Origin of the sequence: Catenuloplanes sp. NPDC051500, assembly GCF_044454585.1 — a bacterium.
Classification (GTDB): domain Bacteria; phylum Actinomycetota; class Actinomycetes; order Mycobacteriales; family Micromonosporaceae; genus Catenuloplanes.
Window position 1 is genome coordinate 112,135 of the sequence record NZ_JBITDX010000003.1, and the last position, 55,743, is coordinate 167,877.

Sequence of the window (55,743 nt, forward strand, 5' to 3'; positions counted from 1 at the left end):
TTCCGCGACGCGCGCGGCCGCGGCGCGGTCGCCATGGTCCGCGCCTACCTGATCCACGTCAGCATCCTGCCCGGCACCGACACCACCACCTCGACGACTCCTCAGGAGGACGACGACATGTCCCAGCAGACCATCCCGGTCCCGGCCGGTTTCGCCTACAACGAGCGGGGCGATCTTCTCGCGCCGGAATCCGCCGTGGTCATCGGCACCGAACCGGCCGGGTACGCGCCCAACCCGCTCGTGGCCGGCCGGCGGATCTACCTGTCCGCGATGACCGACCACACCAAGACCGGCGCCCCGGTCAAGCTCCGCGTCGCCGTGCACGACGGCGCCGGGTACGTGGTCACCACGCACGAGATCAAGGCCGGCGGCCGGACCGCCCTGGTCATCGGCGGCGCCGCGAAGGGCCCGACCGGCTACTCGATCACCATCGGCCGGATCACCGGCGACCCCAGCACCGCCACGCTGCCGCTGTCCATCCTCGTCACGGTCGCCTGATGGGCGGTCGGCCGCTGACCCTGGCGACCGGCCGGCACCCGTACGAGGTCTGCACGCTCATCGCCGCGCTGACCATCGGCGTGGTGCTGCAGGTGGGCGGCGCGGTCGCGCCTCGCTCGGTGTCGACCGCGATGCCGCCCACGGTTCAGGCGGCCTGGGAGACCGGGCTGGTCATCGCCGGTGCCCTCGGGCTGGCCGGGGTCGCGTGGCCACGGCGCCGGTTGCTGCCCGGCCTCGGGCTGGAGCTGGTCGGCATCACCGTGCTCGGCACCGTCTCGGCCATGTACTCGATCGCGCTCTACGCGGTCACCGGCATGCAGGCCGTCGCCGCGGGTGCGTTCGTCACCGGCACCGCGGTCGCCTCGTGGTGGCGGTGGGGCCAGATCATCCGCGACCTGCGCCGCCTCGGCCGGGCCGCGGAGGCCGGCACGACCATCGACGTGCCGCTGCTGGTCGAGGGTGACCGATGAGCGGCGGCGTGATCGGGCAGATCCTGACCGCGATCGCCGCGCTCGGCGGCATGCTCGGCGCGGCCGGCGGCTTCGCGGTGCTGGCCCAGCGCCGCAAGCTACGTGCGGACGCGGCCGACGTCATCACCGACACCGCGCTCACCCTCGTCACGCCGCTGCGCGAACGCGTCGCCGAACTGGAGGACCAGACGCGGACGGCAACCGCCAACGTGCGCGAGCTGTCCGGCGCGGTTGCCCTAATGACCGACGAGCTACGGCGGTGGCGGGCGGCGATCCTCAGCCCGCACGTGAGCCGGGATGAGCTGCGAGCGATGGTGTCGCACCCGATCGAGGTCCCGAACGGCCGCATCGACGTCGGCTAGGCCAACCTCAGGGCGGCGTCTCGCGATGCTCGTGCTCCGGGTCGTGCACGATCCCGTCGCACGCGTGGTCGCCGCAGGCCCAGTGCCGCAGGCCCCACTTGCAGACCGGGCACGCGCCCCATCCCGGCCGGACCGGGCTGTGCCCGTGCTCGTCCGTGGCCGGCGCCCACTCCACCCATACGTCCCCGCCGTCGCGATCGCGGCGGCGCTCCAGCTGCACCATCCGCGCACCGTAGCGCGATAGCACACACGTACGACAATCTTGGGAGCGATCATGGGAAAGACCTCATTTTGGAAGCAGGTCGGCGAACGCGCGGCGAAGACCGCCGCGCAGGCTTTCGCCGTGGCTGCCGCGCTCGGGCAGCCCGGCGCCAGCCTCTTCATGCTGGACTGGAAGGCGGCGGCTGGGATCGCTGGCGCGGCTGCGCTCGCATCGATACTGACGTCCATCGCGACCGCCGGTGTCGGTCAGCCGGACTCGCCGAGCGCGGTGTCGATCAACACCGCCGAGTAGAGCGAGATTTGCTGGAAAGCACGAATGCGGCCGCCCTTCTGGGCGGCCGCATTCTGCATTGGGTCAGGCTGCAGGCCTCACTAGGGAGGCAACCGCCTGACTGGCCATCGAATAGACAACGCCGATACTGCCGGCACACACTGCCGCTGCTGATTCAACCTCAAGTGCGACCAGAACCAGGCCGATCGAGCTGATCGCCGCACCGACCGCCAGGATGATTGCGACGGGCTGCCGCAGGACTGGCTGGCAAGATTTGGGGCGCGGCAATGAGGGCCGCGCCATCCGAGCGGGTCGAAGTGCCGCACGTTCGGCGCTTCGGCCCTTCACTCCCGCTAAACTAGGTCGGGCCGCTTTCATAACGAATCGCATACACATCTCCAAGGGTGTCGGCGATGGTGAAGTGGTTTCACCGGGGCGTCGACGAGGTGCAACTCGTCGACGCCCTCTTTTTATCAGCCGGAACACTTCCTTGGCCTCGACACGCCAAAGGTACAAGGCGGCCAAAACTAGCAAACCTTGCAATTCCACATTATCGCGTTTCACGCCTTTCGGCCGGTTTCTGGCCAAGCGTGTCGCATATCGGCATTGTTGAACAATCTCGCCTCCGGTCAGATCGAGGCAAACATAGTCGATTAAGTTCATGATCGCAAATGCCGCGGCCCCGATCTCCCTGGCCGGAGGGAGATCGGGGCCGCTCTCAACTCATCCGGATGGCGGACCCGGGATGAGGAGTAGGAGGTCAGACGAGCGTCCACCGGTGCGCGGAGGTCGGTTCGTCGATCCACATCTCATGGCGTCCGCTGCTGTCGATGGTGAGGCCGATCTGGTCGTGCTGCGGGCGGTCGGCGGCGATCCAGCGGTCGCGGACGGTGCTGATCTCGTCCCAGAGGCGGCGCGAGCCGTCCTGCCGCGCGGTGGCCGGGCCGCTGGCCGGCTGTTCGGCGAGTGCCCAGGAGCGGGTAGCGCGGTCGGCCCAGCCGTACCGGGTCCATCCCTGCTCGTCGTGCGCGGCGATGAAGCGAGTCAGGCCGGGCAGAGTGATCTGCAGGAAGCTGAGGAACTCGTCGTCGGCCAGGTCCTCGTCGACAGTTGCGGGCATCGGGGAGCCGTCGGTGCTGCCGCACAGCTCGATGGCCTGGTCGGCGGTGAAGGGCGCGCCAGCGTCGGCAGTGCGGGCCTCCATAAACCCTGCGAAGCCCGGCAGGAGTTGACCGCGGAGCACCTGGTGCTCATCCGCCCGCAGGACGGCGACGCCCATTCCGATGTTGGCCATGACGATCCCGCCGGGCTCGATCTGCTGCGCCCAGGCGGCCGGCACGCGAGAGACCGAGCAGGTGGCCATGATCCGGTCGTACGGCGCGCGGGCCGGGTGGCCCTTCAACCCGTCGCCGACGATGAGGGTCGGGTGCATGTCGGCCGCGGCGAGCGCGGTGGCGGCCTCGCGGGCAACGTCTGGGTCGATCTCGATCGAGGTGACCCGGTCGTTGCCGAGCCGGTGGCACAGCAGGGCGGCGTTGTAGCCGGTGCCGGTGCCGATCTCCAGCACGCGGTCGGCGGCGACGCCGGAGCCGTCAGCGCCGTCCTCGACGGCGAGGGCCTCCAGCATCGTCGCCATCAGGGACGGCTGGCTGGAGGAACTGGTGGCGGTGCCGGCCTCGTCGAGCTGGGTAGCAAGGGAGTCGTCGGAGTAGACCGCGGCCAGCCAGCGCGTGGCCTGCTGCGGGTCGGTGCCGTCGATGAACTCCCGCTCGGGGCCGGGCTGCGGCCGCCACCAGAAACGGCGGGCGAACACGTGCCGTGGCACGGCCGCGAAGGCTGCGACCCACTGCGGGCTCTGGAGGGCACCGTCGACGGTGAGCTTGTCGACCAGGTCCCCGCGTAGCCGTACTGCCATCTGGGGCAGGCGTTCTTCATCGTGCATGGTCACAGGTCCTTTTCGGTGAGGTCGTCGGCGATGGCTTCGGCGATCGGCTGGCCGGTGGCGTGCTGGATCCAGCCCCACTGGCCGTTCGGGTTGATCTCCAGGAACAGCCACTCGCCGTCTGGGGTAACGATGAAATCCGCCGCGCCGAAGCGCAGCCGCAGCCTGTCCATGAGCCGGTGCACCCGGTCCTCGATCGAGCAGGGCACGTCGATGGGCGTGTACGTGACCGCGTCCGGCTCCGCGCGCCCGTCCAGCGGCATCTCGCACCCGGGTATCGCGTCGGCCCGGGCCGCGAACAGACGCCCGTTGGCGATGGTGAGGCGGACCTCGTAGTCCCGCTTAACCCTCGCCTGCAGCAGGTGCGCGGTCGCCGAGACGGAAGTGGCCGTGATGTCGGCCAGCGTGACGGCCCGGGTGAACAGCGCGTGCCCGGTGATGCCCGGCGATCCGGACAGCGCCTTGTTCACCACGCCGTCCGGGTGCTCCTCGAGGAACGCCGCCGCGGCGTCCGGGTCGTTGGTGACGAGCGTGTCGGGCACGGCCAGCCCGACCGCACCGGCCGCGGCGAGCTGCACCGGCTTCATCGCGGCCGCGGTGTTGTCGGCGGGGTGGTTGACCCACCGGCACGCCAGGGCGCTGATCACCCCGCCGAACCCGTGCCGGGCCTCGTCCGCCGCCCACGCCCGCTCGGCGTCGGACATCATGTGGTCCAGCTCGAAGTGAGTCGGGCGCCGGTAGTAGACGGCGGAAATCTCCTCCAGCGCCACCTCACGCCGAGAACTCGCCAGCGTGCCACGCCAGGACCGGCCGGCCGGGCGGGCAGCCAGTTGCAGACGGGTCGGGAATTCTGCGGTGTCGCAGCGGAAGACGGGCGCGCCGCGCCGGTTGAGGACGTCGACGACCATGTCCGCGGTGGTGTCGGTCCGGTGACTGAGCACCATGACGACCACGAGCCAGCTCCTTTCGGGGAGGGGCCGGCGGGAGCCCGGAAGACTCCCGCCAGCGGAGCATTACTTGTCGGTGTCGTCGTCGGTCCAGGTCTGGTGGTCCTCGGTCGTGTTCCGCTGGGTGCTGGTGGCCATCGTCGGCAGCAGCACCGCCGGCACGCCCTCGAAGAGGTTGATCTGCCGGTCCTCGTCGTAAACGACGCCGGTCAGGTCCACCGTCGCGCCGGGCGCCATCGGCACCAGGCCGGCGAACCCGAGCGAGATCACCGTGGCGGGGTGCTGCGGCCGCTGCTGGGTCTTCGGGTCGCGCGAGAGTGCGAGCACCGTCTTCGGACCGATCGGGTCGGTCAGTGCGGGCCGGTCGAGCGTGGCGAGCATCGTGTGCCTCCTGCGGGTTGGGGGAGAACCCCCGGTCGGCAAACCGGGGACGACAAGGTGCTGCGGTAAGGGCTCAGCGTTCGGTGAGGACGGGAACCGGAACCCAGCCGACGAACCGCTCGTGGAGCTCGGCCGGAGTCGTGTCCGGCATGTCGCGAGCTGCGCGCGTCAACTGCTCGCTGAGTGCGGTGCTGAGGTCGGCCGGGTGCAGCTCGGCCGCCAGCTGCACGCGGGCCACATCGCACGGCCACGATCGGCCGTCACGCGCACACAGCCAGCTCGGCCGGATGGGGTCGTGGGGCGGTGCGATCTGCGCGTACACCGGCCATCGGTCAGCCACGATTCGCCTCCTCCACGCTTGGGGGCACGGCAGCATCGCGGCACGCGCAGCTGCCACCGCACCCGGTTCATGGGAGGCGCGGCGGCTGGTGCGGGAACTTGATCTGGGCGACCTGGTGAGAAGTCCCTGCCGGGGGCGCCGCCGCGCCGTGATTAGAACGCTACGGCGGGTTGCGTTTGTGCAGCAGGGGTTAGGCGTTCACTCCACATTCACCACGCAGCGAACGGGTGGTGAACACTGCTAGGCGCCGTCGGGGTGACGCACTGGCAGGTGCTCCTGGTAGGCCTCGCGCAGGATCGCCGCCTCGGGCAGTTTCGGATCGACTGCCTGCAAGATCTCCGTGGCACGCCACCAGTTGCTGGCCACGATCCGACCAGAGAGGATCGCAGTTGTGGCGTGCGTCGCCGCCTCGTCTTCCTTCTCGGCAGCGAGGAGCGCGAGGCTGAGGTCGAGCTGCGCCGACGCCATGCGCCGCGGCCGGACGCCCTCCGCGCGCAGCGACTCGATCACCGTCTCAGCCACGCCCACCGCTGCGGCGTCACCGATCCAGGCCAGCGTGGTGGCGGAGTAGCTCTCGGCCTTCGCCGGGTCGTACTGGTAGTGATGCTCAGGCCGATCGGGGCGCGCCATGCCGGCCACCAGCTGCTCAACGCGGCCGAGCACATCGCGGGTCTCGGTCCCCTGCCCCATTCGCGCGTGGGCCCTGCCCTCCTGCGCGGTCGCCTGGATCAGCGCGGAACTGCCCGGCGGCGCCAAGGACTGAGCCTGCCGAGAGAGATCTGCGGCCGCCACGAAATTTCCGGCTGTCAGCACTTCCCACGCCTCGGTCTCCAGGCACCAAGCCCGGATCTCGTCGTGGCCGACGTGCTCGGCCATCGTCCGAGCTACACCGAGACGAGCCTGCGCCGCATGCCGCTGTTGCAGGTCGATGTGCAGGGTCGCGGCGAGCAGCGACAGCCAGGAGCCAGCCACCAACAGGCGCTTTTTCTGGCTGATGGTCGCGCGGGAGTCGATGAGCCGGCCGACATACGCGAGATGCCGACGTACGCGCGGCAACAGCTGCTCAGGCGGATCGGTGGCGTAGCGCATGCACATCTCGTCAACGGCGCGCTCCAGCTGGCCGAGCGTTTCCGGCCCGACGTCGCTCGCCTCGACCCGGCGCAGCAGGTCCAGTGCGTCCAACTCGTCGTCCAGGACCTCGCCCTCAACGCCGGTCGATGTCGGCGCCACGAACGCGACCAGCCGCCCACCACCACCGAACGCTTCGTCGAGCTTTTCGGCGGCATATAGATTGGGTGGCTTCTTTCCGCCGATCAGGTCGCTGATGTAGCCAGCGCTGAAGTGTGCGTGCGCGGCAGCCTCGCGGTAGCTGAGACCACGATCCTTGATCAGCTGGCGCAGCACCGCGCCGAATGAAGGGTGCGATGACCCCATGTCGATCCCCCCAGGTAGCGGTCTGGGGGTGGCCCGGCACGGCCGCTACTCCGGCGGGCCACCATCTCGCAGGGTATAACGCGCAGCCGTCGCCCGCCGTTCCTGAAGTGCCTCGACGCTGACCGATCGGCCGAATGAAGCAGCCGAAGGGCCGCACCCATCGGGCGCGGCCCTTCGGAGCGGAGTTCAGAGGCGTTACGCGGTGCGGCGATCTCGAACCCGCTTCAGCGCGCGGTCCACCGAACTCTGCGACGTTCTGAAACGCTCCATCGCATCGGCCCGGATGTCCTTGCGTGCCACGCCGTCGCGGTCGAGCCGGTCGACGTACTGGTCCAGGGATTCGGGCGGGCCTGCCGGATGCTGCCGGGCTCCCTGCTCGCCGTTGTCGTCGAGTGCGAGGTTGATCTCGTCGTCCTGGCGGTCTAGTGGATCTTCATCGTCGACCCGGCGATAGGCGCCGTCGCCGAGTTCGACGAAGCGACCGCGGCGTCGCCCGGTGGTGCCACCGGCTTTGACACCTGACACTGACACCGCTTTGACCTGTGGTTTCTTTCTGACACTGCCCGCGATGGCCCTCTTGGGGGAGGGGATCGGCAGCGTGCCGTTCTCCCGCCACCACTGGACGCCGCGGTGCATGGCCCACGCCAGGACGGCCGCGATCACGATCGCGATGGGGCCGCCCCACCCGCGCTGCGGCTCGCCTCCCGTTGTTGCCGTCGGCCCCGCGCTGGTCGACCCCGGTCCTGCGAGCGTGGCGCCGACGACGAGCAGCGCCGCGGCCCCGAGGGCGTACCACGTCAGCCGGCTCCTCACGGCTCACCCCGGGTGAGCGGCGTGTACGGGGTGCCGATGAACGCGACGAGGTCGGCGACCGGCCCGGGCGGCAAGAGCGGGCTGACCAGGCTGGCGACCGTGATCGTCAGTGTTACGGACAGCAGCACGAGCAGCGTGTTCTCGCGAACGAACTTGATCAGCATCAGATGACTCCGAACAGGAAACCGGGGAGCGGGGACACTAGGCCAGCGATGATGCTGTAGAGGCCGCGGGCGGTCTCGCCGACGAACCCGTAGGGCAGGTCGGTGAACATGCCCAGGGCGAGCGCGATGGCCCAGACCTTGGCGTTGAGCTTGAACTGCGGGGTAGTCGGCAGTGTCATCGCGACGAATCGACCCATCCTGGGCGTCTTCTCCGGGAGCATGCAGCCGATCGCGTAGATCCACAGCACGCCGACCAGGATGCTCACGACCATGTTGACGGAGGTGCCGACCAGCCGAGTGCCGTCAGCCGCTTCGAGCAGCTGCTCGATCACCCCGGACAGCGCGGTGATGGTCCACTGGTCGAGCGGTGAGCCGTCGAACCCGTCGTGGAGTGCGACCAGCGCGCACAGGAACGCGAAGCGGTCGCGGAACGAGTTCGGGCCGACGCTCATGTAGTCGAAGACGAACGCGATGACGATCACGGCGACGATGCCGGTCGGGGTCAGCACCGTTTCCATCTCGACGATCGATCCGGTTGGGTCGTCGGGGCGGGCGGGCAGCAAGCTGATCAGGCTCATCACGGCGCGACATCCAGGACCTTGGTGCCGTTGGCGTCGTACACCTCGAGGCGCGGCTGTGCGACCGTCTCGCCGGCGGCGAGCGCCTCTCCGACGAGCTTGTGCAGGGTGTGGCGGAGCTGGTCTGGCGCGTACGGTGACTTCAGGTCGACGGCGACCTCGTACCGGCGGCTGCGCAGCAGCTCGTACCGGCCGTCGAACAGCCGCACCCTGTGCACAGTTTCGCCGGGCACGCCGTAGCTGGTCATGTTCTGCTCCCCAGGTCGCGGCGACCGTCCGCGCCGCACGATCGCCGCGGCGATGACGAACACCGCGGCGGTGATGACTGCGCTGGTGACGTCGAGCAGCGCGATGGTGAGGGCGCCGACCGCCCACGCGGCAAGGCCGGCGAGCACCCACAGCGCGAGCAGCGCCCAGTCGGCGAACGGGCGCCGGGTGCGTGCCGGCGCCGGCACGCCGCCCGCGGGTTGCGTGATGTCGATCAGGTCGGGGTAGACGATGCCGTCGTCTCGGATCTGCATCAGATGGCTCCTGGAGTCGTATGTGCGCCCGCACGGCCGGGGAAGTGCTGCGCGGGCAGGCGGTCAGTGGTTGTGGCGCGCGAGGTCCCAGCAGCGGCGGTCGGCGTCGTAGGCGACCAGCCGCTCGTCCTCCAGCTGGCGCAGCAGCTCGCGCATGGGCGTCTCAGTGCGGTGGTCCGGGTGGCCGTTGCCGATCCAGCCGCCGCACTCGGCGGCAACCGCGAGCAGGTCGTAGCGCTCGTAGGCCTCGAACGACAGCTCGACCGAGAAGTCCCGCCCGAGTCGCTCGGCCGCAGACGTCGCGCTGTACGCAGCCGCGCGCAGACGCCGGGCACGCATACGGTCCTCGGTGTCCGCCCACACGGCGCCCTGGTCGAGTTCCTCGGCGGCGCGGGTAAGCCGGCGGATCAGCCGCCCGGTGTGCTCGTGCATGTCGGTACTCCTCCTGGGTTGGTACGGCCGGCGATCCGGCGGCCACCGCGTGCACCCGGGGCCAGCCCAGGCACCACGGCGGCCGTCAGAGCAGCCAGGTCGTGAGGGCGACGAGGATCGCGGCGGCCGGCGAGGTGAGCAGCAGGTCGACCGCGAGCCGGACGCGCCGGTGCTTGCGGACGGAGGCCTGCGAGAGCCATGCCACGGTCCGGGACTCGGTATCGCCGATCGGGTCGGGAGCGCGCAGGTCAGCGCGTATCTCAACGTGGGTCATGCGCGCCCAGCGCACGAACCCGTGGTCGCCGTTGAGGTTCGGGCGCAGCGCCAGCAGGAGCACGCCGACGGCGGTCAGCCACACTGCGGCCGCGGTCCAGCCGCCCGCGCGGACTGGGCCGGGCAGGGTGCCGATGGAGAGCCCGACCGAGGCGAGGGTGAGCATCGTGCCGGCGATCCCGGCCAGGGCGGTGGCCTTCCCGTCGGCGGCCGCGATCTGGGCCTCGGCCTGCTGCTGCGGGCTCATCGGTGGGCTCCTGTCGTCGTGAGCTGCTGCGTCCAGTAGGTGCGCACCGTGCGCACGGACATCCCGATCGCGGCCGCGACCTCGGCCTGCGTGGCGGTCGGGTGCTCCTCGCGGTACGCCGCGACCTGAGCCGCGGTCTCCGCGCTACTCCCGGCCGGGCGCGGCTGACGAGCCCGCGCCTCCGCCAGCTCAGCGGCCAGCTGGTCCGCGTGGGCGCGCGCCGCCGCGGTGTCGCCACGGGCCGCCGCGATCTCGGCCCGCCACTGCTCGGCCTGCCGCTCGGCACGTTGCGCGGCGTCTGCCGCCGTGCGCTGCCGCTCGGCGCGCTCGTCCTCGGCGCGCTGCCGGAGGTCGGCGATCTGCCGCTGCAGGGCGCCGGCACCCGCCGCTGCCGTCTGCTGCTGCCGCTCGGACTCCGCGGTCTGTCGCTCCAGCCGCCGCCGCAGATCGGCAAGCTCCGCTGCCGCTTGCCGCTGGATGGCGGCGAGCGCGTCTGCCGCTGCGGCGTCTGCCTGCTGCCGGTCGCTGCCGACCGCGCGGACTGCTGCTGCCGCTTCCTCCGCGCGCTGCCGCTGCCGGTCCGCGTCGGCGATCGCTTCCTGCCGCTGCCGCTCCGCCTCCTCAGCGGCGGCAGCCGCGTCTGCCGCCGCACGCTCGGCGGCGGCAACGGCTTCTGCCGCCGCGCGCTCCGTCGCGGCGAGCTGGTCGACCTGCTCGGCGGTCAGCGGCCGGGTGCGGGCCTCGGCGACCAGAGCACGCTGCACGCGCTCACCGGCGGCGGCCAGCATTTCGTCATCGGCCGCGAGGGACAGCCGGTGCAGGCGCGCGGTGAGTCGCACGACCCGTCGCCCCCGGCCGTCCGCCTGCGCCTTCCACAGAGCGAAGCGCACCCGGGTGATCCGGGCGACCATCTGGTCGCGGTCGACGGCCTCGCGATCGACCTTGCCCGGCTTGGCCAGCCCGATGGCGATGACCTGCTGACGCAGCCAGGGGATGACCATCCAGGTCAGCGCGTTCTCGTCGCGCGCCGCGTCGCCGTCGCCGGCGTTCGGCAGCCCCAGCTTCCAGATCAGTACGGCGCCGAGCGGCAGCACGAACCGCAGCGGGATCTCCACCAGCGAGTCCGCGCTGAAGGAGACGATCGTGCCGAGCACCGCGGCGATCCGCCATACCCATACCACGTGTTTGCGCTGCTCAACCGAGCCCTGCGGTGCGCGCTCGGCCGCGATCATCTCGCAGATGATCCAGACGTCGCCGGCTGCGAAAACGATCAGCGCGAGTGCCCGGCCGAAGTTGAGGTCCTGAGTCGCGACCTCCCACATGCCCTCCGCGCTCCAGATCAGGATCGCGATCTTCAGCCACCTGCGCAGCACCCGGTCCGGCCGGCCAGTCCGCTTGTCCGCGCGCTTCATAGCGATCAACGCGACGAGCACCAGGCCCGCGCCGACCGCGATCGTCACGGCGTCCTCATGCGCTCCAGCGAACCGCCAAGCGGCCGCGAGCGCGTCGAGGGTGGTCTCGATGTCCATGCCAGAGAGAATCGCACAGACTTGCAAGAGTTGCAAAGGTTGCAAGGATTGCGAGACTGTGAGGCGTGACGACTCTGGGGTACGCGACGACGCTGCGATCTGGGACGATGAGGCCGCTCGTGAGAGTTGGCAGAGTCGACAGGCAGGGGACCGCGGTGGAGCAAGACCGGTGGCTGAAGATCAAAGAGGTGGCCGCCGCCTGGACCGCCGCAGGGCTACCGGGCGGTGAGCACACGATCCGCCGCATGATCGACGATGGCGTCTTCGGCGATGTCCACCGCACCCGCGGCCGCTACCGGATGGTCCGCGAGTCGGCAGTTGCCGCCCGCATCCGGCAGGAGTTGCCGCCTCCTGAGAGCGGCGGCAGCGACGCCGCCGGCAGTTGACCGGCTTGCAGGCGGCAATGGCGGCGACGTCTCGCAAACAAGTCCCGTTCAGCCGTTGAGCAACCCGTGCGGCCTCCACTCCGCCAACAAGATCCACACCTAGGTCCACAGGCTGTCCGCGCGCAGGCCGCTCCTACGGTCGGTCGGTGATCGAGCGCGGTTCTGAGGTGCCACTGCACCGGCAGTTGGCCGCGCTCCTCGCCGCCCAGATCGAGGGCGGACTCCCTCCGCCCGGGTACGCCTTGCCCTCCGAGTCGGAGCTATGCCGCCTGCATGGCCTCGGCCGGACCACCGTTCGCGCCGCCCTACGCCTTCTTCGCGAGCGGCGCCTGGTCGTCACCCGAGACGGATACGGCACCCTGGTGCGCGTGCCACCGGATCGCGAGCTGGTCGAGATCGGTCCAGGCGACGAGGTGATCTCGCGAGCCCCAACACTTATTGAAGAGGGCGAGTTAGGACTCGACGAACTGGAGCAGGTCGTTGAAATCACGACGGCCGATGGCGCCACCCGTCGATATGGAGCGGACCGCGTCCGGGTGTGCGTACGCCGCTGAGCTGCCGATAGATCCACACCTGTACGTACAGGGCTGACCGTACAGGTGATTTAGCACACACGTTCGACGCGCAACCGCTGCTGAGCGGGTGGTCAGTCAGCGCCATTCAGTCATATTCACAGGATGTTCCTTGCGCGTCGCGCTGCGTAGGGCCATTCTCTGAGACCTGCGGAAGCCGAAGATCCTTTCGGCGAACGCCGTTCCACCGGCACGGGGGCGCCGGGCGGGCAGTCGTAAGACGAGCGCAACGGAGGAATCGCATGTCCATCGACAGCAGGGCCAAGGGTGCCGCACTGAGCCTCAGCGCCGCCGGTATCGGGTCCGCCGTCCTGATCACGATCGGCTCGACCGAACCGGACGCCCTGCCCTATTCTGTCTACACCGCGCTGGTCGACTGGATCGGCGCCCTGATTGTCGTGTCGGCCGTCCTGTGGCTGTCAGTCGTTACTCAGCCGGTGGCTGGCCCCGACTCCAGCAAAGCGATCATCGCGGAGATCGGACGGCTCCGGGCCGCTGAGCGCGAGGCGGAGCAGCGGCACGTCGAGGACATGGCCGCGCTCCGCCGCGATCTGCTCGCTCGGCTCAACGACGCGCGATGGCAGGGCTACGCATCCGCGCTGGGCGACCTTGGTCCGGGCAACAACGCAGAGGTGATCAACATCCGTCACCCCCGAGCGTAATGTTGCACGGACTGTTGCACTGAACCTGTCTGAAGGGTCATGAACCAGCCTGACGCGTGGGGCCTGTGCAGGGCTATTCATATCCCTGCACAGGCAAGCAATCCACTTTTAATCCATAGGTTCGGGGTTCGAGTCCCCGGCGGCCTACCTATCTGGTTGCCCCCTGTCCGCTGAAGGCGCGGACCGGGGGCATTCCGCGTTCCCGCTCCGGGCCGATCCCCGGGAACCCCACGGTCTGGTGGGTGTGTCGCGTGGGATTCTCGCGGTGGCGTGTTGCTTCGCTCGCGTAAACCTACGAGCGTTCAAGATCATTGAAGGCCTTCAGGCGCCGGGGTACGGGTTTGAGCGCGGGCTCTGAGGGTCACGTTGCTTGTCGGGTGGCGGCTGTGATGGTCGGAGGTGGTGGGCGTGGTAGACGGGCAGCGGAGCTGGGCCGAGGCGTTGCATCACCTGTGGCGGGCTACGGGAGCCATCACCGATCGTGAAGAGCTTGCCGAGCTGGTGTTGCCGCCGTTGCAGGAGCTTCCGGGGGTCGTGGCGGTGTGGGGGCTGCGGCACCGGGTGAGTGACGGGGCGGTGGCGGAGTACCGGTGGACCGGGGTGCCGCTGGAGAGTGAGCCGGATCGCGCGGCGGCGCGGCGGCTCGCGGTGTGGCATGACGGGGATGCGGTGGTGGTCGACCTCGATGAGGACCACCAGCTTGCGAGGCGGGGTGGCCACCGGGTCATCGCCGCGGGGTTCGAGGTGCCGGGCGAGGCGGCGGGGACGTTTCTGCTCCTCGTCGAAGACAGCGCGAGTGTGGAGCGGCTGACCGTCTGCCTGTGGCAGGTGATCGATGTCACGCGGGAGGCGATTTCGCGGCTGAAGCGGCGGCGGGCCGACGCGGACCAGCAGATCCGGGACGCGCTGTTGGCGGAGGCGTCGCTGCAGATGGACGCGGTGCTGGATCCGGGCCAGACGATGCACCGGGTGGCGCGGATGACCGTACCCGCGATCGCTGAGGGGTGTCTGGTCTATTCGTGCGACGGCGGCGACCTGGAGTTGCGCAGCGCGGTGCACGTGGACATGCGGCGGATGGCGGCGCTGCTTGCGGACGGGGCGGCCGGGACAGGCCTGCGGGCGCTTGCCGAGCGGGCGGTGGCGGGCCAGGTGGAACGGGTCGACGCGGCCGGCGCGGAGACGTTCGGGGCGCGTCTGCTGCACGCCCAGGTGCTTCGCGCGCGGGACCGGGTGCTCGGCGTGCTGCTGTTCTTCTTCGACCGGCACGAGAGCCGGCTGCCGCACCCGTCGTTCCTGCGGGATCTGGCGCAGCGGGCGGCGCTTGCGGTGGACAACAGCGAGATGTACGAGCGCCGCCGCCGCGAGGTGGTGACGCTTCAGGAGCATCTGCTGCCGGGGCGGCTGCCAGCGGTGCCGGGGATGGGCGTGGCGGCGGCGTATGCGGTCGGGGACCGGGCGCTGGACGTCGGCGGCGACTTCTACGACCTGGTGCGGCGCGCGAACGGCGTGGTCGCGGCGCTGATCGGCGATGTCTGCGGGCGTGGGGCCGCGGCGGCGGCGCTGACCGGCATGTCCCGGCACACGCTCGGCACACTGCTGCAGGAGGGCGTGTCGCCGGCCCGTGCGCTCGGACGGCTCAACTCGGGCCTGCGCCGGGACGAGTCGTGGCGGTTCGTGACCGCGGGCGTGGCACTGCTGCGCGAGACGAAGGCGGGGCTGGGCGTGCAGTGGACGTCCGCGGGGCATCCGGCGCCGCTTGTGGTGCGCGCGGACGGCCGGACGGAGAGCGGGCGCGGCGGTGGCATGGCGCTGGGCATCATCGACGACGCGCGCCTGGGCCGGTCTCGGCTGGTGCTGGCGCCGGGCGACACGCTGCTCATGTTCACCGACGGCCTGACCGAGAGCCGGGACCGCCAGGGCCGGATGTTCGAGGACGTGGCGCTGCACGAGACCGCGCGCCGACTCCGGGACGTGCCGGTCGACGTGCTGGTCCGCGAGTTGAGCCAGGCCGCAAAGGATTTCGGTACGACAGGCGCCGACGACATCGCAGTCCTGGCCGTCCGAGCCGAACAGCGGTGACCACCAGTGAACAGCGGTGACCAGCAGTGAGCAGAGCGGAGCAGCGGTGCACGAGGAACTGATCATGGTGGTGGAGGACTCCGACGAGGACGTGGAGGCGATCGACCGGGCGATCGGCCGGTCGCACCCCGGCACCCGCCTGGAGTTCGTCAGGTCCGGTGCGGACGTGCTGCCCCGGCTGACCGCGGACGGCGCCACCCGGCCCGGCATGGTGCTGCTGGACCTCAACATGCCGGGCGAGAGCGGCCTGGACGTGCTGCGCCGCCTGCGCGCCCACCCGGACCTGGCCGATCTCACGGTCGTGGTGTTCACCTCGTCGGAGGACCCGGCCGAGGCGGACGCCTGCTACGCCGCGGGCGCGGACAGCTACATCTACAAGCCGATCAACTTCGCGTTGTTCCAGACCGTGCTCCGGCAGACGCTCGACTACTGGCGGTCACGGAAGGACGGCCCAGATCGTGGTGCCGCCGCCGGGTGAGTCCTCGGCCCAGACGCGGCCGCCGTGCCGTTCCGCGATCCGGCGCACGATGGCCAGACCGGCGCCCGAACCGTCGGCCCCGGCGACCCGGGGGTGCAGGCGGCGGAACAGCTCGAAGGCCTGCTCGCGCAGGTGTGCGGGCATGCCGATGCCGTTGTCCCGGACGAAAACCGCGGGCTCGCCGCCGACAGTCGTGGTGCCGACCTCGACCGTGCGGGCGCCCTCGGCGCGCGCGTACTTCGCGGCGTTCACGAGCAGGTTGACAAGCATCTCGTCGAAGAGCACCGGGTCGGCCCGGACGGTGGCGCCGGGTGTGACGGTGACCTGCACGGCCGCGTCCTCCAGGCGCGGCCCGGCCACCTCGAGCGTCTTCGCCACTGCCACGTCCAGGTCGATCTCCTCGCGGCTGAGGTCGGTACGGCCCAGCCGGGAGTAGTAGAGGATCGCGTTGAGCAGCTCGTCCATCCGGGTGGCGAGCCGCTGGATGGAGGCGAGCCGGCGGGTGGTCGCCTCGTCCATCCGGCCGCTGTTGTCCTCGACCAGGAAGGTGACCTGGTTCGCGATCCCGCGCAGCGGTTCCTTGAGGTCGTGCGCGGCCGCGTGGGCGAACGAGTCCAGGTCGACGTTGCTGCGGCTCAGCTCCGTGTTGAGGGTGGAGAGGCGGCGGCTGTGCGCGAGCGCGACCTGCACGATCGCCCGGCCCAGCTCGACCGCCATCGCCAGGTCCGTCGTGGTCCAAGGCGCGCTCCGGCCGCGTACCGTGGCTAGGAAGACCGCGGTGGAGCCACGCGGCGTCAGACGCTGCCCGTGCGGTCCGAGCACCACCGGCTGGTCCGGGTCGGCGGCCCAGCGGCGCGGCACGGTGCGCTCCCGGCGCAGCCAGACCACCCGGTCGCCGGTGTCGGTAAGTGACAGCACAAGCACCCCGTCGACGGTGCCGGAGAACGCGGCCATCGCCGGCAGTTCCTCGCCGAGCCGGTCGCTGTGCCACGACTCGCCGGCCGGGATCGGCGGCAGTGCGGCCCAGAGCGCGTCAAGCACCTCCGGGCCCGGGTCGTCGCCGTGCAGGACGGACTGGCCGTTCAGGTGCACCACGACCGTGTCCGCCTCGACGACCTTCTCCAGGCCGGCCGGGTCGGTCCAGGTGAGGATCAGGTTGTCCGGGATCGGCTCGATCAGCCGGGCGATCAGGCCCCGGGACTGTTCCCGGGCCGCGGCCTCGTCCCGTTCGCGCAGCGCGGCCAGGTGCAGCGACAGTGCCACGCCGAAGAACTCGCAGGCCGCGCGCAGTTGCGGGCCGAGCGTGTGCGGTGCGCGCCCGTGGCAGGCGATCAGTCCCCACAGCCGGCCGCCGGACAGCAGCGATACCGACATCGACGAGGTGACGCCGATGTTCCGCAGGTACTCCAGGTGGAACGGGGAGACGGTGCGCAGCACGGACAACGACAGGTCCAGCGGCTCCCCGGTCTCCGGAATCACCTCGGGGACGAGCCGCGCGGTCGCGTCGTCCACGTCCGCGATCATGCGGATCCAGTTCTTCTCGTAGAGCCGGCGGGCCTGTGGCGGGATGTCCGTCGCTGGGAACCACAGCCCCAGCCACGGCTCCTGCCCCTCGGCCAGCTCCTCCGCGATCACCTCGCCCGGCCCGTCCACCGACTCGAACCGGTAGGCGACCACCCGGTCGAAGCCGGTGATCGCCCGGATCTCCCGGACCGCGGCCCGAGCGGCGTCCGCCACGGTCGTCGCCTGCTGGAGCCGGACCAGCGCGGCCCGGATCAGCGGGTAGAACGCGGTGAACGCGGCCGGCGCGGGCGGTTCGAACTCAAGCACCAGCAGGCCGTCGGCGCGGTGCACGGTGACGTCGAGCCACACACCGTCCAGCTGCACCGGCATCATCGCGGTCTGGCCCGCGTCCGCGTCGGCCAGCGCGTGGAGCGCGGCCAGCTGCGCGTCGTTGAGCAGCCCGCCGGCCGGAGCGCCGAGAGTCGCGGCGGGCCCGAGCAGCGCGACCGCGTTCTCGCTGGTGACCGCGATGGTGCTGTCCCGGAACGCGACGAGCGCACCGTAGGACTGGACGCCGCCGAGCCGGTGGATCGGCTCACGCACGCAGTCGGAGAGGTCGAACGTGGTGCCCGTGTCCCGCTCGGCCGCGATCGTCCGGTCCGTCAGCCATGATCCGTCGTTTGTCACGCCCTCAGACTTCCAGCTGCCAGAGCCGCTCGGCCACCCGTTCGACGCCACGGGTCAGGTGTCGCCGGTACGTGCTGAACGGCACGCCCAGTTTCTCGGCCGCCGCCTCCTGGGTCGGGGCCCGGTGGAAGTACGTGGTGGCCAGCGCGCGGTGCAGCTTTCCTTCGCGGGCGTCGTCGCGCAGCGAGTCGACCGCCTCCACGATCAGGTCCCGCAGCGTCTGCACCGGGCTGCCGCCCCGGTCGCCGATCAGATGGGTGCCGAGCAGCGGGTTGTTCTCAAGTGCGTCCGGCAGGTGCCAGTTCTTCAGCGCGTCACGGACCGCCGCGTCGAAGTCGGCCCGGGACAGCACAGTGAACGCGGGCCGGCCGGGCAGCGCGTCCGGGCCGAAGAGCAGGCGCGCGTTCAACGCGGTGATCCACGCGTCGACCGGCAGCGCCCGCCAGTCGTGCCCGAACACGCCGTGCGGACGCCCTCCGATCATCGTCCGGCCGCCGCCCGCGACCGGGTGGTGGTCGGTGAACGCCATCAGCGGGAGCAGCCGGTCCGGCTCCGGGACCACCACGAACGACCAGGCCAGGCGCGCGGACCGGAGCCACGCCTCCAGGACCTGCATCTGCATGAGGATGCCGGTGTCCACCGGGCGGCGGTCGATCGGCGGGTGCAGGTAGCGGGTGATCAGCACGTGTTCGCCGGGGCGGGGCGGCGCGGCCTCGGCTGCGGCCCAGGCGAGCGCCACTGCCGGGTCGGCGGCCAGCTCCACCGGGTCCGGCTCGGTGAGGCGCAGGTGGACGGCGAATGCGAGCAGCGCGCCGTCGGAGGTGCGCCGGTACGCCGTGAACGCCTCCGGCCGCCGCTCCAGCCAGAAGCGGATGATCTCCGAGTCCGCGCCCAGATCCCGTACCCCCGCGTGATCCTGGGGTTGAAGCGGCGTGGCCTGGACCTCGCCCTCCTCGCGCACCTGCCCGATCTGGTACGGCGCGAGCACGTCGTCGGCGCGCAGCAGGTGCCACAGCGCGCGCATCGCGGGCCGGACGGCCTCGCCGGACGAGGTCCGCGCCCGTTCCAGCAGATAGGTGGCGACCGTGTGATGCATGCGCTCGTAGCCCTGCGGGTCGCGCCAGCGCAGGTCGGCCTCGAGCGCGCCGCGGACCACGGCGTGCGGGTAGAGCCCGTGCCGGTCCGACTCGATGAACGGCAGCCGGCGCAGCCAATCGAACACGGTGGCCGCCCGGTCCCCGACCATCGCCCGCAGCAGCTCCTCGGTGGTGCTCTCCGCGTGCGCGCTGACCTCAAGCGCGTGCCGGTGCGCTGCGGACGGCACCTCGCCGATCAGCTGGTCGATGAGCGTGGTCAGTACGTCCCGGGACGGGGTCCAGCGGGTGGCCGCGGCGTCCCGGGCCGCGGAGGAGGCGGCCAGGCTGAGCGCGAGCGGGTGGCCGCCGGCGAAGGTGAGCACCGAGTCGCGCAGCGCGTCAGGTACGCCGCGCAGCCGGAGCAGCTCGGCCGCCTCGTCCGGGTCCAGGTCGCCGAGCGTGGTGACGCGCAGCAGCTCCGACCAGGACACATCGGACGCCCAGAGCGGGTCGGGCGGCTCCTGACCGGCGAGCACCGCGACCGCGCCGGCCGGCAGCTTCGGCAGGAACGTCTCACGCATCCAGCCTTCGAGGCCCTGGCAGCGCTCGAACGAGTCGACCAGTAGCACGGCGCCGGCGGAGACCTCCACCTCGAAAGCGGCCGGGTCCGCACCGCCGCCGTCGATCTCCACCACGGTGCGGCCGGCGTCGCGTGCCTCGTCCGCGAAGCGGCGCAGCAGCGTGGACTTGCCGACACCTGCCGCACCGTGCAGGTAGAGCACCGCATAGGACCCCGGGACGCCGGCGAGCGCGTCCCGGAAGTGGATCAGCTCACGACGGCGGCCGACGAACGACTGCTGCCGGGCGGCCCGCAGGCGCTCCGCGAGTCGCGCGACCGAGCGCCCGCCTTCGTGAACCATGAAACGATTATCACGAATCGTGATCGACGACCGATCGACGCGGTCATGTCGGGAACCCGATCGGCGTGACCTGCGACGCCGACCGGGTTCCGAACGTCGATCATCGGCCGTGTCGGCCGTCGCTCCAGCCCTGGGTCCGCAGCTGCTGGGTCGGCGCCTCGTCCCACGAGGGAGCGGCCGGCTCCTCCGCCTGCCAGATGGGCCGCTCCGGCTCCGTCTGCCAGGTGGGCACCGGATCGGGCTTCCGCTGCTTCGGGACCGCTGCGGGCTTCGGCGCGGCGGCCTTCCTCGGGCCGGGCAGGTCAAAGAGCCACCCACCGCCGGTCAGCTGGAAGCCGCGGTAGAGCGTGAGGCACATCCACACGGTGAACGCGGTCAGCAGCACCGGCTCGACGAGCGCGAGCAGCAGCTGCCCGGCCGTGCCGAGGTTCGACGAGCCGTTCAGCGCGGCCAGGTGCCACAGGCCGAGCAGCGGCATGTGGATGACGTAGATCGGCAGGGTGTTCTGGCCCAGCCAGGCCAGTCCGCTGCCGATCCGGGGCACGTCCGCAAGCCGGACGGCCAGCAGGAAACCGGCGACGACCGCGATCAGGCTGGCGATCGGCCACACCGCGAACCACTTTTCCGCGTGGAGCGCCTGGATAGCCAGCACCACCACGAGGAACGCGGCGGTGGCGCCGATCAGCAGACGCCGGTCGCGGTTCTCGGCCAGCTTGGTCAGCTGCTGCTTGTAGCGCAGGCCGATCAGGAAGAAGAGCAGGTTCTGGAAGAGCTGCCCGCGGTTGCCGGGCCAGTTGTCGGTCATCGACGCGAACGTGTTGATCGCGAATGCGACAGCGATCAGCGCGGGCGCCGGGATCTTCAGCGAGAGCTTCGCGATGATGAAGTAGACCGCGAGTGCGAAGAGGTACCAGAGGTTGGTCGGCGTGATCGTCAGCTGCTCCAGCACCTGCAGCGCGTTTGTCGCGTGCGTCGTGCCGAACGACTCCGGCACCGCGGCCAGGATCGTGGTGTGGATCAGCAGCCAGACCGCGTAGAGGTAGAAGAACTTGGCGATGCGTGAGCGCCGCACCACGGACCAGGGGCGCAGCGCCGCGTTGGCGGCGAACATGCCGGAGATCGTGAAGAAGACCGGCATGCGCATCGGGAGGAATATCTCGCCGAGAGTGCCCCAGAGGCCCGGGATCGGCACGGGTATTCGCCAGTCGATCTGCAGGTAGTGCCGCACGAGCACGTGCCAGAGCACGACAAGCAGAATGCAGACGCCCTTGGCGGTGTCGGCCCACTGGGACCGGACCTTCGGCGCGGGCTTGTCACCCGGCGTCGTCTCGGCGGGCATCTCCGGCGGCGCGACGACCTCCTGCGGCACCGGCTGCACCGGCTCCGCCTGGCGGTAGATGTTCGGGTGCTGGTACCCGCCCTGCGGGTACAGCGGCTGGTCCTGCTGGTACGCCGGATCCTGCGGGAACGGATGCCGGTAGCCCGACCCGGCTACCGGGTTCGGGCGGGTCGGCTCGTCGTCGGGTATATGTGCCGGATACGTCGTCATCTATTCGGCCAGCAGTGCGGGCGGGGTCGGCAGCTGGCGGAGCAGCGCCGTCTCGACCAGGACGTCAAGCAGCGCGGAGTAGCTCACGTCCGCCTTCTGCCACATCTGCGGGTACTGCGACATCGAGGTGAAGCCGGGGAACGTGTTCACCTCGTTGATCACCGGGACGATGCCGTCCGGCGTCTCGCGGAGGAAGAAGTCGACACGCAGCAGCCCGGTGCAGTCAAGCGCGCGGAACGCCTTGATCGCGGTGGCCTCCAGCAACGCGGTGACGTCGGCAGGCAGGTCCGCCGGGATCTCGAAGACCGTGCCGACATTCGTGTACTTCGCCTCGTAGTCGAAGAAGCCGAAGCCGTCCGGCACCCGGATCTCAAGCGACGGCCCGACCTCGACCCGCCCGTCCGGGAACTCGAGCACGCCCAGGTCCACCTCGCGACCCGGCACCGCGGCCTCGACAAGCACCTTCGGGTCGCTGCGGCGGGCCAGCTCGACGGCGGCGTCCAGATTGGCCCAGTCGTCGACGCGTGACACGCCGACGCTTGAGCCGGCGCGGGACGGCTTCACGAAAACCGGCAGGCCGAGGCGCTCGCGGTCGGCCTCGCCGACGGTCTCGTCCGGGCGGCGCAGCACCACGCCGGGCGCGACCTCGATGCCCTCGGCGACCAGGATCTTCTTGGTGAACTCCTTGTCCATCGACACCGCGCTGGCCAGCACGCCGTTGCCGATGTAGGGCAGCCCGGACAGCTCCAGCAGCGCCTGGACGGTGCCGTCCTCGCCGTACGGCCCGTGCAGCGCCGGGAAGACGATGTCGACGTCGCTCAGCGCGGCGAGCGCCTCGGAGATGCTGCCGATCGGCAGCGGCCGGATCGAGCCGTCCCGCGGCTGCGTCATCCGGATCAGCGCGTCCACGTCGATGTCGGTCGCGTCCGGCTCGTCCTGCCCGACGATCCAGACGCCGTCGATGGTGATGCGGACCGGCAGGACCTGGTAACGCTCGCGGTCGAGGTGCGCGAGCACGCTCGCCGCCGACTTGCAGGACACGTCGTGCTCTCCACTGCGCCCGCCGAAGAGCACGGCGATGCGGGTCTTCCCACGCTCGGTCACAGTTCAGGCCTCCGTGTGTTGACGATGCCGGCGGGGTAGCCGCGCACCGATGCCGGTGAGAAGTTCATGGGGGTTCGTACCGGCGAGCCCGGCCTGCTCGACGACCGTGGGCTCGCCGCGGTCACCGGGGCCGAAGAGCACCGCCTCGTCCCCCTCCGTGACCGGCAGCTCGCCGGTGTCGACGATCAGGTGGTCCATCGCCACCGCGCCCACGATCGGCCGCCGCACGCCGTGGATGAGGACCTCGGCAACGCCGCCGAGCCGGCGCGGCACACCGTATCCGAAACCGAGCGGCAGCACCGCGCGACCGTCCCCCGCCTGCACCACCCCGGCCCGCACGGTCATCGCCGGCCGAAGACCGAAATCAGAACCGGGCGCCGGGGGTACGCCGTACAGCGCGATCCCGGCCCGCCCGAGGTCCAGGCGGGTGTCCGGCAGCTGGAGGATGCCGGCCGAGTTCGCCAGGTGCAGCATGACCGGGGTCAGACCGGCCGCGCGGGCCAGCTCGACCGCCTCCGTGAACGCGGACCGCTGGGCGGCCAGGCTCGGATGGTCCGGCTCCTCCGCGATGGCCAGGTGCGACCAGAGCCCGGTGACCCGGATCTGCCCGGCCGACTCGTACTTGCGGGCCCACCCGAACAGCTCCGGCCAGGTGTTCCGCACGGCGCCGCCGCGGCTGAGCCCGGTGTCCGCCTTGATGTGCACGTCAAGCGCGACGCCGCGGCGCTCCGCCTCGCCCGCGATCGCGTCGAGGTGGGAGAGCGTCGCCACGGACAGCGTGATCCGCGCCTCAGCGAGCGCGGTGAGGTCGTCCTGCGGGCCGCACATCCACGCCAGGATCGGCACGTCCAGGCCGGCGGCGCGCTGCTCCAGCGCCTCGAACGCGGACGTGACGCCGATCCAGCGCGCGCCGGCCCCGACGGCGGCGCGGGCCGTCGCGACCGCGCCGTGCCCGAACCCGTCCGCCTTGACCACTGCCATCAGCGCGGCGTTGCCCATGGCGCGGGTGAGCACGCGGGTGTTGTGCGCGATCGCGTCGAGATCGACGATCGCCTCAGCAGATGTCGCCATCGCCCCTGTCGCCATTCCCTCTGGAGTGACAGCCTTCTGAGCCACAGCCCTCCGAGTCACAGCTCTCTGAGTCACAGCCCTCTGAGTCATGCCCTCTCCAGTCACAACCCCTCGGATCCTCCGAGGCCAGCGTGCCTCAGCCGAGCACCATGCCCTCTGTCGCTGTTCAATCGGAAGCTCATGTCGTGCTCATGCCAAGTGGCCTTCGTCACTCGCTCACTGTGTGTGATTTCAGGTCCCACACAGCGTGCTGACCTGCGGATATGTGGTCGGCGCATTGACCGGTGGGGCCCTCTCGCTAGACTCGGGTGGCTTCTGGCGCGACACCGCTTGCGAAGGACGTATGACCATCTACAGCAGTGCCGCCCGGGTGGGCGAGATCAAGATCATCGTCACCGGCGGGGGGACGGGCGGTCACACGTACCCCGCGTTGACCACGATCAGGACCATTCGCGAGCGACTGTCCCGGGCCGGGGCCGAGCCGGAGATTCTCTGGGTCGGAGTCTCGCACGGTCTCGAGGCGAAGATCTCGGTACAGAACAACGTGCCGTTCAAGGCGATCACCACCGGCAAGTTGCGGCGCCACATCAACGTCAAGGACCAACTGCGCAACGTGGCCGACGCGTTCCGCATCCCGTGGGGTGTGGTCCAGGCCATCGCCACTGTCGCGAAGGCGAAGCCGGACGTGGTGATCTCCACCGGCGGCTACGTGTGCGTTCCGGTCGGGGTCGCCGCCTGGCTGCTGCGCCGCCCGCTTGTCATGCATGAGCAGACGCTCGCGGTCGGCCTCGCCAACCGGATCCTGTCCCGGTTCGCCACCCGCATCCTGCTCAGCCACGAGTCGTCGATCGACCACCTGCCGGAGAAGGCGCGGTCCAAGGCCGTAGTCACCGGCAACCCGATCCGGCCCGAGGTGTTCATGGGCCAGCGCGACCGGGCGATCGCCGGCTACGGCCTGGACCCCCGGCTTCCGCTCGTCTACGTGACAGGCGGCGCCCAGGGCGCGCTCCAGGTGAACAAGATGGTCGCCGAGGTGCTGCCGGACCTGCTCACCCGCGCTCAGGTGCTGCACCAGTGCGGTGACTACTCGTACGAGATGATGCGCGAGACGCACGCGGCCCTGCCTCCGCACCTGCAGCACCGCTACACCGTCTTTCCGTACATCCACGACGAGCTGCCGGACGTGCTCGCCGCTGCCGACGTCGTGGTGGCCCGCAGCGGTGCCGGCACGGTCGCGGAGCTGAACGCGCTCGGCAAGGCCTGTGTCTACATCCCCCTGATACCCACCCAGGGCGACGAGCAACGCCGCACCGCCCGGCATCTCGCCGACCAGGGGGCGGCCCGCATGCTTGCCGCGGAGGACGCCACTCCCGCCCGCCTCCGCGACGAGCTGATCGCGCTGCTCGACGACCCGGGCTACCGGCAGCAGATCTCCGAGGCGGCCCGCGTCCACGGCCGCCCCGACGCGGCCGTTGCGGTCGCGGACGAGGTGCTGGCCGCCGCGCACCGGGGTTAGGTTTTCCCCGCCCCGCGCGGATCCGGCAGGGAGGAGCCCCTGGGCGACGACCGGTGCCCGCGGGAGCGTGCGGGCCGGACCACCGCGGAAGCGGGAAGATCTGGATCGTGATCGTGCCGTAGGCGGCATCACTCCTTCGGGGCCAGCGTTTGCCGGATCCGGTGAGGCGCGGTCCACTGAATGACATGGGTGGCATTCGAGTCGGCACGTCGGGCTGGGCGGATCGCGAGTTGACCTCGTCCGGCTGGTATCCGCGGGAGGTGAACGATCCGGCCGGGCGGCTGCGGTACTACGCGGAACGCTTCGATCTGGTCGAGGTGGACACCACCTACTACGGGATTCCGGCGCCGGAGACCGCCAAGGCCTGGGCGGAGCGGACGCCTGACGGATTCACGTTCAACGTGAAGGCGTTCTCGCTGTTCACCGGTCATCCGACGCCGTCCAGCGCGATCCCGGCGGCGCTGCGGCCCGCCTCGGGTGCTTCCCGGCTGCGCCGCCGTGACCTCGACCCGGACGCCTACGAGCGGCTCTGGACCGGGTTCCACAACGTGCTCGCCCCGCTCGCGGACGCCGGGAAGCTCGGCGTGGTGCTGCTCCAGTTCCCGCCGTGGCTGGCGCGAAGCGACAAGGCCCGGGAGAGCATCATCGCGGCCGCGGACCGCTGCCGGCCGCACCGGGTCGCTGTCGAACTGCGCCACCCAAGCTGGTTCACCGAGGCCGACGTGCTCGACACGCTGCTCTTCCTGCAGGGACACGACCTCTCGCACGTGGTCGTGGACATGAGGCAGAGCCTCGCCTCGTCAGTCCCGCCGGTCACGGTAAGCACCGCGGACCCGGCGGTGGTGCGGCTGCACGGCCACAGCCCCGCCTGGGAGTCCGGTGACAAGAAGGAGAAGTTCCGTTACGTGTACGGCGACGACGAACTCGCCGCGTGGGCCGAGCGGCTCCGCGACCTGGCCGGTGAGGGCGACGAGCTGCACGTGCTGATCAACACGTGCTGCGGCGACACCGCGCCCCGCACCGCGCTGCGCCTGGCGGAGCTGCTCAGCTCGGCGACTCGACCGTCACCTGCTTGACGTTCACGTTCTCGATCTCCGCCGTTTCCTGTGGCATCCCGGAGGACGGCGGCCGGGCCGTCGGCGGGTTCGCCCGCGCCTCGGCCGTGGACGGCGGCTCGGAACTCGGCACCCGGTCCAGCACGCGGTCCGCCTGCTTGTCGATCAGACGGGTGACCAGCTGCTGCGCGTACCCGAGGACGACCGAGTAGGCGAGAATCTGCCGCGGGCTGTCCAGCCCGGACAGGCCCGGGATGAAGTCGCCGGCGAGCAGCATCAGCGCGAGTGGGGCGAGCAGCGCGCCGGCCGGAAGCTTCAGCAGGGCCAGCGCGACCGGCACCCCGTACGGCGTGGCCGTACCCCGCATGCCCCGGATCCCGACCGCCGCGCTGAGCGCGCCGCCGACCATCCCGAGCAGCGTCACAAGCGGCAGGTCGCCACCGGTCGGCCCGTTCTGCCCGGTCGGGCAGCTCTGCGTCAGCACGGCCGGGATGTCGCGCGGCTCGAGCGCGCTCACCTCGTTCGCCTGGACGGTGGCCTGGACGGCCGCGTCCGCCGGGACCGCGTTGGAGAAGCACAGGCTGATCAGCGCCGGCTGCTGCGATCCGAGATAGGCCAGGCCGCCGGCCAGCAGGAACAGCCCGATCGTGCAGATGATGATCAGGTTCCGGAAGCTGCGGACGCGCGTGTACTGCTCATCCGTGGCGACGAACCCCCACTGCAGCGCGGTCCGGTAGACCGCCCGCTCCCGCGTGCCGACCACGGTCCACGACTGGCTCAGCTGCGCATGCATGTCGACCCGCCGCGGATCCGTCGTGGTCAGCGTGTTCTCCACGAGCGCCACCACCGCGGACCGCCCGGCGAGCAGGTCCGCCTCCGGCATCAGCTCCACCATCAGCACCTCAGCGTTGTGCAGGTGCATCCAGGCGCTGTCCACGGCCGCGCCTGACCACCAGTCGCGCAACCCGGCCAGCGGGCTGAAGAACCCGTGCGGCACGATCGCCCGCTCCACCGACATCAGGTGCTGCTCGACCGCGGCCACCGTCACGGCCGGCGCATCAGGCGCCAGAACGCGCAGATAGCTGCGCAGCAGATTGACCCGGGCCGCGACCGTCTCCCGCCACACCGCGGGCCGCCCGTTGCGCGCCGACACCGGCGGAAGCGCCGCGTCCTCAATGGAGACAGCCATGGACATCACTGAATTCGGATCGCGGGCGGAAGTCAATACGCAGATCGGTGGGATGATGCACCCCGTGCAGCCCACTCGGATCCTCTTCGACTTCTTCGGCACGCTCGTCGACTACTCGCGCAGCCGCACCGCGCAGGGCTACCCCAAGACCTACGCGACGGTACGTAACTGGGGCGTCGAGGTCAGCTACGAGCGGATGCTCGCCGAGTGGTCGGCCACCTGCCTGGAGCTGGACCGCATCTGCGAGGCCGGCCACCACGAGTACTCGATGCTTGAGGCGGCCGCACACTTCCTCCCCAAGATCCTCGGCCGTCGCTCCACGCTCGCCCAGGGCGAAGAGTTCGTCGACGCCTACCTCGGCGAGTGGAACACCGGCGTCACCTACCCCGACGGCATCACCGCCTACGTCGAGCAGCTCGCCGGCCGCTACCAGCTGGCGGTGGTCACCAACACCCACTGGGCCGCGCTGGTCCCGCGCCACCTGATCGCGATGGGCCTCTCCGGCGCCTTCGCCGAGGTCTTCACCTCCGTCGAACTCGGCCGCCGCAAACCCCACCCGCAGGTCTACGCGACCGCGCTGGCCGCCCTGAACGCGCACCCGTCCGAGACCGTCTTCGTCGGCGACACCTTCGAACCCGACTTCCTCGGCCCCGAGGCCGCCGGCATCCGCGCCTACCTCATCGACCCCCGCGGCCACGCCCCCATCCCCGCGGACCGCCGCCTGACAAGCGTCTTCGACCTCGCTTCAAGACTCTGATCCACCCACTCCCGCAGTGGCCCGGCCCGCACGCTCCCGCGGGCCGCGAGCCCGTGGGCGGTCGGGCCCACTGCCGCCCGGCCGTTCCACACGCTGACCAGTTGCCCGGCTGATCAGTCGCGAGGGTCGACCACCGTCATCCCCGCCTCCCGCGCCGCGGCGGCCCGCCGGTCGTCATAGGTGGCGAAACCGGTGAGATCCGGCCCGAGCACCCGCGCGGTGGCGAGGTGGATGGCATCCAGCGATCGCAGCATCCGGTCCGGCTCGTTCATCGCCGCGTCCACCACCTCGTCATCGATGCTCACGTAATTGAAGGCCGGCAGGAGAGCCCGTGCTTCAGGCAGCGCCGAGGGCAGCGCCCGGCTGACCGCGCGGATCACCTCGATGCGCAGCAGTGCAGAGCTCACCCAGGACGCACCCGGGTTCTCGTCGTAGAACCGTGCAAAGGCACGGGAGTGGCTCTCCTCGGCCAGCAGCTTGAGCGCGGCGGAGGTGTCGATGTAGAAGAGGCTCACCAACGCTCCTCGTCTCGCAGCGCGCCGAGGGCGTCGCCGAGCCGGTTCGTGCCGTCCGCCGGGCGCATCCGCGGCCGAAAACCGGGCCGTGCCGCCAGGTGTGCCCGGCCCTCCTCGACCAGGCGGTCCAACGCCGGGGTAGGTTCGCGCTCGCCGACCGGCACGATCCGGGCGACCAGTCTGCCGTACTCCGTCACGTCGATCGTCTCTCCGTGACGTACCCGCGCCAGGACCTCACTGGTGTTGTGGCGTAGCTCCCTAAGACCTACCGAGTGCTCACTGGGAGTAATCATAAAGCGAAGGTATCACAATTTTGTGCGCACAAAAATGGGCGACTCGATCCCCGGGCGGCACCGGGAAACCAGGAAGGGCTGATGTGCCTTGCCGGATCGCTCTACCTGCGAGGGCTGGTCGAATCGTCGGTCAGCTCCCCGAGTGCGATCCGCCACCATCCGGTGTGCCGGAAGACGTGCAGGGTGGCGCCGCGCGTGACGGTGCGGACGCCGTGCAGTTCCATGCCGTCGGGTAGCACCAGGCGACGTGCCGGGCCGTGCGGGACGATCCCGTCCGGGTCGAGGCGGAACGGTGTCACCAGGTCATACTCGGCGCCGTGACCGCCGGCCAGGGCACCGTGGCGGCCCTCGATCAGCAGCGCCGTCGCGCTGTGCCGGGGCGCCTCACCATGGTCGGCCGCGTGCCCGCCGCGTACGGAGCCGATGTGGAAGCCGGAGTAGGCACAGTGCCACACGGTCTCGCCGGTCACGGTCAGCGCGTAACAGTCGAGGATCGTCGGCAGGCCCGCATCGAACGGGTAGAGCCAGGTCGTGGCCAGCGTGTCGTCGAAGCGAACCAGGCCGTGGGCTCCCGGTCCGCGGCTGCCCAGCGCCTCGTCGAAGTAGCCGACCCAGATCGCGCCCTCCGGCGTGGTCAGCACGTGCTCGATCGCGTCCCCGAGGTCGCCACGATGCTCCCGCTCACCGTCCGCGGACCAGATCTCCGCGTTCGGCCCCTGCTGGTTGCGGGCCGCGACGAGCAGGATCCGCCCGCCCGGCAGCGGCTGCACGAACGACGCCCGGAACGGAACGTCGTGGTCGTGCAGCTCGATCGTGGCCACCGGCCACCGCCCGCCGTCGTGCACCGTGACCAGACGCCGCCTGGCCTGCTGCCGCGCCCGGCGCACCACATATGCCAGCCCGTCCGGTCCCACGCCGAGGCACTCGGGCTCGCGCTCCCACACCGTGCCCGGCGGGCCGTGGAGCCACCCCACCGGTGTCAGCGGCGTCACGGGCAGGCGCAACACCTCGAGCCTGCGTTCCAGCTCTCGCTGTTCGGAGTAGGCCGAAGGCCGGGAAGTCATGCGATGGGGCGCAGGGCGCCCTTCCCGTGAGTCATGGCGACCATGATTGCCGGGGTGGTCCAGGGGCGCAAGGGAAATGTCGATGGATGCGGCGCGTTTGCGGGTCCCAAAGGCAGTATCGGCTGGCAGGTGCGAGCCCTAGGATGGATTCGTGACGCGGTTTCGGATAGGTGAGGCGGCCGGCCTGCTGGGCGTCAGTGCGGACACGGTACGCCGGTGGATCGACGCCGGGCGGCTGGTGGCGGTCCGGGACGAGCTGGGGCAGCGGCTGATCGACGGCGTGGATCTGGCCGGGTTCGTGCGGGAGCAGCATGAGCAGGCGGATCCGGCGTCGGAGACCTCGTCGGCGCGGAACCGGTTGCGGGGCATCGTCACCGCGGTCACCAAGGATGCGGTGATGGCGCAGGTGGATCTGCAGGCGGGGCCGTTCCGGATCGTGTCGCTGATGAGCCGGGAGGCCGTCGACGAGTTGGACCTGCGGGTCGGTTCGGTGGCGGTCGCCGTGATCAAGTCGACCACCGTCGTCGTGGAGACGGCATCCCTGGGGAGGAAGACAGCATGAGGCTGCGCATCGGCATGGCGGTCGCCACCACGGCGATTCTGCTGTTGGCCGGCTGTGCCGGTGACGACGGTGACGAGGCGCCGGCGGGGAACGGCGGGCCGTCCGGGCCGGGCGTGGCCGGTGAGGTGCTGAGCGGGCAGCTCACAGTCTTCGCGGCGGCGTCGCTGACCGAGTCGTTCGACGCGATCGGGCATGACCTGCAGGCGCTGAATCCGAACCTGTTCATCACATTCAACTACGCGGGCAGTTCGGGGCTGGCCACGCAGATCAACGAGGGTGCGCCGGCCGACGTGTTCGCGGCGGCGTCCCCGGCGACCATGAAGGCTGTGGTGGACGACGGCAACAACGCCGGCGAGCCGGTCGTGTTCGTGCGGAACCAACTGGTCATCGCGGTGGCGAAGGGCAACCCGAAGGGCATCACCGGGCTGGCCGGCCTGGCGAGGCCGGACCTGAAGGTCGCGCTCTGCGCCGAGGAGGTGCCGTGCGGCGCGGCGGCGAAGAAGGCGCTTGCCGGCGTGGCACTGACGCCTGTAACGCTTGAGCAGGACGTGAAGGCGGCGCTTGCCAAGGTGAAGCTCGGCGAGGTGGATGCCGCGCTGGTCTACCGCACGGACGCGAGGGCGGCGGCCTCCGATGTGGACGGGCTTGAGTTCCCGGAGTCGGCCGGTGCGATCAACGACTACCCGATCGTCGTGCTGAAGGACGCGCCGAACAGGGCGGCGGCGGAGGGCTTCCTGGCATATGTCCGGACCCAGGGCGTCACGGTGCTGACGGATGCCGGCTTCCAGGCGCCCTAGGCAGCTGGTTCCGGCGGCGCTGCTCGTACCGGCGCTGCTGGGCCTGGCCTTTCTCGTGCTGCCCCTGGCCGGGCTGCTGATCCGGGCGCCGTGGGCCACGCTCCCGGAACGCCTCGCCGAGCCGAGCGTGCTTGCCGCGCTGCGCCTGTCGCTGCTCACCGCGACCCTGGCGACGCTGTTCTGCCTGCTTCTCGGCGTGCCGCTGGCCTGGCTGCTGGCCCGGGTCGAGTTCCGTGGCCGGCGGCTGGTGCGCGCGCTGGTGACGGTGCCGCTGGTGCTGCCGCCGGTGGTCGGCGGCGTGGCGTTGCTGCTTGTCTTCGGGCGGCGTGGCATCGTCGGGCAGTGGCTTGACTCCGCGTTCGGGATCACGCTGCCGTTCACGACCGCGGGCGTGGTGCTTGCCGAGGCGTTCGTGGCGCTGCCGTTCCTGGTGATCGCGGTGGAGGGTGCGCTGCGCGGCGCGGACGCACGGTACGAGGAGGCCGCCGCCACGCTCGGCGCCGGGCGGTGGACCACGTTCACCCACGTAACGATGCCGCTTGTGGCGCCGGGCATCGCGGCGGGCGCGGTGCTGTGCTGGGCGCGGGCGCTCGGCGAGTTCGGCGCGACTATCACGTTCGCCGGGAACTTTCCGGGGCGGACGCAGACCATGCCGCTCGCCGTCTACCTGGCGCTGGAACGGGATGTGGAGGCCGCGATCGTGCTCAGCCTGATCCTGCTTGTCGTGTCCGTGACGATCCTGGCGGCGCTTCGCGACAAGTGGATCGGTGCGGCATGACCGTACCGGTAGGAAAGGGCACCCCTCCGTTGCAGGGCCTGAACGCCCGTCTGGTGGTCGACCGGGGCGGATTCCGGCTGGACATCGCGTTGTCGATCGCGCCCGGCGAGGTGGTGGCGCTGCTCGGGCCGAACGGCGCGGGCAAGACCACTGCGCTGCGCGCGCTCGCCGGCCTGCAACCGCTCAGCGACGGCCTCATCCGGCTCGGCGCGGAGGATCTGGGCGCGCTGCCGCCGGACCGCCGGCCGATCGGCGTGGTGTTCCAGGACTATCTGCTGTTTCCGCACCTCTCCGCGCTCGACAACGTGGCGTTCGGACCACGGCGGCACGGGGTACGGCGACCCGAGGCGAGAAGGACCGCGCTTGACTGGCTGACCCGGGTGGGCCTGGCCGATCAGGCGCCGAAGAAGCCGCGGCAGCTCTCCGGCGGGCAGGCGCAGCGGGTGGCGCTTGCGCGCGCGCTCGCCGTACACCCTCGTCTGCTTCTGCTCGATGAGCCGCTGGCGGCGCTTGACGCGCGGACCCGGCTTGACACCCGGGCCGAGTTGCAGCGGCACCTGACCGCGCATCCCGGTGCGACGCTGCTGGTCACGCATGATCCGCTGGACGCGCTTGTGCTCGCGGACCGGCTGGTGATCGTGGAGGACGGCCGGGTGGTGCAGGAGGGCGACGCGGCGACAGTGACCGCGCGGCCGCGTACCGATTATGTGGCCCAATTGGTGGGTTTGAACCTCTACCGCGGGCGGGCACATGGTCATCGTGTCACGCTGAACAACCTCACGCTGAGTGTGGACGATCAGCTGGACGGGGAGGTGTTCGTGGCGTTCCGGCCGTCGGCGGTGGCACTCTACGCGGACGAGCCGGCCGGCAGCCCACGGAATATCTGGGCCGCGACGATCGCTGGGATCCAACGACACGGCGACAACCTGCGGATAGAGCTGGCCGGGCCGATCGCGGCGGCGGCGGACGTGACACCCGCGGCAGCCGCACAGCTTGATCTCGCACCCGGCCGAACGGTCTGGGCGGCCGTCAAGGCCACCGAGACCCATGCTTACCCCGCGTAGCCGAATCCGGTCAGTGGGGTTGCGGGTCTTGACGGGACGGGATACCGTTGCCGCAGTTTCCTCGGAAGCCGGGCGCTCGGCACGACGCCGCCCGAGGTCCCTCGCCGCGAAACACATATGCGGCCCCCAGCCTTTCCGTACGTCGCTCTCCGAAGCGTATAAATACCCTCATTTCGGATATCGAGCGATTTCCACCATCAAAGGAGACTCTTAGATGAGCCCTACCCACACACTTGATCGCCACGCCACCACCCGGCGTCGCGCCAGAAAGCCCCAGCAGCAGACCCAGACGCAGGCCCCCAACGGCGATCTCGCCATGGTCGACGGACTCCTGGACATTCAGGACCGGCACGCCTACCTGCGCGTCGACGGCTACCTGCCGTCGCCGGAGGACGTGACGGTGCCGATGTCCCTGATCAACCGCACCGGCCTGCGCCGCGGCGACCACCTCACCGGCAGCGCGGTCGGTGGGCAGCTCACCAAGGTGCTGACAGTCAACGGCGACGACCCGGACGAGGCCCGCCGCCGGCCCGACTTCTACCGGCTCACGCCGCTCTACCCGCAGCAGCGCCTCCGCCTGGAGACCACCGCGGAGAACATCACAAGTCGCGTGATCGACCTGGCGATGCCGATCGGCCTGGGCCAGCGCGCGCTGATCATCTCCCCGCCGAAGGCCGGCAAGACCATGGTCCTCCAGGCCATCGCGAATTCGGTGAGCGTCAACCACCCGCAGGCGCACCTCATGGTCGTGCTCGTCGACGAGCGCCCCGAAGAGGTCACGGACATGCAGCGCTCGGTCGACGGCGAGGTGATCGCCGCGACGTTCGACAGGCCGCCGCACGAGCACACCACCGTCGCGGAGCTGGCCATCGAGCGGGCGAAGCGGCTTGTCGAGAAGGGCCGCGACGTGGTCGTGCTGCTCGACTCGATCACCCGGCTGGCCCGGGCGTATAACCTGCAGGCCCGCTCCGGCGGCCGCACGCTCAGCGGCGGTCTCGACACCGGCGCGCTCTACCCGCCGAAGCAGTTGCTCGGCGCCGGCCGCAACATCGAGAACGGCGGCTCGCTGACAATCATCGCGACCGCGCTCGTCGAGACCGGCTCACAGATGGACACGGTCATCTTCGAGGAGTTCAAGGGCACCGGCAACGCCGAGCTCAAGCTCGACCGCAAGATCGCCGAGCGGCGTGTCTTCCCCGCCGTCGACCTGCACGCCACCGGCACCCGCCGCGAGGAGATCCTGCTCGCCCCGGACGAGCTGGTCATCGTGCAGCGCCTCCGCCGCGCACTCTCCGCGGCCGAGTCGGGCCAGGCGATCGAGCAACTGCTCGGTCAGCTCCGGAAGACCACAAGCAACATCGAGCTGCTGATGCGCCTGGCCCGCTCGAACGGCTGATCAGCCTGGGTAGTTCACGATTGCGCTGGTGCCGAAGGAGCCGACGACCGGCGTACCCGCGTCGTTGATTGTCTTTTCGATGCCGCCGCTGCCGTTGAGGAAGACCGTGATGGCGTCGTGGAAGCGGACGCCGCCGCGGACCGGGGCCTCGATGCCGCGAGCGGCGCGGATGTCGACGCCCTGGTTGAAGTAGGCGTAGACGCCCAGGCCCCAGGCCTCGTGCGTGCGCACCGACGGCGACACCTTGTAGGACGCCCAGCCGGGACCGGTCGGGCTGGTCCAGGCGGCTTGCGACGGCGGGTCGTAGGGCAGTTCGCTCTGGTAGAAGATGGTCCGGCCGCGCTCGCCGTTCCAGATCGTCTGCCACTTCTGGTAGTGCTCGACGAACAGGCCGTAGGCGGTCACGTCGTCACCGTTGATCGCCACGCCGACGTCGCCGGTGTTCTTGGACCAGCCGATGCCGTTGCCGTGGTCGCCGCGCCAGGCCCAGATGTTGTCGATGATCGTGTCGTCGCTGTGCACGGTCAGGCTGGTGCGCGCCTTGCCCTCCCAGGGGCCGCCGATCCGGAAGAACACGTCCTGCAGCGAGATCGGGTTCCGCGCGTGGTCGCGGGAGGACCGGTTCGAGCCGATCGTGACGAGCGAGTCCGACCCGCGCGCGCCGGCGTCGACAAGCACGCCCGCGATCCGGACGCCGTCGACGTCCGCGACCTCGAGTGCGGCGCGCCCGGTGTCAGGTGCCAGGCTCGGCATGCCGAGGCCGAGCACGACCGTGTCCGGCCGGTTCACCTTGATCGAGTCGCGCAGGTGGTAGACGCCGGGCGTGAGCAGCAGGTGCTTGCCGAGCGCAAGCGCAAGGTTGATCTTCGTGGCCGAGTCGCCGGGCTTGGCGATGTAGAAGTCGTTGAGCGACAGCGAGCCACCCGGTGCCTTCGACGAGGCGCTCCAGGTGGTGCCCGCTGAGTCGCGACGCAGTCCGGGCACGAAGACCCGGTACTTTCCGCGCGAATCCACGTACAGGTAAGGCTTTTCGCGCGTCACCGGGCTGGTCGGCAGCGTGGTGTAGGGCGGGTCCGGGAAGCCCTGGGCCGGTGCGCCGGTCACGCCGGAGAAGACCTGGTTCCAGACGCCGTTGGTCCAGTCACCGCCGAACTCCGAGTCGCGGGTCAGCCACTGCTGCTGCGACCCGTTGATGGTGATGCCGTCCACCTTGGAGTCGGCGATGTAGCCGCCGCTTGAGAAGCCGCCGTTGCCCGGCTCCAGCCAGAGCGTGCCCTTCACGTGCACGCGGCGCATCGGGGACGCCTGCGAGACGGCCCACTGGTTGGACCAGTCGGTCGGCGTGACCGCGAGGTTTTCCGCGCTGCGCCAGAAGTTGGTGAGCGCGGAGATGCCGGCGACCGAGCCGGGATCGGGCTGGCCGACCACCCGGACCGCGCCGGTGATGTCCACATCGTTCGGTGAGGCGCCGAGCCCGGCGATTGTGGTGTAGTAGCCGAGCCGCGCGTCGAGGTTATAGGCACCGGGCTTGAGCAGCACGGCGTACCGGCTGGTGCCCATCTCGTTGTGTTCCTGCTCCGCGAAGAGCCCGTCGAGACGCGCCTGAATATCCGCCGCCGGGGTGGCGGGATCGAAGACGAAGACGTTCGGCCCGAGATCCGGGGCGCCGCCCCAGTTCGCAAGTGCCACGCCGGGCTGGGGGATCACCCCCGCCGCGGTGACGGCCGCTGTCACGACGCCGAGCGTGATCGCCCGTCGCCGCATCGAATTGGTGCCCATCGACCTACCTATCGAGATCAAAGACCAGGTGCCGCGGGGTACGCCAGAGAGCGCTCTCTACTGGCGATCGCATCGACCGGTCTGACGAAGAAGGGGGACGTCCATGTTTCTACCCGGTTACGCAGCGGGACGCCATGGCCGTTCGGAGCCTTTTCCCAGCTTGAGCGATCGCTCAACTGCCGTTACGCTGCCGATCGAAAGCCTGATCACGGTTCCTCCGCTGCCCAGTGTGGACCTGCGCGCGCGGGCTGCCGGTACGGTCGACGGGAACCACGAAGGGGGGCCGCATGTCGGACACCAAGCGACGGCTGCTGGACGGCGCGCTCGCCGCCCTCAACGAGCACGGCATCAAGGGCGTCTCGGCCCGGACCATCGCGGCCGCGGCCGGCGTCAACCAGGCGCTCGTCTTCTACCACTTCGGCAGCGTGGACGATCTGCTCAGCGCGGCCTGCATGGTGCACACCGAGGCCCGGGTCGCTGTCTACTCGGCAGAGTTCGCCCAGGTCACCTCGCTGCGCCAGCTGCTCGACGTGGGGCGGAAGCTGCAGGTCCAGGAGCGGGAGCTGGGTAACGTCTCGATCCTGGCGCAGCTGCTCGCGGCCGCTCAGGGCGATCCGAAGCTCGGGCCGCCGGTCAGCCAGGCGTTGCAGCTCTGGGTCGTCGAGATCGAGTCCGTGCTGCGGCGGCTGCTCGCCGGCTCGCCGTTCGCGGACGTCGCGGACCTGGCCGGGCTGGCGAAGGCGGTCTCGGCCGCGTTCGTCGGGATCGAGCTGTTCGCCGGGGTGGACGCCGAGGGCTCCGCGCACGCGATGGCCGCGCTTGAGCAGCTCGCGGTGCTTGTGGAGGTGGTGGACGACCTCGGGCCGATCTCCCGCCGCGCGCTGAACGCGAAGATCAACAAGGCGGTTCGGTCACGGTAGTCCAAGCATGTCCGCGAACGTGTCCATCTCCAGCGTGAGCAGCGTGGCCGGGTCGTGGCCCATGCCGGCGAACGCGCCCTGCACCTCCAGGCTGATCACGCCGTGCAGCCGCGACCAGAGCGCCACCTGCCCGGCCAGCACGCGCGGCACGTCCGCGCCCGGCGCGTTCCTCTCTACCCAGTCGACGGCACCGGGCGAGTCCGCCGCCCGCATCTGCTCCTGAAGTGTCGCGCCGGCCGGCCAGTCGCCGCCCGCGCCGAGGATCGGCAGGAACCTGCTGAACACGCCGCGCGCGTGGTCCACAGTCTCCGGCGGCGCCTGGTAGGTCGGGGACGGCGTGCCGGCCAGCAGTTGGAAGCGGTGCGGGTTCTCGAGCGACCAGGTGCGGTAGGCGGTGGCGAGCGCGTGCAGCCGGGCGCGCGGGGTCTGCGTCTCCACGGCGGCCGCGGTTTCGGCGAGGTGGTGGGCCGCGTGGTCGTACCCCTCGATGATCAGCTCGGTGAGCAGGTCGTCCCGGTTCCGGTAGTACTTGTAGAGCGCGGGCCCGGAGACGCCGAGCTGTTTGGCGATCGCGTTAAGGCTCAGCCCGGCCACACCACCGGCGCGGATCTGGCCCAGCGCGGCCTCTTTGATCTCGGTGCGGACCTGGTCGCGGTACCGCTGGCGGGGCGTTGTCATGTAGCCGAGGTTATAGCCTCTAGCCGTGTTCGCATACCGGCCCCTTCCCGGCGGCAGAATTCGTCCCTATTCCGTATTTGCCGGAATTCATGCGCTTTGTCGCGTGACATGCGCAGAATGAACGCCGTGACAAACAGCTGTCCGGGTTCCCAGGCCGCGCCGCAGCATTGCGGATGCGTCAGCCGATGGTGCAAGCCATCGTCTGCCGGGGATGCGCGAGAGTGCCCCGGGCCAACATTGGAGGCATCACGCACGTCCCCACTGCCCGCCGGGCACTGACCGGCGTCCTGGCGATCACGGTCGCCGGGATCGCCGCTGCCGGGCCCGCCAACGACTCTTCCGCCAGTGACCGGGCCGTCGTGCCCGCGATCGCGGCGGCGGCCGACACCACGTCGGCCGATCGTCCGATCCGGCTCGCCGGCCTGAGGACCGGCATCCACGCCACTGTCCACACCGGAGTAAAGCCCGGCAAGGAGGTCCGCAAGCTGGAGCGCACGGCCGGCCGCAGCGTCCGCCGCGCCGGGCGGAAGGCCCGGCCGAGCCTGACCCGGCGCACCGCCACGATCCGGCAGGAGCGGCTCGCCGGCCGCCAGGAGCGCGTCGCGTACCGCCAGGAGCGGGCCGCGGTGCCGCGCGCCCGGGTCTCGGAGGAGCGCATCGACCGCGTGGTGCGGAAGGTGCACAAGAAGCGCAAGGCCCGGGACGCCTACCGGACGCGCAAGGCGGGGCTCCGCCAGCACGTCAAGGCCAGGAACGGGGCCCGCGCCACGGGCGAGCTCGGGCAGGTCCTCGACTACGCGCTGGACCAGGTCGGCAAGCCGTACCGGGCCAACGCGGCCGGACCCGGCTCGTACGACTGCTCCGGCCTGGTCTCGGTCGCGTACCGGAAGGCCGGCGTGAAGCTGCCGCACTCCAGCCACGCCATCGTCCGGAAGGGCAAGCGGGTACGCCGCGCCGACCTGCGCCCCGGCGACGTGGTGATGCCGCAGTCCGGGCACGTGGGCATCTACCTGGGCGACGGGAAGATCGTGCACGCGGCCACGCCCAGTTCGGGTGTCGTGGTCTCGAAGATGTACGGCTTCTCGACCGCACGCCGAATGCTCTGAGAGACACCGGGTCCGGCACAATGCGGCGATGTCGCAGAACGTCAGGGACCACGCCAGCCTCACCGACCTGCCGTTCCTGCCGGAACTGCGGCTCTACCAGGCCGGACCCGGAGTCGCTCTCTGGTCGCACAGCGGCGGTGAGTACTCGAGCGACAGCCCGCCGCCGTTCTGGGCGTTCGCCTGGGCCGGCGGTCAAGGACTCGCCCGCTACGTGCTTGACCACCCGGACCTGGTCGCCGGCCGGCGCGTGCTTGACCTGGCCGCCGGGTCCGGGCTGGTCGCGGTCGCGGCCGCGCGCGCGGGAGCGGCCGGGGCCACGGCAGTCGACGTCGATCCGGACGCGCTTGACGCGGCCCGGCTCAACGCGGAGGCGAACGGCGTCACGATCGACGTCGCCCGCCTGGACCTGCTCGACCCGGCCGCGCACGCCGCGGCCGACGACTACGACGTGGTGCTGGCCGGCGACCTGTTCTACACCGAGGCGGTGGCCGGTCGGGCGCGCGCGTTCCTCCGTCGTGCCGCCCGGTCCGGCGCGCTTGTGCTTGTCGGCGACGCCCGCCGCGGCTTCCTGCCCGAACAGCTGTTCACCGAGATCGCGTCGTACGACGTTCCCGTCCCGCCGGCCATCGAGGAGTCCCGCAGCCGGCGCGCGATGGTCTACCGGATGGAATCACTCAGGTAGCGCGCCCGGTGCCGATGGGACGTTTGCGGGTCTCCACGACGATTCCCGGCGAACCGGCAGCGGAGGTGGTACGTGAGCGTGGGGACAGGTGCCGTCGCGCGCCCGTTCCGGCCGACGCCGCAGATCGTCGCCGCGATCGTGCTCACCGTGGCCGCCTCCGCCTGGTGCGCGATCGGGATGTGGCACGAGTGGTCCGTACCGGTGGTGGGCTGGCTGCCGCTGCCCGTGATGGGGCTTCTCGCCGTGTTCGAGTGCCGCGCCGCCGCCCGTGTTTCCGGTGCCGAGACCGCGGTCCGGCACTTCTGGGGCGCGATCGCCGTGACAAGCGCGTTCGTCTTCGCCGGCTCGGTAAGCATGTGTTACGACGCGCTGCGCTCCGCCGGGGCGCCGGCCCAGACCAGCCCCCGTACCGCACTGATCTTCACGGTCGGTCTGGCCGCCGCGCACTGGGGCCTGTTCCGGTTGCCCAGCCGGACCCGCACCGCAGGTGAACGGCTGCGGTTCGCGCTTGACGCCGGTGTCATCGTGGTCACCGTCTCGCTCTTCGCCTGGCACTTCTCGCTGCGGCACGTGGACAGCTGGCGCTCCTCGACCGGCTCCGACTTCGCGCTGCTCTTCATCGTCGCGGTCGCGGCGGTCTCGCTCGTCGCGTTCATCAAGGTCTCGCTCACCGGCACCGGCGGCGTGGAGCCGCGCGCGCTGCACCTGCTCGCGTCAGGCACGTTCGGCGGCGCGGCCACGGCGGCGCTCAGCCCGGCGCTTGCCACCCGGCCCTACCTGAACGGCGCCATGCTCGCCGTACCCATCTCATATCTGTCGGTGATCCTTGCGGCCGACCGGCAACGTCGCGCCGGGCCGGAGCGGGCCGAACGCGCGACCGGCCGGGCCAGGGTCAGTCTGCTGCCCTATGCCGCGGTGGTCGCCGCGGGCGTGCTGCTGATCCAGGACCGGATCGGCGGCCCCACCGAGCCGGTCATCGTCGCGGTCGTGGTCGTGTTCCTCACCGCGCTGGTCATGGTGCGCCAGCTGACCGTGCTCCGGGAGAACGTCCGGCTGCTCGCCGCCGTCGACGCGAACCTGGCGGCGCTGCGCAGCGCCTGGGATGACCTGGACACCGCGCAGACCCAGCTCGCCCACCAGGCCTCACACGACGCGCTCACCAACCTGGCCAACCGCGCGCTGCTCGCCGAGCGCGTCGACCAGGCCACCGCGGCGGGTGAGCGGTTCGCGGTGCTGCTGATCGACCTGAACGATTTCAAGGCGGTCAACGACTGGCTCGGGCACGCGGCCGGCGACCGGCTGCTGGAGATCGTCGCGGAGCGCCTGCTGCACGCGGTGCGCACCGAGGACACGGTGGCCCGGCTGGGCGGCGACGAGTTCGCGGTGCTGATGCCCGGCCTCGACGCGGCGTCGGCAGGCGAGCGGTGCGGCGAGATCGTCTCGCGGGTGCAGCGGCCGGTGGTGATCGAGGGCCACCAGCTGGAGGTCAGCGCGGGCATCGGCCTGGCCGACAACGGCAACGCGGCGGCCGGGGCGGACGTGCTCCGGCGCGCGGACGTCGCCATGTACGTGGCCAAGGCGCAGAACGCGGTCTTCGTCAGGTACCACCCCGACATGGACCAGATCGCGGCCGAGGAGGCACGGCTCGCCGCCGACCTGCGACAGGCGATCGAGCGCCACCAGCTCCACCTGCTCTACCAGCCGGTCGTCGAGCTGCCCTCCGGCCGTACCGTCCGGGTCGAGGCCCTGATGCGCTGGCGGCACCCGACCGACGGCATGGTCCCGCCGGACCGCTTCATCGCCATCGCGGAACGAAGCGGCACCATCGACACGCTTGGCGAGTGGGCGCTGCGCGAGGTCTGTCGGCAGATCGTGTCGTGGCGGGCCGCCTACGAGGCCGACATCGAGGTCAACGTGAACGTCTCGGCCCGGCAGCTGCGCGCGCCCGGCTTCCCCGAGCTGGTCACCGCGATCCTCGCCGAATACGGCGTCGCACCGGCCTGCATCACGCTCGAGATCACCGAGACCGCGGTCTTCGACGGCGGCCCCGCGGTGGAGAGCCTGCGCACGCTTCGCGGCCTCGGCTTCAAGGTGGCACTTGACGACTTCGGTACCGGCCACTCCTCGCTGAGCCTGCTCACCACCTGCCCGGTCGACATCATCAAGGTCGACAAGTCGTTCGTCGCCGGCATCACCGGCAACGGCCAGCAGGCGGTCATCGTCACCGCGCTGATCCAGATCACTGCGGGCCTCAACCTGCACGCGGTCGCGGAGGGCGTGGAGACGGCGGACCAGGCCGCGCGCCTGCACGCGCTGGGCTACCGCTTCGCGCAGGGCTACTACTTCGACCGGCCGCTCCCCGCGGACGACGTGATCTCCCGCTTCCGCGTCGACCGGGCGAAGATCGCTTCATAAGATCATCATTTTCCCGCTTCCGCGGTGGTCGAGCCCCGCGTGCTCCCGCGGGCTCTCCGACAGTGGGTGGTCCCGACGATCAAGACCCGGTCTGTGGCGATTCCTCCGCATCCGCTGGCGAGGTAAGCAGAGCAAAGCCTGTCGCGAGAGGGTCGGTCGATCCAGCATCGCGGCAAAAGAGGTAATTCGCCGGAAATATCGGTTTGTTGCGCTGTATTGGCGCGTGCGAATCAAACAGGCCGTTCGGACGTGGTCAATCGGACGTCCGCGTGTCGAGGGATGTCGCAGCCGGTAGGTAGCATCCGGCTCCGGGAGTGGCAATCGCCCGGTGGGGAGAGATAGCAGTGACCGGATCGGCGCGGCTCGCCGTTGACCTGGGGACCACGCACACGGTGGCGGTGGTCGAGCGGGCGGGGCAGCCACCTCGCGCGCTCCTTTTCGACGGGTCACCGATCCTGCCGTCGGGGGTGTTCCTGTCGGCGGACGGCGTGGTGCACACCGGGCGGGACGCGGCACGGCTCGGCGCGGGCGAGCCCGAGCGGTTCGAGCCCCACCCGAAACGACGGGTGGACGAGGGCTCCGTCCTGCTCGGCTCCTCCGAGGCGGGCGTCGCCGAGCTGCTGCGCGCGATCCTGGTCCGGGTCGCCGAGGAGGCGCGCACCGCGGGCGTGGACCCGGCGGGTGCGGTGCTGACCTGCCCGGCCGACTGGGGCGCGCCCCGGCGTGCGGTGCTTGCGGACGCGGCGCGGCGTGCCGGGCTGGGTGAGGTCCGGCTGCTCGACGAGCCGGTGGCCGCCGCGACGTACTGCACACAGGTGGTCGGCCAGACGGTCCCGGCCGGCGGCGCGGTCGCGGTCTTCGACTTCGGCGGCGGCACGCTCGACGTGACGGTGGTGCGCCGTGAGCCGGGTGGCTGGCGGGTCGCCGCTACCGGTGGCCTCGACGACCTCGGCGGCCTGGACGTGGACGAGGCGCTTGTCGGGCACCTGGGACATCTGATCGCGGCGCGGGACGCGTCCGCGTGGCAGCGGCTGACCGCGCCCTCGACCGCGGCGGAGCGACGCGACCGGCAGGCGTTCTGGGGCGAGGTGCGCGCGGCCAAGGAGATGCTGTCCCGGCTGACAAGCGCGCCGGTCCGGGTGCCCGGCTGGGAGGAGCCGGTCCACCTGACGCGCGACGAGGTGGAGCGGGTCGCCGGCCCGCTGGTCGCCCGCGCGGTGGACGAGACGCGCCGCGTGCTGGAACGGTCCGGCATCGTGTCCACACAGCTCAGCGGCGTGCTGCTGGTCGGCGGGTCGAGCCGGATCCCGCTTGTGGCGAGCCGGCTGCACGCGCGCCTGGGCGTCGTCCCGTCCGTGCCGGAGCAGCCGGAGCTGCCGGTCGCCTACGGCGCGCTTGCGAACGAGCGACTCGGCCCGATCGCGCCCACCCCATTTCCGGCGATGCCGACGTCGTCGCCGGCCGGATACGAGCCGGGCTACCCGCCGGGCGCCGCGCCGGCGTCCGGCGCACCGGTGTCGGGCCTGCCGATGTCCGGCGTACCGGTATCCGGCCTACCCGTGTCAGGGCTGCCGGTGTCCGGGCTGCCGGTCTCGGGCGCGCCGGTCTCACCGCCGGCCGGTCCGGGGCAGAACCCCGGCCCGGCGCCCTATCCCGGTGCGCCCGGCCGGATACCCCCCGGTCAGGCACCGTGGCAGCCGCCACCCGCGGCCCCGGTGGACATCAAGAAGCGGACCCGCCGCCGCGTCGCCGCCATGCTCACAGTTGCCGCGCTTGTCGCCGCCGTTGCGGTCTGCGGCAACTACGGCGTCAACACGATCCGCGGGATGTGGAGGGACCTCGAGCAGAACAGCGCCGACGGTGGCTTCAACCTGGGTGACACGCTCAACGGCGGTGACGGCAGCGGCAGCAGCGGCAAGGTCAACGGCGAGTTGGTGCAGGTCGGTGAGCCGATCTCGCTCGGCGGCGGGGCCAGTGCGGTCGCGGCCGCCGGCACCGTTGTCTACTACGCGCGGGTCGCCGGGCAGACCACCGAGGTGACAGCGATCAACGCGGCCGACAACAAGCCGATCTGGACGTCGGCCGTGAAGATCGCCGGCACCGAGGTCTTCTTCATCGTGCTCGACGAGCTGCTGCTGCTTGACGCGCAGTCCGCAATCACGCACGACGGCGAGGACGCCCGCGCGGTGCTGCAGCGCTCCGACGGCAAGGTGCTGTGGAACGCGAAGCGCGGGCCGAGCCGGGACATCGCGTTCTTCGGCTCGGAGGCGGTGGTGGAGTACACCGGCTACTTCGAGGATTACAAGCTCTACCGGGTCGACCTCAAGACCGGCCGGGAGATCTGGAAGCGCAACAACATCAAGGACTCGGTGCTGATCGACTCGCATCGGGCCGAGCCGGTGCGTACCTGGGTCGGCGAGGGCGGCCCGGCACAGGGTGCGGGCACGCTGCCTCCGGTCGAGTACCGGCACTACGACTCGCTCAGCGCGTCGCCGGAGTCGATGGTGCAGATCACCGACGACCAGCGGATCCAGGTGGTCAACATGAAGGACGGCAGCACCAAGGGCCAGTCCGATCCGGACGTGGGGCGGATCGAGGACGAGTTCTGGACCGCGTACGACAACCAGGTGGTCGGGCTGCTCAACTCACAGGCCTCTGCTCAGCCCACGGTGGCCGCGTTCGGGCTGAGCGACTTCAAGGAGAAGTGGCGGCTGGCGCTTGAGGCCGGCGAGACGATCGAGCAGATCAAGCCGTGTGGCGACCACCGGGTGTGCATCGCTGTGGACAGCTCGCACGACAACTACCGGACTGTCGCGGTCGATACCACCACCGGCAAGGAGGCGTGGACCGTGAAGAGCGAGTTCTCCCAGGACGAGAAGTGGTACGCCACGCCGACCGCGCTCCTCTGGGGCGACCAGACGTTCGACACGGTCGGTGAGGGGAAGCTGCTCGGGCTGGACGGCAAGGAGATCGCGGTCCTGGACAAGGCCACGGTGCAGATGACCCGGAACGGGCGCGCGTTCGCCACCAACTACGGCGGCACGGGCGGCTCCGTGGTGCAGGTCTGGGACATCGCGACCGGCAAGCTCACCAAGAGCGTGTCGATCGGCGACGGATTCCCGAGCAAGGCCGCGTTCGACGGCACGCTCGGTGCGCTGATCAACGACAAGGGCGTGCTCAAGATGTTCCAGGTGAAGAGCCTGGGCTGAGCGCGGTCAGCGGGGTGGCGGCCTTGAGCAGCATCTCCGCGTACTCGGCGGCGGGATCGGAGTCGAGCACGATCGCGCCGCCGGCACCGATGGTGAGCGTGCCGTCGTGCCGGACCGCGGTCCGGATCACGATGCTGAGGTCGGCCGTGCCGTCCAGGCTGAGGTAGCCGAGCGCGCCGGAGTAGACGCCGCGCGGCCCGCCCTCCAGCTCGTCGATGATCCGCATGGTGCGCTCCTTCGGCGCACCGGTCATCGAGCCGCCCGGGAAGCAGGCGCGGACCGCGTCGACAGCGGTCACGGAGTCCCGGAGCCGCCCGCACACCGTGGAGACAAGCTGGTGGACTGTCGCGTACGACTCGGTCGCCATGAACGCGGGCACCCGCACGGACCCGACCTCGCACACCTGCCCGAGGTCGTTGCGGACCAGGTCGACGATCATCAGGTTCTCGGCGCGGGTCTTCGCCTCCTCGGCGAGCCCGGCGCGCAGCTCCTCGTCGCGGACCGGGTCGTCGGCGCGCGGCGCGGTGCCCTTGATCGGCCTGCTCTCCGCCGTGCGGTCCGGAAGCACCCGGAGGAAGCGCTCCGGCGACGAACTGAGCACGCTCACCTCGCCGAGCCGCAGCAGCGCCGCGTAGGGCGCCGGGTTCGCGCGCCGCAACAGCCGGTAGAGGTCCAGGTCGGAGGCGTCCGGATCGGGCATGGTGAGCCGGTCGGTCAGGCAGATCTCGTAGCTCTCGCCGTCCCGCAGCCGTTCCTGCGCGGCCGAGACGTCCGCCATGTACCGTTCGCGGCTCTTGCCGAGCAGCGGTGCCGGGTCCACCGGGGTCGCTTGTGACATCACCCGCTTCGTCGCGGCCGGAATCGCTGAGATCAACGCCGCCGTCGCCGCAGTCCATGCGTCCGCATCCTCCGCCGACCGCAGCGCGACCGCCCAGGCGCAGCCCTCCACATGGTCGAGGACGACGAATCTGTCCACAAAAACCCACAAAGCATCGGGGGTACGCGCGGCGCGTCCCTCTCCCTTTGCTTCATACCCGAAATAACCGATATAGCCGCCAACAAAATCGAACGGCAGCCCGCTCCGGTCCGGCGCGGGCGCACCGGCGATCCGCGCCCGCAACACGTCGAAGATCGACCCCGGCTCGACGTGCTCGGCCGCCCGCGTCGTCACCCGGACCTCGCCGTCGCCGGCCCGGTAGGAGAGCGTCTCGCCGGACGTGCCGAGGAAGGAGAAGCGGGACAGGCCGTCCGCGACCATGCTGCTGTCCAGCCAGAACGCGGGCACCTGGTCACCGCACAACCGGGCGAAGAGCTCCTCCGGATCGGGGGAGTGCTCCACCCGTACCGTGGCGAGCTTTTGATGATCGTGCGACGACGGTGCGGGCGCGGCCGGCGGCACCGCGGTCCGGCGCGGCCGGAGCAGGCCGTTGAGCTGAAGGAAGTTGTGGATGATCTCCTCGCCGTGCGCGGACGCGACCGACTCCGGGTGGAACTGCACGCCCCACCACGGCCGGGTGGCGTGCCGCAGGCCCATGACCACGCCGTCCTCGGCCCAGGCGGTCGCGATCAGGCGCGGCGGCAGCGGTTCCGGCACGGCCAGCGAGTGGTAGCGGACCGCGACGAAGTCCTGCGGCAGCCCGGCGAAGAGATCGGTGCCGGCGTGCCGGACGCGGGTGAGGTGGCCGTGCCGGGGCTGCGGCGCGTGGGTGACCGTGGCGCCGGCGGCGAGCGCGATGCCCTGGTGGCCGAGGCAGACGCCGAGTACGGGCAGGTCGCGGCGGGCCAGCAGGCGGGCGGAGGTGCCGAAGTCCGCGTCGCGCCCCGGGTGTCCGGGGCCGGGCGAGATGATCGCCCAGTCGTATCCGCCCAGGTCGGGGAGGGGTTCGTCGTTGCGGACCACGTCCGGCTCATCGCCGGTGACGCCGGCGACGAGCTGGAAGAGGTTGTACGTGTACGAGTCGTGGTTGTCGACGATCAGCGCGCGCATCGCTGCCAATTCTGGCCCACCGTGCGGAGGCCGATCGCGGGGCTCAGCCGCTTGTGGACAGCTCACGCCAGGCGCCGGGCCCGGTGAGCAGCGCCCGGACGGTCTCCAGCGCCGCGTCCTCGCTGTCGTACTCGGAGAACTGTGACACTCCCTCGGCGCCGCCCGCGCGCGCCTCGACGTGCCAGGTGTCCCCGTCGACCCGGAGGAAGACGTCCTTGCGGGCGATCCGTCCCCACTTGCCGTTCCACAGGTGCTTTCGTTGTTCCATAGCAGCACACCCTATCGAACATATGTTCGATAGGGTGTGGTCTTGCCGGAAGGCTGGTGTGATCTTGTCGAAGCCTCTTAGCGCGACTGAGGCGGGAAGTGCTCGCGGCGGATCGCCTCGTCGATTGCGGCCCGGCGCTCGGGGTCGCCGTTGCCGTTGATCAGCGCGTCGCGGATCTCGGTGAGCAGGCGGACCTCGTCGCTCGGCGCCTTCGGCTCCGGCTCCACACCGCGCTTGCGGCGCTCGGCCAGCTTGTTCATCGGGAAGACGATCAAGAAGTAGACGACCGCGGCGGTGAGGACAAACGTGATCACCGAGTTGATGAACGCGGCGTAGGTGAAGTCCACGCCGTCGGCCGGCGACCAGGAGCCCGCCAGATCGCCCTGGCCGCCGGTGACCCACTTGATCAGCGGCTCGAGGAACGACTTGGTGAACGACGTGACAAGCGTCGTGAAGGCGGTGCCGATCACGACGCCGACCGCCAGTTCGATCACGTTGCCGCGCATGATGAAGTCTTTGAAACCCTGGATCATGGATCGCACTCGGTACTCCGAAGCAGTGAAGGGGTGGGGATCCACACCGTATTGCCCAGATCGCCGGACGGCTATTCGAGGTACGCCCCCGCCTCCTTCGCGGCGACTTCGGCATCCCCCGCACGGATGGCCGCGACCAGCCGGCCATGGTCGACATAGCTCTCCGCGGTCATCCCGTCGTCCCGGAATGACTGTGCCACCGTGGCGGCCATCGCGTTGCGGAACGAGCCGTACAGCTCGGCCAGCATGCCGTTGTGCGCGGCGGCCAGGATCGCGGTGTGCAGTGCGACGTCCGCCTCGACGAACTCGTGCAGGCGCCCCGCCGCCCAGGCCGCCTCCCGCCGGGCCAGTGCGCGCTCTAATGCGGCCACGTCCGCGGGCGTGCGGCGCGCCGCGGCGAGCCGGGCCGCCTCCACTTCGAACGCGCGCCGCACCTCGACCACCTCGGCGAGCTCCGCGTCCGCCATCCGCCGCCCGACCGCGCCGGCCAGCTCGTCGCTTGACAGCACGTAGGTCCCGGAGCCCTGCCGGCTCTCCAGCACGCCCGCGTGGACAAGCGCCTTGACCGCCTCGCGGATCGTGTTGCGGCCGACGCCGAGCGCCTCGACCAGCTGCGGCTCGGTGGGGATGCGCCCGCCGACCGGCCACTCGCCGGACGTGACTTTGCCGCGCAGCTCCTCGATGACCCGCTCGACCAGCCGATATGTCATTCCTTACACACTCCTCCGAAAGCCTGCCCAAATTCATCCCATGAATTTAGGATGGGCACGTGTCGACCTCCCCCATGGTGCTGGAACCCGCCGCCCCCGTCGCCCCCGCGGGTCGGCGTGCCCACGGCACCCTCCTCGTTCTCGCCGCCATGCTGCTGGTCGCGCTCAACCTGCGCGTCTCGATCACAAGTGTCGGCTCGCTGCTCACCGAGGTCCGCGAGGGCCTGCACCTCTCCGGCCTGATGGCCGGCGTGGTCACCACCATGCCGACAATCGCGTTCGCGTTCTTCGGCGCGTTCACGCCGGTGCTGGTCCGCCGCTTCTCCGCGCCGCGCGTGCTTGTCGCCGCGATGACCGCGCTGGTGGCCGGCCAGGCGCTGCGCGTCGCCACCGACTCCGCCGCCGTCTTCGTGCTCACCAGCGCACTCGCGCTCTCCGGCATCGCGATCGGCAACGTGCTGATGCCGATGCTCGTCAAGCAGAACTTCCCGCAGCGGACCGGCCTGGTCACCGGCGCCTACTCGGTCTCCATGTCGATCGGCGCCACGATCGGTGCGGCCGCGACCGTGCCGATCGCGCACGCGTTCGGCTCCTGGCGTGCCGGGTTGGGCGCCTGGGCGATCCTCGCGCTCGTCGCGATCCCGCTGTGGCTGCCGGCCGCGCTGCGCCGGTCCCGCACGACGCGCCTTCCAGGAGCAACGGCGGCCGCGAGGGTACGACCGCAGGTGACCCGGCTCGGCTGGGCCATGGCGATCTTCTTCGGCACGCAGTCGCTCAGCGGATACGCCGCGATGGGCTGGCTGCCCACGCTGTTCCGCGACGCCGGATACACACCTGAGAACGCCGGGGTGCTACTCGGCGTGCTGTCAGTGGTCGGCGTGCCGATGGGTCTGATCATGCCGTCACTCGCGGCCCGCCTGAAGAACCTGCACGGGCTGATCCTGGCGCTGTCCAGCCTCATGATCGTGTCGTACCTCGGCATGATGCTCGCGCCGCACGCCGGGGCGTACCTCTGGGTGGTCGTGCTCTCGATCGGCCAGAGCTCCTTCCCGCTGGCGCTGACCGTGCTCGGCCTGCGCGCCCGCACGGCCGAGGGCACTGTCGCGCTCTCCGCGTTCGCCCAGAGCGTCGGCTACCTGTTCGCCGCGCTCGGCCCACTGCTCGTCGGCTACTTCTACGGGCTGACCGGCGGCTGGGTCGTCCCGATGCTGTTCCTGACCGGGATCGCCCTGCTCCAGGCAATCGTAGGCATGGCAATCGCGGCCCCGCGCTTCATCGAGGACGAGCGGGGCGTCGCCTAGGCCTGTCGTGAGGCGCCCACTTGGCCTGCGCCCACTTGGCCTGCGCCCACTTGGCCTGCGCCCACTTGGCCTGCGCCCGCGCTGCGCCCGAAATCTCATGACGCTGCGCCCGAAATCTCATGATAAAGGCGCCCCTGCTCGCGGACAGGGCGTAACCACGCCTCGGCAGCTCGAAGGGCCTGTCGCAGGGCCGCTCCCGGCTCTGAGGTCGTTCCCAGCGGGGACCGAGTCGGCTGGGAGGCGCGGCGGTGAGACTTCGCCGGTCGGGCAACGACCGGATGGGGTGTGAGCGTGGTGCTGCGGGGTCGACGGATGCGGGTCGCGGTCGGCGTGGCCGCCGCGGTCGTGGTGGCGGGCGCGTCCACCGCCTATGCGCTCACCGCGCGCGACGAGGAGTCCACCGCGAAGACGTCGCTTGTGGCGGTGGAGACCGGGGACGTGACGCTTGCGGTCGCCGCGACCGGCACGCTGGCGCCGGCGTCGACGCGAAGCCTCAGCTTCGGCACGTCAAGTACGGTCACCGCGGTCAACGTGCGGACCGGTGACGTGGTGAAGGCCGGGGATGTGCTGGCGGAGGTCGACCCGGCGGATGCCCAGGAGAAGGTGGACAAGGCCGCGGAGGAGTTGGCGGCGGCCCAGGAGGCGCTCTCCACGGCGTCCTCGTCCTCATCGTCCACCGGCACCAGCTGTGTGTCGTCGACCGGCGGCGGAGCGGTCTACTCCTTCGCCACGACCGGGACCACGCCGACCACGCCGACCACGCCGACGCCGTCCCCCTCGCCCTCGACGACCACGCCGGCCGGCGGTGACCCGGTCCCGGCTGTCACGGTCACGGTGACCGAGACGGTCACGGTTTACGTGACGGTGCCGGTGACTGCTTCGCCGACCGAGTCCCCGTCCGCCTCGCCGTCGCCGTCCGCGTCCGCGACGCCGTCCGCGTCCGCGTCGGCGTCGGCGGACCCCACGCCGTCCCGGTCCTCCGGCTCCGCCCCATCCTCCGGCGGCGGCACGAACGGCGGCGGCTCGAACGGCGGCGGCTCGAACGGCGGCGGCACGAACGGTGGCGGCTCGACGGGCGGCTCCAACGGCGGTGGAACAAACGGCGGCACAAGCAGTGGCGGCACCTGCGGCACCGGCACAAGCAGCGGCAGTACCACCGGCACCGGCACAAGCGTTGGCGGCACCACCGGCGGCGGCAGCACCCGGTCGGGTGGCAGCGGCGACGCCGTCTACAACGCGCAGACCAAGGTCACCAGTGCGCAGGTCGCGCTTGACGAGGCCGAGGACGCGCTGGCCGGCGCCGTGATCAAGGCCCCGATCGGCGGGAAGATCCTCTCCGTGGCCGGCGGCGTGGGCACGAACGCCAGCGCCGGCAGCACGTTCCTCTCGCTCGGGGACATCGGCGGCATGGAGGTTCAGGCGGCGTTCCCGGAGGCGGACGCGGGCCGTCTCGAGGTCGGTCAGATCGCGTCCGTCACGCTCGCCGACCGGCCCGGTGAGACGTTCGCGGCCACTGTCACCCAGGTCGACCCGGTCGGTACCGCCACCGACAGCATGGTCACCTACGGCGCGCTGATCTCGTTCGACACCGTGCCCGAGGACCTGCTCGTCGGCCAGAACGCGCAGGCCACGGTCACCGTGTCCGCGGCCGCCGGCGTGCTCCGGGTGCCCGCCTCTGCGGTCCGGGACGTGACCACAGTGGCCGGCGATACGGACCGCGCCGGCGTGGTCACCGTGCGGGTGAACGGCGTGGACGAGCAGCGGACGGTGCGGGTCGGCCTGGTCGGTGACGCCTACGCGGAGATCACCTCTGGCGTCGCGGCCGGCGAGACAGTGGTTGCCGGCTGACATCCGTACCCCCGATGACCTGTGCTCTTAAGGTTTTTTTCAGTTTTCTCCGACCTGCCTCCGAGGCGGCTTGGATACAAGTGGGAGCCGGTGTCCCGGTAACCCCGATCTCGCGGTGAGCTGCCGTGCACAAGCGGACAATCGGGCTTTGACGGCAGGAGGCAACACGGTGCGGCAACCGGAAGCACGGACGACCAAGGTGCTCGTGGTCGACGACGAGCCGAACATCTGCGCGTTGCTGTCGGCCACATTGCGCCTGATCAACTTCGACGTGCGGGTGGCGAACGGCGGCCACGAGGCGCTCACCGCCGCCACCGAGTTCGAGCCGGACCTGGTCGTCCTCGACGTGATGCTGCCCGACCTGGACGGCTTCCAGGTCGCGCAGCGCCTCCGCGCCGGGAACCGCCCGGTCCCGGTGCTGTTCCTGACCGCGCGCGACGCGGTCGAGGACCGCATCTCCGGCCTCACTGTCGGCGCGGACGACTACGTCACCAAGCCGTTCAGCCTGGAAGAGGTCGTGCTGCGGATCCGGGCGATCCTGCGCCGCAGCCGTGGCGACTCCGACGAGGCCGAGGACAACGGCATGCTCCGGTACGCCGACCTTGAGCTGAACGAGGACGCGCACGAGGTCCGCCGCGGCGGCAAGCTCGTCGAGCTGTCCCCGACCGAGTTCAACCTGCTCCGCTACCTGCTTGTCAACGCCGGCCGGGTGGTCAGCAAGGCGCAGATCCTCGACCGGGTGTGGAGCTACGACTTCGGCGGCGACGGCCGGATCGTCGAGTCCTACGTCTACTACCTGCGCAAGAAGATCGACCGTTGGGAGCCGCCGCTGATCCACACGGTCCGCGGCGTGGGCTACGCGCTCCGGCTGCCGCGGGGCGCGGACGAGTGAACTCTTCTCAGCCTGGCCCCGGCCCGGGAACACCCGATCCGTCGACTCGTGCGCGGCGTGAACGTGTCAGCCAGGTTGAAGACGGTTCATCAAGCCTCTGGCGCCTTCGCCGGTGGCGGCACTGGACGCTGCGGTCCCGGCTGGTGCTGGTGATCGCATCGCTGACGGCCGTGGCGCTCCTGCTCGCGAACTTCGTGGGCGTCTGGCTGCTGCGCAGCTACATGACGGACCAGCTGGACGGCCGGCTCGCCCGCGGCGAGGACCCGCTCTCCATCGAGCGGGTCTGCAACACGCCCTCGGACACCGACGAGCCGTTCGGTTCCGGCATGTCCGGCGGGCCGCCGAGGCAGGGCAACGGCTGGCCCGGGTTTGCCGGACCCGAGCAGATCTTCAACGTCTACAGGCCGGACGGCACACTGCTCTGCACGGACCGGGAGGCCGGCGCGGCGCAGTTCGACGCCGCCGACGTGGTCGCGCAGGCCGGTCAGCCCGCCCCCGTCACGGCGCACCTGTCCGACGGCAGCTCCTGGCGGTTCACGGTGCAGGAGTCGAAGATGTACCAGGCCGCGGACGGCAGCCGCCCGCTGGTGCTGAAGGCCGCGTCGCTTGAGGACATCGACCAGACCGCTGACGGCCTACTGCTGATCAACCTCGCGGTCGAGCTGGTGGTGCTGCTCCTGCTCGGCCTGGTCGCCGCGGTCGTGGTCCGGCTCGGACTACACCCGCTCACCCGGATGGAGGCGATGGCCACCCGGATCAGCACCGGCGACCTGTCCCACCGCGCCGACGACGCCGACCCGCACACCGAACCGGGCAGGCTCGGGATCGCGCTCAACTCCATGCTGGCCCGGATCGAGTCGGAGGTGCAGGCGCGTACCGCCTCCGAGGCTCGGCTCCGTCAGTTCGTCGCGGACGCCGGCCACGAGTTGCGCACGCCGCTGACCTCGATCCGCGGCTTCGCGGAGCTGTACCGGCGCGGCGGCTCACCCCCGGGCCCGGCGCTCGACGAGACGATGAGCCGCATCGAGTCCGAGTCGGCCCGGATGGGTCTGCTCGTCGAGGACCTGCTGCTGCTCGCCAAGCTCGACGAGCAGCGCCCGCTCCAGCGCAAACCTGTGGACGTGCTGCAGATCGCGGCCGACACCATCCGCGACGCGCACGCCCGGGTCCCGGACCGCCCGGTGCGGCTGTCCGCGTTCGGCCCGGACGACGGCGACTTCGAGCCGGTCACAGTGCTCGGCGACGAACACCGCCTCCGCCAGGTCGCCACCAACCTGGTCAACAACGCGCTGGTCCACACGCCCCCCGACGCCCGGATCACCATCCGCGTCGGCCGCCTGACCTCGGCGACCGCGCTGCCGCCGTCACTCCCGTCGCGCCGCCAGCACGCCGTACCGCCCACCGGCAAGTCCGCCTTCGCCGTCCTCGAGGTAAGCGACACCGGCCCCGGCATCCCCCGCGAACACGCGGAACGCGTCTTCGAACGCCTCTACCGGGTCGAGTCCAGCCGCGCCCGCGGCAAGTCCCACGCGGGCGGCTCCGGCCTCGGCCTCTCCATCGTCGCCGCAATCGTCCAGAGCCACGGCGGCCGCGTCGAACTTGTCACCTCCCCCGGCCACGGCGCCACCTTCCGCGTCCTGCTCCCCGCCGACTAGACATCTTCCTGGTAGATCAGGTAGCCGCCGGCCGGGGTGATGTCGAAGATACGGAGGGTGTCCGCGACGTACGCGGCGAAGGCCGTGTCCACATCGGAGCCCGCGAGCAGCACGTAGGCCGGGTTCGGGGCCGCGCGGACGACCGCCCCGTAGGTGGGGAAACGGTCGCCGCGCTGGTTGAGGCGGGCGTCGATGACCGCGCAGATGACGCGCTCGCCGGTGATGAACGTGACCCGGTCGCACGTGTCGCGGTCGGAGTAGATGCGGGTGGCGCCGACCCGGTCGAGCGCGGCCACCAGCTCGCGGTCGTCGTCGGCCGACGCGGCCAGCCCGGGGCCGTTGAGGATGAGCGTGGCGGTGGCGGCGACCGAGAGCGCAAGCACCGCGGCAAGCACCCCGGAGCCGGCCAGCCCCGCGACCGCGGCGGGAACTGTGCGTGCCCGGCGTCCCCACAGGTGGGCGGCCGCGCGCCATAGCGGCCAGAGCACCGCGGGCAGCGCGATCAGCGTGTAGTGCAGGTTCTTCGCGCTGATCTCCGGGATGAGCGCGGAGCCGCCGGTGACAAGGAAACCGGTGAGTGTGACGGCGGCGCCGACGACCAGGACCAGGCGGCCGGCCTGCCGGGGGACCGCGCCGGCCGGTGCGTTGCCAAGCCCGCGGATCGCGGCGATCAACGCGATCAGCAGCAGCGCCAGGTAGACCGGGCCCCACCACGCCTGCCACGGTACGCACTCGCCGGGCGCGCACAGGCCGGTGCTGATCGGGATCGCGGTGAACAGGGTGCCGGCCGCGCGGTCCGTCAGCGGCGTCTCGATCAGGTTGCCGCTGGCCAGCACGATCAGCTGGAGCGGATTGCGCGGCGAGCCCAGCACCGCGTAGGCGATCAGCGGGATGACCCCGATCAGCGTGCCGGCCGCGACGAGCAGCCAGACGAGCGCGCGCCTGAAGCTGAGCAGCAGCATCACGGCCGCGGCGCCGACGAACGGCAGCACCCACAGGTGCGTCCAGACCATCAGGCCGGCCAGCACGCCCCAGCCGAACAGGCCGATCCCGGGCAGTCGCAGCTCGCCTCCGGCCAGGCGCACGGTGAGGAGCGTGAGAAGGGCAACCGCGAAGAGCATTTCCGGGTACGCCCCGGCGCCGGTCACCTCATCGCGGATCACCCGGTCCGAGCCGAGCGCGAACAGCCCGACCGACAGCGCCGCGAACCAGGGCGTGTAGAGGCGGCGGAGCAGCATGTACGCCACCAGCAGGAAGCCGGCG

Annotated in this window: 55 protein-coding genes (2 of these 55 cut by a window edge); 26 read left to right on the forward strand and 29 right to left on the reverse strand. The window is 70.8% G+C overall.

Going from position 1 to position 55,743, the window contains the following annotated elements:
* The 3 genes in view from ACIA8K_RS07090 to ACIA8K_RS07100 are tightly spaced (each overlapping or abutting the next) and all read left to right on the forward strand, a layout consistent with a single transcriptional unit that may run on beyond the window.
* Positions 1-498 carry the 3' portion of a hypothetical protein gene (locus tag ACIA8K_RS07090; protein WP_396055895.1) on the forward strand. It extends 447 nt beyond the left edge of the window, so 498 of the gene's 945 nt are visible here — the last part of the coding sequence; the start codon falls outside the window, past its left edge; it ends in the stop codon at positions 496-498.
* Entirely contained in the window at positions 498-968 is a 471-nt protein-coding gene (locus ACIA8K_RS07095) for a hypothetical protein (RefSeq protein WP_396055897.1), read from the forward strand. The genes ACIA8K_RS07090 and ACIA8K_RS07095 overlap by 1 nt, the downstream gene beginning before the upstream one ends.
* Positions 965-1,330, forward strand: a complete 366-nt coding sequence (locus ACIA8K_RS07100; RefSeq protein WP_396055899.1) for a hypothetical protein — start codon at positions 965-967, stop codon at positions 1,328-1,330. The genes ACIA8K_RS07095 and ACIA8K_RS07100 overlap by 4 nt, the downstream gene beginning before the upstream one ends.
* Before the next feature lie 7 nt (positions 1,331-1,337).
* Here ACIA8K_RS07100 and ACIA8K_RS07105 read toward each other — a convergent pair whose 3' ends face one another.
* Positions 1,338-1,553 carry a hypothetical protein gene (locus tag ACIA8K_RS07105; RefSeq protein ID WP_396055901.1) on the reverse strand — a complete coding sequence of 72 codons (216 nt, stop codon included), beginning with the start codon at positions 1,551-1,553 and terminating at the stop codon, positions 1,338-1,340.
* Between the two features lie 51 nt (positions 1,554-1,604).
* Between ACIA8K_RS07105 and ACIA8K_RS07110 the strand changes: the two genes are divergently transcribed.
* On the forward strand, positions 1,605-1,844 hold the full coding sequence (locus tag ACIA8K_RS07110; RefSeq protein WP_396055903.1) for a holin: 240 nt from the start codon (positions 1,605-1,607) through the stop codon (positions 1,842-1,844).
* Between the two features lie 739 nt (positions 1,845-2,583).
* Here the strand turns inward: ACIA8K_RS07110 and ACIA8K_RS07115 are convergent.
* The 12 genes from ACIA8K_RS07115 to ACIA8K_RS07170 all read right to left on the reverse strand — a co-directional run bounded on the left by ACIA8K_RS07115 (position 2,584) and on the right by ACIA8K_RS07170 (position 11,424).
* Positions 2,584-3,765, reverse strand: a complete 1,182-nt coding sequence (locus tag ACIA8K_RS07115; protein WP_396055905.1) for a methyltransferase domain-containing protein — start codon at positions 3,763-3,765, stop codon at positions 2,584-2,586.
* 2 nt (positions 3,766-3,767) lie between these two features.
* The gene (gene tgmB, locus ACIA8K_RS07120) at positions 3,768-4,709 is read right to left on the reverse strand and encodes an ATP-grasp ribosomal peptide maturase (protein ID WP_396056690.1); all 942 of its coding nucleotides are present in this window, start codon (positions 4,707-4,709) and stop codon (positions 3,768-3,770) included.
* Positions 4,710-4,778: 69 nt separating this feature from the next.
* Complete coding sequence (locus ACIA8K_RS07125) at positions 4,779-5,093, reverse strand: hypothetical protein (protein ID WP_396055907.1); 315 nt, start codon at positions 5,091-5,093, stop codon at positions 4,779-4,781.
* A 73-nt stretch (positions 5,094-5,166) separates the two neighbouring features.
* Entirely contained in the window at positions 5,167-5,433 is a 267-nt protein-coding gene (locus tag ACIA8K_RS07130; RefSeq protein WP_396055909.1) for a hypothetical protein, read from the reverse strand.
* A 240-nt stretch (positions 5,434-5,673) separates the two neighbouring features.
* Positions 5,674-6,867 (reverse strand): helix-turn-helix domain-containing protein, encoded by a 1,194-nt coding sequence (locus ACIA8K_RS07135; RefSeq protein WP_396055911.1) that lies wholly within the window; start codon positions 6,865-6,867, stop codon positions 5,674-5,676.
* A 195-nt stretch (positions 6,868-7,062) separates the two neighbouring features.
* Complete coding sequence (locus tag ACIA8K_RS07140; RefSeq protein WP_396055913.1) at positions 7,063-7,680, reverse strand: hypothetical protein; 618 nt, start codon at positions 7,678-7,680, stop codon at positions 7,063-7,065.
* Positions 7,677-7,844: a hypothetical protein gene (locus ACIA8K_RS07145; protein ID WP_396055915.1), complete on the reverse strand. Its 168-nt coding sequence runs from the start codon at positions 7,842-7,844 to the stop codon at positions 7,677-7,679. The genes ACIA8K_RS07140 and ACIA8K_RS07145 overlap by 4 nt, the downstream gene beginning before the upstream one ends.
* Positions 7,844-8,422, reverse strand: coding sequence for a hypothetical protein (locus tag ACIA8K_RS07150; protein WP_396055917.1), 579 nt, complete (start codon positions 8,420-8,422; stop codon positions 7,844-7,846). The genes ACIA8K_RS07145 and ACIA8K_RS07150 overlap by 1 nt, the downstream gene beginning before the upstream one ends.
* Positions 8,422-8,943, reverse strand: coding sequence for a hypothetical protein (locus ACIA8K_RS07155; RefSeq protein ID WP_396055919.1), 522 nt, complete (start codon positions 8,941-8,943; stop codon positions 8,422-8,424). Before ACIA8K_RS07155 ends, ACIA8K_RS07150 begins: the two co-directional genes overlap by 1 nt.
* A 63-nt stretch (positions 8,944-9,006) precedes the next feature.
* Positions 9,007-9,375, reverse strand: coding sequence for a hypothetical protein (locus ACIA8K_RS07160; protein WP_396055921.1), 369 nt, complete (start codon positions 9,373-9,375; stop codon positions 9,007-9,009).
* An 85-nt stretch (positions 9,376-9,460) separates the two neighbouring features.
* The gene (locus tag ACIA8K_RS07165; RefSeq protein ID WP_396055923.1) at positions 9,461-9,895 is read right to left on the reverse strand and encodes a Pycsar system effector family protein; all 435 of its coding nucleotides are present in this window, start codon (positions 9,893-9,895) and stop codon (positions 9,461-9,463) included.
* A complete protein-coding gene (locus ACIA8K_RS07170) occupies positions 9,892-11,424 on the reverse strand; it encodes a hypothetical protein (protein ID WP_396055925.1) in 1,533 nt (510 codons plus the stop codon). The genes ACIA8K_RS07165 and ACIA8K_RS07170 overlap by 4 nt, the downstream gene beginning before the upstream one ends.
* A gap of 119 nt (positions 11,425-11,543) precedes the next feature.
* Between ACIA8K_RS07170 and ACIA8K_RS07175 the strand changes: the two genes are divergently transcribed.
* The 5 genes from ACIA8K_RS07175 (at position 11,544) to ACIA8K_RS07195 (ending at position 15,601) form a co-directional block, all read left to right on the forward strand.
* Positions 11,544-11,810, forward strand: a complete 267-nt coding sequence (locus ACIA8K_RS07175; RefSeq protein WP_396055927.1) for a hypothetical protein — start codon at positions 11,544-11,546, stop codon at positions 11,808-11,810.
* A gap of 146 nt (positions 11,811-11,956) precedes the next feature.
* Positions 11,957-12,364, forward strand: coding sequence for a GntR family transcriptional regulator (locus ACIA8K_RS07180; RefSeq protein ID WP_396055929.1), 408 nt, complete (start codon positions 11,957-11,959; stop codon positions 12,362-12,364).
* 260 nt (positions 12,365-12,624) lie between these two features.
* Entirely contained in the window at positions 12,625-13,044 is a 420-nt protein-coding gene (locus ACIA8K_RS07185) for a hypothetical protein (RefSeq protein WP_396055931.1), read from the forward strand.
* 408 nt (positions 13,045-13,452) lie between these two features.
* Entirely contained in the window at positions 13,453-15,123 is a 1,671-nt protein-coding gene (locus ACIA8K_RS07190) for a PP2C family protein-serine/threonine phosphatase (protein ID WP_396055933.1), read from the forward strand.
* Positions 15,124-15,139: 16 nt separating this feature from the next.
* Positions 15,140-15,601, forward strand: a complete 462-nt coding sequence (locus ACIA8K_RS07195) for a response regulator (protein ID WP_396055934.1) — start codon at positions 15,140-15,142, stop codon at positions 15,599-15,601.
* Here ACIA8K_RS07195 and ACIA8K_RS07200 read toward each other — a convergent pair.
* The 5 genes from ACIA8K_RS07200 to alr all read right to left on the reverse strand — a co-directional run bounded on the left by ACIA8K_RS07200 (position 15,560) and on the right by alr (position 23,511).
* Complete coding sequence (locus ACIA8K_RS07200) at positions 15,560-17,791, reverse strand: ATP-binding protein (RefSeq protein ID WP_396055935.1); 2,232 nt, start codon at positions 17,789-17,791, stop codon at positions 15,560-15,562. The two genes, ACIA8K_RS07195 and ACIA8K_RS07200, sit on opposite strands and share 42 nt — an antisense overlap.
* Positions 17,792-17,795: 4 nt before the next feature.
* A complete protein-coding gene (locus tag ACIA8K_RS07205) occupies positions 17,796-19,787 on the reverse strand; it encodes an AAA family ATPase (RefSeq protein WP_396055937.1) in 1,992 nt (663 codons plus the stop codon).
* Positions 19,788-19,887: 100 nt separating this feature from the next.
* Positions 19,888-21,336: an acyltransferase family protein gene (locus tag ACIA8K_RS07210; protein ID WP_396055939.1), complete on the reverse strand. Its 1,449-nt coding sequence runs from the start codon at positions 21,334-21,336 to the stop codon at positions 19,888-19,890.
* The gene (locus tag ACIA8K_RS07215) at positions 21,337-22,440 is read right to left on the reverse strand and encodes a D-alanine--D-alanine ligase family protein (RefSeq protein WP_396055941.1); all 1,104 of its coding nucleotides are present in this window, start codon (positions 22,438-22,440) and stop codon (positions 21,337-21,339) included.
* A 3-nt stretch (positions 22,441-22,443) separates the two neighbouring features.
* Positions 22,444-23,511, reverse strand: coding sequence for an alanine racemase (alr, locus tag ACIA8K_RS07220; protein ID WP_396055942.1), 1,068 nt, complete (start codon positions 23,509-23,511; stop codon positions 22,444-22,446).
* A 343-nt stretch (positions 23,512-23,854) separates the two neighbouring features.
* Here alr and ACIA8K_RS07225 point away from each other — a divergent pair, with 343 nt between their 5' ends.
* Together ACIA8K_RS07225 and ACIA8K_RS07230 are read left to right on the forward strand one after the other, a co-directional pair.
* Entirely contained in the window at positions 23,855-25,027 is a 1,173-nt protein-coding gene (locus ACIA8K_RS07225; protein WP_396055944.1) for a UDP-N-acetylglucosamine--N-acetylmuramyl-(pentapeptide) pyrophosphoryl-undecaprenol N-acetylglucosamine transferase, read from the forward strand.
* 185 nt (positions 25,028-25,212) lie between these two features.
* On the forward strand, positions 25,213-26,103 hold the full coding sequence (locus ACIA8K_RS07230) for a DUF72 domain-containing protein (protein ID WP_396055946.1): 891 nt from the start codon (positions 25,213-25,215) through the stop codon (positions 26,101-26,103).
* Here ACIA8K_RS07230 and ACIA8K_RS07235 read toward each other — a convergent pair.
* Positions 26,072-27,271, reverse strand: a complete 1,200-nt coding sequence (locus ACIA8K_RS07235; protein ID WP_396055948.1) for a hypothetical protein — start codon at positions 27,269-27,271, stop codon at positions 26,072-26,074. The genes ACIA8K_RS07230 and ACIA8K_RS07235 overlap by 32 nt on opposite strands.
* Before the next feature lie 64 nt (positions 27,272-27,335).
* On the opposite strand from ACIA8K_RS07235, the gene ACIA8K_RS07240 reads away from it, so the two are divergent.
* Positions 27,336-28,028 (forward strand): HAD family hydrolase, encoded by a 693-nt coding sequence (locus ACIA8K_RS07240; RefSeq protein WP_396055950.1) that lies wholly within the window; start codon positions 27,336-27,338, stop codon positions 28,026-28,028.
* Between the two features lie 113 nt (positions 28,029-28,141).
* Here ACIA8K_RS07240 and ACIA8K_RS07245 read toward each other — a convergent pair whose 3' ends face one another.
* The 3 genes from ACIA8K_RS07245 to ACIA8K_RS07255 form a co-directional block, all read right to left on the reverse strand.
* Entirely contained in the window at positions 28,142-28,543 is a 402-nt protein-coding gene (locus ACIA8K_RS07245; RefSeq protein ID WP_396055952.1) for a type II toxin-antitoxin system VapC family toxin, read from the reverse strand.
* The gene (locus ACIA8K_RS07250; RefSeq protein WP_396055954.1) at positions 28,540-28,836 is read right to left on the reverse strand and encodes a type II toxin-antitoxin system Phd/YefM family antitoxin; all 297 of its coding nucleotides are present in this window, start codon (positions 28,834-28,836) and stop codon (positions 28,540-28,542) included. Before ACIA8K_RS07250 ends, ACIA8K_RS07245 begins: the two co-directional genes overlap by 4 nt.
* Before the next feature lie 101 nt (positions 28,837-28,937).
* Positions 28,938-29,900 (reverse strand): hypothetical protein, encoded by a 963-nt coding sequence (locus ACIA8K_RS07255; RefSeq protein ID WP_396055956.1) that lies wholly within the window; start codon positions 29,898-29,900, stop codon positions 28,938-28,940.
* Positions 29,901-30,051: 151 nt separating this feature from the next.
* Between ACIA8K_RS07255 and ACIA8K_RS07260 the strand changes: the two genes are divergently transcribed.
* The 5 genes from ACIA8K_RS07260 to rho all read left to right on the forward strand — a co-directional run bounded on the left by ACIA8K_RS07260 (position 30,052) and on the right by rho (position 34,497).
* Entirely contained in the window at positions 30,052-30,462 is a 411-nt protein-coding gene (locus ACIA8K_RS07260; RefSeq protein WP_396055958.1) for a molybdopterin-binding protein, read from the forward strand.
* Positions 30,459-31,259: a molybdate ABC transporter substrate-binding protein gene (gene modA / locus ACIA8K_RS07265; protein WP_396055960.1), complete on the forward strand. Its 801-nt coding sequence runs from the start codon at positions 30,459-30,461 to the stop codon at positions 31,257-31,259. Before ACIA8K_RS07260 ends, modA begins: the two co-directional genes overlap by 4 nt.
* Positions 31,237-32,037, forward strand: a complete 801-nt coding sequence (locus ACIA8K_RS07270) for an ABC transporter permease (protein WP_396055962.1) — start codon at positions 31,237-31,239, stop codon at positions 32,035-32,037. Before modA ends, ACIA8K_RS07270 begins: the two co-directional genes overlap by 23 nt.
* Positions 32,034-33,101: an ABC transporter ATP-binding protein gene (locus tag ACIA8K_RS07275; protein WP_396055964.1), complete on the forward strand. Its 1,068-nt coding sequence runs from the start codon at positions 32,034-32,036 to the stop codon at positions 33,099-33,101. The genes ACIA8K_RS07270 and ACIA8K_RS07275 overlap by 4 nt, the downstream gene beginning before the upstream one ends.
* Positions 33,102-33,315: 214 nt before the next feature.
* Positions 33,316-34,497 (forward strand): transcription termination factor Rho, encoded by a 1,182-nt coding sequence (gene rho / locus ACIA8K_RS07280; protein WP_396055966.1) that lies wholly within the window; start codon positions 33,316-33,318, stop codon positions 34,495-34,497.
* Here rho and ACIA8K_RS07285 read toward each other — a convergent pair whose 3' ends face one another.
* The gene (locus tag ACIA8K_RS07285; RefSeq protein ID WP_396055968.1) at positions 34,498-36,276 is read right to left on the reverse strand and encodes an adenylyl cyclase; all 1,779 of its coding nucleotides are present in this window, start codon (positions 36,274-36,276) and stop codon (positions 34,498-34,500) included.
* A 287-nt stretch (positions 36,277-36,563) separates the two neighbouring features.
* Between ACIA8K_RS07285 and ACIA8K_RS07290 the strand changes: the two genes are divergently transcribed.
* A complete protein-coding gene (locus ACIA8K_RS07290) occupies positions 36,564-37,196 on the forward strand; it encodes a TetR/AcrR family transcriptional regulator (protein ID WP_396055970.1) in 633 nt (210 codons plus the stop codon).
* Here ACIA8K_RS07290 and ACIA8K_RS07295 read toward each other — a convergent pair.
* Complete coding sequence (locus tag ACIA8K_RS07295; RefSeq protein ID WP_396055972.1) at positions 37,188-37,874, reverse strand: TetR/AcrR family transcriptional regulator; 687 nt, start codon at positions 37,872-37,874, stop codon at positions 37,188-37,190. The two genes, ACIA8K_RS07290 and ACIA8K_RS07295, sit on opposite strands and share 9 nt — an antisense overlap.
* 221 nt (positions 37,875-38,095) lie before the next feature.
* Between ACIA8K_RS07295 and ACIA8K_RS07300 the strand changes: the two genes are divergently transcribed.
* From ACIA8K_RS07300 to ACIA8K_RS07315, 4 genes are all read left to right on the forward strand, one after another.
* Positions 38,096-38,980, forward strand: a complete 885-nt coding sequence (locus tag ACIA8K_RS07300) for a C40 family peptidase (protein WP_396055974.1) — start codon at positions 38,096-38,098, stop codon at positions 38,978-38,980.
* Between the two features lie 28 nt (positions 38,981-39,008).
* The gene (locus ACIA8K_RS07305; RefSeq protein ID WP_396055976.1) at positions 39,009-39,662 is read left to right on the forward strand and encodes a class I SAM-dependent methyltransferase; all 654 of its coding nucleotides are present in this window, start codon (positions 39,009-39,011) and stop codon (positions 39,660-39,662) included.
* Positions 39,663-39,740: 78 nt separating this feature from the next.
* Entirely contained in the window at positions 39,741-42,077 is a 2,337-nt protein-coding gene (locus tag ACIA8K_RS07310; RefSeq protein WP_396055978.1) for a putative bifunctional diguanylate cyclase/phosphodiesterase, read from the forward strand.
* Positions 42,078-42,421: 344 nt separating this feature from the next.
* Positions 42,422-45,286 (forward strand): Hsp70 family protein, encoded by a 2,865-nt coding sequence (locus ACIA8K_RS07315; RefSeq protein ID WP_396055979.1) that lies wholly within the window; start codon positions 42,422-42,424, stop codon positions 45,284-45,286.
* Here ACIA8K_RS07315 and pabB read toward each other — a convergent pair.
* The 4 genes from pabB to ACIA8K_RS07335 all read right to left on the reverse strand — a co-directional run bounded on the left by pabB (position 45,255) and on the right by ACIA8K_RS07335 (position 48,784).
* Positions 45,255-47,273, reverse strand: coding sequence for an aminodeoxychorismate synthase component I (gene pabB, locus ACIA8K_RS07320; RefSeq protein WP_396055981.1), 2,019 nt, complete (start codon positions 47,271-47,273; stop codon positions 45,255-45,257). The genes ACIA8K_RS07315 and pabB overlap by 32 nt on opposite strands.
* 43 nt (positions 47,274-47,316) lie before the next feature.
* Positions 47,317-47,541, reverse strand: coding sequence for a hypothetical protein (locus tag ACIA8K_RS07325; RefSeq protein ID WP_396055983.1), 225 nt, complete (start codon positions 47,539-47,541; stop codon positions 47,317-47,319).
* Positions 47,542-47,618: 77 nt separating this feature from the next.
* Positions 47,619-48,074 carry a large conductance mechanosensitive channel protein MscL gene (gene mscL / locus ACIA8K_RS07330; RefSeq protein ID WP_396055985.1) on the reverse strand — a complete coding sequence of 152 codons (456 nt, stop codon included), beginning with the start codon at positions 48,072-48,074 and terminating at the stop codon, positions 47,619-47,621.
* 71 nt (positions 48,075-48,145) lie between these two features.
* Positions 48,146-48,784, reverse strand: a complete 639-nt coding sequence (locus tag ACIA8K_RS07335) for a FadR/GntR family transcriptional regulator (RefSeq protein WP_396055987.1) — start codon at positions 48,782-48,784, stop codon at positions 48,146-48,148.
* 74 nt (positions 48,785-48,858) lie between these two features.
* On the opposite strand from ACIA8K_RS07335, the gene ACIA8K_RS07340 reads away from it, so the two are divergent.
* The 4 genes from ACIA8K_RS07340 to ACIA8K_RS07355 all read left to right on the forward strand — a co-directional run bounded on the left by ACIA8K_RS07340 (position 48,859) and on the right by ACIA8K_RS07355 (position 54,480).
* Positions 48,859-50,085, forward strand: a complete 1,227-nt coding sequence (locus ACIA8K_RS07340) for a CynX/NimT family MFS transporter (RefSeq protein WP_396056692.1) — start codon at positions 48,859-48,861, stop codon at positions 50,083-50,085.
* 291 nt (positions 50,086-50,376) lie between these two features.
* Entirely contained in the window at positions 50,377-51,933 is a 1,557-nt protein-coding gene (locus ACIA8K_RS07345; RefSeq protein WP_396055989.1) for an HlyD family efflux transporter periplasmic adaptor subunit, read from the forward strand.
* Between the two features lie 169 nt (positions 51,934-52,102).
* The gene (locus tag ACIA8K_RS07350; protein ID WP_396055991.1) at positions 52,103-52,825 is read left to right on the forward strand and encodes a response regulator transcription factor; all 723 of its coding nucleotides are present in this window, start codon (positions 52,103-52,105) and stop codon (positions 52,823-52,825) included.
* A 149-nt stretch (positions 52,826-52,974) separates the two neighbouring features.
* Positions 52,975-54,480: a sensor histidine kinase gene (locus tag ACIA8K_RS07355; RefSeq protein WP_396055992.1), complete on the forward strand. Its 1,506-nt coding sequence runs from the start codon at positions 52,975-52,977 to the stop codon at positions 54,478-54,480.
* Here the strand turns inward: ACIA8K_RS07355 and ACIA8K_RS07360 are convergent.
* A protein-coding gene (locus ACIA8K_RS07360; protein ID WP_396055994.1) for an ArnT family glycosyltransferase crosses the window boundary here: on the reverse strand, positions 54,477-55,743 show its 3' portion. Its footprint extends 398 nt past the window's final position; 1,267 of the gene's 1,665 nt are visible here — the last part of the coding sequence; the start codon falls outside the window, past its right edge — the gene reads right to left on this strand; it ends in the stop codon at positions 54,477-54,479. The genes ACIA8K_RS07355 and ACIA8K_RS07360 overlap by 4 nt on opposite strands.

Coding starts and splice junctions, on each gene's coding strand:
- ACIA8K_RS07205 (WP_396055937.1), bottom strand. CDS start 19,787: ATGGTTCACGAAGGCGGGCGCTCGGTCGCGCGACTCGCGGAGCGCCTG.
- ACIA8K_RS07145 (WP_396055915.1), bottom strand. CDS start 7,844: ATGCTGATCAAGTTCGTTCGCGAGAACACGCTGCTCGTGCTGCTGTCC.
- ACIA8K_RS07170 (WP_396055925.1), bottom strand. CDS start 11,424: ATGGACATCGAGACCACCCTCGACGCGCTCGCGGCCGCTTGGCGGTTC.
- ACIA8K_RS07150 (WP_396055917.1), bottom strand. CDS start 8,422: ATGAGCCTGATCAGCTTGCTGCCCGCCCGCCCCGACGACCCAACCGGA.
- ACIA8K_RS07105 (WP_396055901.1), bottom strand. CDS start 1,553: ATGGTGCAGCTGGAGCGCCGCCGCGATCGCGACGGCGGGGACGTATGG.
- ACIA8K_RS07340 (WP_396056692.1), top strand. CDS start 48,859: ATGGTGCTGGAACCCGCCGCCCCCGTCGCCCCCGCGGGTCGGCGTGCC.
- rho (WP_396055966.1), top strand. CDS start 33,316: ATGAGCCCTACCCACACACTTGATCGCCACGCCACCACCCGGCGTCGC.
- ACIA8K_RS07285 (WP_396055968.1), bottom strand. CDS start 36,276: ATGGGCACCAATTCGATGCGGCGACGGGCGATCACGCTCGGCGTCGTG.
- ACIA8K_RS07305 (WP_396055976.1), top strand. CDS start 39,009: ATGTCGCAGAACGTCAGGGACCACGCCAGCCTCACCGACCTGCCGTTC.
- ACIA8K_RS07290 (WP_396055970.1), top strand. CDS start 36,564: ATGTCGGACACCAAGCGACGGCTGCTGGACGGCGCGCTCGCCGCCCTC.
- ACIA8K_RS07275 (WP_396055964.1), top strand. CDS start 32,034: ATGACCGTACCGGTAGGAAAGGGCACCCCTCCGTTGCAGGGCCTGAAC.
- pabB (WP_396055981.1), bottom strand. CDS start 47,273: ATGCGCGCGCTGATCGTCGACAACCACGACTCGTACACGTACAACCTC.
- ACIA8K_RS07335 (WP_396055987.1), bottom strand. CDS start 48,784: ATGACATATCGGCTGGTCGAGCGGGTCATCGAGGAGCTGCGCGGCAAA.
- ACIA8K_RS07165 (WP_396055923.1), bottom strand. CDS start 9,895: ATGAGCCCGCAGCAGCAGGCCGAGGCCCAGATCGCGGCCGCCGACGGG.
- ACIA8K_RS07155 (WP_396055919.1), bottom strand. CDS start 8,943: ATGCAGATCCGAGACGACGGCATCGTCTACCCCGACCTGATCGACATC.
- tgmB (WP_396056690.1), bottom strand. CDS start 4,709: ATGGTGCTCAGTCACCGGACCGACACCACCGCGGACATGGTCGTCGAC.
- alr (WP_396055942.1), bottom strand. CDS start 23,511: ATGGCGACATCTGCTGAGGCGATCGTCGATCTCGACGCGATCGCGCAC.
- ACIA8K_RS07185 (WP_396055931.1), top strand. CDS start 12,625: ATGTCCATCGACAGCAGGGCCAAGGGTGCCGCACTGAGCCTCAGCGCC.
- ACIA8K_RS07210 (WP_396055939.1), bottom strand. CDS start 21,336: ATGACGACGTATCCGGCACATATACCCGACGACGAGCCGACCCGCCCG.
- ACIA8K_RS07160 (WP_396055921.1), bottom strand. CDS start 9,375: ATGCACGAGCACACCGGGCGGCTGATCCGCCGGCTTACCCGCGCCGCC.
- modA (WP_396055960.1), top strand. CDS start 30,459: ATGAGGCTGCGCATCGGCATGGCGGTCGCCACCACGGCGATTCTGCTG.
- ACIA8K_RS07250 (WP_396055954.1), bottom strand. CDS start 28,836: ATGATTACTCCCAGTGAGCACTCGGTAGGTCTTAGGGAGCTACGCCAC.
- ACIA8K_RS07230 (WP_396055946.1), top strand. CDS start 25,213: ATGGGTGGCATTCGAGTCGGCACGTCGGGCTGGGCGGATCGCGAGTTG.
- ACIA8K_RS07115 (WP_396055905.1), bottom strand. CDS start 3,765: ATGCACGATGAAGAACGCCTGCCCCAGATGGCAGTACGGCTACGCGGG.
- mscL (WP_396055985.1), bottom strand. CDS start 48,074: ATGATCCAGGGTTTCAAAGACTTCATCATGCGCGGCAACGTGATCGAA.
- ACIA8K_RS07095 (WP_396055897.1), top strand. CDS start 498: ATGGGCGGTCGGCCGCTGACCCTGGCGACCGGCCGGCACCCGTACGAG.
- ACIA8K_RS07255 (WP_396055956.1), bottom strand. CDS start 29,900: ATGACTTCCCGGCCTTCGGCCTACTCCGAACAGCGAGAGCTGGAACGC.
- ACIA8K_RS07125 (WP_396055907.1), bottom strand. CDS start 5,093: ATGCTCGCCACGCTCGACCGGCCCGCACTGACCGACCCGATCGGTCCG.
- ACIA8K_RS07110 (WP_396055903.1), top strand. CDS start 1,605: ATGGGAAAGACCTCATTTTGGAAGCAGGTCGGCGAACGCGCGGCGAAG.
- ACIA8K_RS07225 (WP_396055944.1), top strand. CDS start 23,855: ATGACCATCTACAGCAGTGCCGCCCGGGTGGGCGAGATCAAGATCATC.
- ACIA8K_RS07325 (WP_396055983.1), bottom strand. CDS start 47,541: ATGGAACAACGAAAGCACCTGTGGAACGGCAAGTGGGGACGGATCGCC.
- ACIA8K_RS07100 (WP_396055899.1), top strand. CDS start 965: ATGAGCGGCGGCGTGATCGGGCAGATCCTGACCGCGATCGCCGCGCTC.
- ACIA8K_RS07270 (WP_396055962.1), top strand. CDS start 31,237: ATGCCGGCTTCCAGGCGCCCTAGGCAGCTGGTTCCGGCGGCGCTGCTC.
- ACIA8K_RS07135 (WP_396055911.1), bottom strand. CDS start 6,867: ATGGGGTCATCGCACCCTTCATTCGGCGCGGTGCTGCGCCAGCTGATC.
- ACIA8K_RS07235 (WP_396055948.1), bottom strand. CDS start 27,271: ATGGCTGTCTCCATTGAGGACGCGGCGCTTCCGCCGGTGTCGGCGCGC.
- ACIA8K_RS07295 (WP_396055972.1), bottom strand. CDS start 37,874: ATGACAACGCCCCGCCAGCGGTACCGCGACCAGGTCCGCACCGAGATC.